This window comes from Marinobacter piscis (genome assembly GCF_007671655.1).
GTDB lineage: Bacteria > Pseudomonadota > Gammaproteobacteria > Pseudomonadales > Oleiphilaceae > Marinobacter > Marinobacter piscensis.
This window is the reverse complement of sequence record NZ_VCGX01000003.1, coordinates 1-57408: the sequence shown is the minus strand read 5'-3', so window position 1 is coordinate 57408 and position 57408 is coordinate 1. Positions and strand designations below refer to the sequence as shown.

Genomic DNA, 57408 nt, shown 5'->3' with positions numbered 1-57408 from the left:
GGGGCCTTCATTCTTCTTGCCGTTGCTGTTCTGTATGTCTGGCATTATGACCACATGGCCCAGTCTGCAGAGGACCTGGCTATCATCGATCCGGCCACGGGTGCTCATAATGGCCGTTTTCTTGATGAGGCGCTCCATAAGGAAATCAGCCGTGCGATTACCATCGGCCACCGTTTTTCGGTGATTCACCTGGCCATTGATCATGCCAGCGAAGCCACTGACCTTCACGGCACCGCCCCTATGCAGGCATTGCGCCGGGATTTAACCCGGCACTTGTTCGGAGTAATCCGGGCCGGTGACACTGTGTACTCCCTGAATAACGCCGAATTTTTTCTGATTCTGCCATTCACTGCCGAAGAAGGGGTACGCGTAATCGCAGAACGCATCCGGCGCACCATCTCGGAAAACCACTGGCCGGTAACCGGCAAGGTAACGGTAAGCCTGGGCTGCACCACCCGGGTCAACAGTGACACTCTCGCTGACAGTCTGCGCACCCGGGCGGACACGGCTATGCACAAAGCCCGCAAACGTGGTGGTGACTCCGTCTGGTTCAGCCCGGCAAAACCGTCGCAACCATGAACAGTTCCTGGCTTTCAGAGCTCACAACCTGGCTGAGCCTTCACTCCGACTGGGTGGCCCTGGCGCTGTTTTGCACCGCATTGGTCGAATCCCTTGCACTTGCCGGCATTCTTGTACCTGGTGTTGCACTGCTGTTTTCCCTCTCCGTCATTGCCGCACAGATTGATATGCCACTGGCGATAGCACTGACCTGGGCCGGCCTAGGTGCCATTGTAGGGGATACAGTAAGCTTTGCCATTGGCAGGTTCTTTGAAGGCCGGCTTGACAGTGTCTGGCCCCTGAGTCGGTATCCCGGAGTGATCAGAAAAGGCGAACGGTTCTTCCGAAAACATGGGGGCAAAAGCGTTATTATCGGTCGCTTTGTCGGACCGGTCCGCCCCATTGTTCCCATGATCGCAGGCGCCCTCATGATGCCCTGGCGCCGCTTTCTGTCGTTCAATATTGCTTCCGCTATTGGCTGGGCCCCGGTATACATACTTCCGGGATTTCTGGTGGGCAGTGCCCTGGCAAGTGAAATCCAGCCACCGGCACATGCGTACCTGGTGACCGGCGTCAGCCTCGCCACTCTGACAGTGATCTATCTTATTATTGTCCGTTTTCAGCTTGGTCTCGGAGATGACGGCCGCCCTTATCAATGGCTTCAGCGCCGAATGGCTCAGTACGAAACCACCCACCGTTTCTGGCGTCTGTACTCCAATGAGCGGCCGGCCCAGGACGGTGAATTTCCGCTGGCCTCTCTGATGCTGGCGGTTGGCTGTCTCGCTCTGTTTATTCTGTGGGCGCAGCTAACAACAATGACAGACCTGATTGAACCCTTCGATCAGCTGGCAATGCAATGGTTCCGTGACCTGCGCCACCCCTTTTTTGACGCTCCCGTTATTGCCGCCACGCTGCTGGGCGACCCGCCGGTTCTCATTGCTGGTGCCGCTCTTGCGTGTCTGACCCTGGCTTTTCGCGGCCACTATGCGGCGGCCACTCATATTTTGCTTGCCGCCTTTGCCGCTACAGTACTGGTTTCCGCGCTCAAGTCCGGCCTTGGCATTGCCCGCCCGGGCCTGGTGGCCAACCCTCCAGCTTCTGGCGCCTTTCCCAGCGGCCACACAACGGGCATAACACTGTTTGTCACACTGCTTGCCAGTTTTGTTGCTGCCGAAACCCGCAATCACAAGCGCTGGAAAACGTACATTCTGCTTTCGCTGCCATTGATCCCTGTCGCTCTCAGCCGCCTGTACCTGGGCGTACACTGGTTCAGTGATATTATAGGAGGGCTGCTTCTGGGCCTGGCTATCACCGGGGCCACACGAGCCAGCTTCAGCCGGTTTGACCGGGTGCCGCTGGCACCGGATACTCTGAGCCTGCTGGCAGTACTGGCCTGGGTCATCTTTTGCGGCGGCTACCTCTGGCTGATGTGGCCAGAGGCCATACAACACTACTCCACCGCATCCTGAGCCCGCTCTTCAGTTACGGATCTGATATCCTTTAAGGCTGCACAAACACGTACCCTTTATTCACACACAGAGAGACCAGAGCACCATGCCTCAATACCGTTCGCGGACCTCTACCGCAGGCCGAAATATGGCCGGCGCCCGCGCCCTCTGGCGCGCCACCGGTATGCAAGACGACGATTTCGGTAAGCCGATCATTGCCGTTGCCAACTCCTTTACCCAGTTTGTGCCCGGGCACGTCCACCTCAAGGACCTGGGGCAACTCGTCTGTCGCGAGATTGAAGCAAGCGGCGGTGTGGCCAAAGAGTTCAATACCATTGCGGTGGATGACGGCATCGCCATGGGACACGACGGTATGCTTTACTCTCTGCCATCCCGGGAAATCATCGCCGACTCGGTTGAGTATATGGTGAATGCCCATTGCGCGGACGCCCTGGTGTGCATTTCCAACTGTGACAAGATCACACCGGGCATGCTGATGGCTGCCATGCGCCTGAACATCCCCACAATCTTTATCTCCGGCGGCCCCATGGAAGCCGGAAAAACCAAGTTGTCTGAGCACAAGCTGGACCTGGTTGATGCCATGGTGATTGCCGCAGACCCTGCCGCCGATGATGAAATGGTGGCAGAGTATGAGCGCAGCGCCTGCCCGACCTGTGGTTCCTGCTCCGGCATGTTTACAGCCAACTCCATGAACTGTCTGACCGAAGCCATTGGCCTGGCACTGCCTGGTAATGGTTCTCTTCTGGCCACCCATTCCGATCGGGAACAGCTGTTCCTGAAAGCAGGCCGCCAGATCGTGGAAAACGCAAAACGTTACTATGAGCAGGACGATGCCAGTGTGCTGCCCCGGAGCATTGCCTCCACCGCAGCCTTCGAAAATGCCATGGTGATGGACATTGCTATGGGCGGCTCCACGAACACCATTCTGCACTTACTGGCTGCAGCTCAGGAAGGCGGGGTGCCATTCACCCTGAATGAAATCGACAAGCTTTCCCGCCAGGTTCCGCAGCTGTGCAAAGTGGCACCTAACTCCCCTCAATACCACATGGAAGATGTGCATCGCGCCGGCGGCATCATGGGTATTCTCGGAGAGCTGGAGCGCGGAGGCCTGATCAATACCGACCTGCCTACCGTACACTGCAAAACCATGAAAGAAGCACTGGAAACCTGGGATATTATGCGTTCGCCGCCCCCCGAGGTTGTTGAGCTCTACAAAGCCGGGCCCGCAGGCATTCCAACCCAGACCGCTTTCAGCCAGAGCACTCGCTGGCCAAGCCTGGACGGTAACCGGGAATCCGGCTGTATACGCTCTGTTGAGCACGCATACAGTTCTGAGGGTGGGCTTGCCGTTCTGTACGGCAATATTGCACTGGACGGTTGCGTGGTAAAAACCGCAGGCGTGGATGAAAGCATTTACGTTTTTGAGGGCAGGGCCCGGGTTTTTGAGAGCCAGGACGCAGCCGTCGAAGGCATTCTGAACGATCAGGTCCAGCCTGGTGAAGTGGTTATTATCCGCTACGAAGGCCCCAAAGGTGGCCCGGGAATGCAGGAAATGCTCTACCCCACCAGTTATCTCAAATCCAAAGGGCTGGGCAAGGACTGCGCCCTGCTGACCGATGGTCGCTTTTCCGGTGGCACATCCGGGCTCTCCATTGGCCACGCGTCTCCGGAAGCCGCAGCCGGTGGTGCTATCGGGCTGATCGAGACGGGTGATGTGATCCTGATCGACATCCCGCAACGGACCATCAATGTACAGCTGGATCAGCAGGAGCTCGACCGTCGCCGTGATGCCAGAGATGCCAAGGGCTGGAAACCGGAGCTGACCAGGGATCGCGCCGTATCAGCCGCCCTGAAGGCTTATGCCTTGCTGGCTACCAGCGCGGATAAAGGCGCAGTAAGGGATCTGTCTAAGCTGGACTGATCCGTTTTCAGATTACAACAAGCCCGCTCAGCTCATTCTGCGCGGGCTTTTGAGTCAGAAGGCGCTCAGAAAAATGACCAGCCACCATCGTCCTCTTCTTCGATGGCTTCGTCTTCGGCAGGCTCAGGCTCTTTTGTCGCTGCCTGTTTATTCTTCGGTGCCTGCACCGAACCGGAGGCCGCCACCTGAACACTGACCATTCCCAGTGCTTCTTTGGTTGGCTCATCCAGCATCCCGCTCGCCTGAAGACCGTTATCCTGCTGGAATCTGGAGAGTTCCGCACGGGTGGCATCATCCATTCCCGGGCTAACACTGGTGATATTATACCCGGCTCCGTAAAGCGCATTTTTCAGTGCAACCGTTTCATCGGCAAATACGCCGGGCGCAAAACCCAGTACTGCTACGGCACCGGCTGCGAGCGCAAGACGGCTCAAACGGGTGGTCGCGATTTTTATGATACTCACCTGCTCAACTCCTGATATCTGAACGATATCCGTTTCTTTTTTATTGCGTGGCGCCTATCTCCACTGCCTGGGGCGAACCCGAAAAAGCCTAGCATACTTTCAGCTCATGTCGCCTTAATCGACATCACAGTCCTGACGTTCCAGTTTCTGGGATTCTTCACTGAACTCGCGAATGAAAATACCCCAGAATGCCATAAACAAAGCCGCAACCAGCGGGCCCATCACAAACCCGTTAATTCCGAACATGGCAAGGCCACCCAGAGTCGAGAGCAGCACAATATAGTCCGGTAACTTGGTATCCCTGCCCACCAGAATCGGGCGCAGCAGGTTATCCGCCAGCCCTATGACCACCATACCGAACACAGTCAGCACGATGGCCGGAATAATATCCCCTACGGCGGCGAGATAGATGGCAGCGGGCACCCAGACCAGAGCAGCACCAACCGCAGGCAATAATGAGAAAACGGCCATAACCACGCCCCACAGAAGTGCTCCGCTGATACCCAGAAGCCAGAAAATAACACCCCCCAGTGCACCCTGAATAATCGCAATCAGCAGGTTGCCTTTCACAGTGGCGCGGGTTACTTCTGCAAACTTGGCGAATAACAGACGCTCACGCTCGTCACCCAGGGGAAGCGCGCGGATAAGCAGGTCGACCAGCTTATTTCCGTCGCGCAACAGAAAGAACGCCAGATACACCATCAGAGCCAGCCCCAGGAAGAACTGGGCCGTATTCTGGCCAATGCCCAGAGCCTGCTTGGCGAGAAACTGGCTGCCCCCGACAAACAGACTCACAACCCGGTCCCGTATTTCTGCAAAGCTGATGTCGAACTGGGCCAGCAAACCCTGGATCGCGGGGAAGGAGGTATTCACCTGGTCTATATACTCACCAGGCTTTATGTCTCCATCCTGTATTTTCTCGTAGATCCCCAGCCCTTCCGCCACCAGGGAAGTAACCAGCACCAAAACGGGAATAACCACGATCAGCATGCAGACAGCCAGCGTAATCAATGCATTCACGTTAGGCCGCTCACCCAGCCAGCGCACCAGCAGAAGCTGAAAAGGATGAAAAATCAATGCAATAGCGATTGCCCAGAAAATCGGCCCGAAGAACGGCTTCATAAGAAGCACGAAAGCCAGAGAAACACCCACCAGCATTGCAAGGAACGTTCGTGTTTCAAGTTTGGCGTACATAGCAGTGTTTATCCCGGTAAGGTTCAGAGTGTCAGTAGCCTACCATGTCGCAATAGCCACTGGCGTGCCCTTCAGGTTATAGTGAAACGTTGTTGCTCAGCAATTAAACAGGTCATGGTGTTGGAACTGGAAACCTTTACCACGGAAACGGCCCTGGATGCCGCCACAGAACTGCATCGGGTACTGGCAAGCCGGACACACCGGCGCAAAGTTCTGGGCCAGGAAGTTCTGGTGCCGGGACAGCTGGGCGAAGCCTTGCAACTCCCGCAGATTATCCGGCGTCTCCAGAGCAAACAGCAGCGGATACGTGACCAGGGGCTGAACGAGTTCCAGGAACTCTGGCCAACCCTGTCTGCAACAACGCGGGACAAAGTTCTCGATGCGATCGGCTGGTATAACCCCAAAGAGCTGGACTGGGAAGACAAACGATCAAACCGGCGCCCGCCGGTGGAACCGGATACCCCTGGTTCACAGCGGTAACCCTCTGTTACGCAAATCAAACACATAAAACCGCCAAGTGCCTTATGCTGTCCTTCAGCACCAATCAGGACGGTTTATGGTATGCGTATTCTGAGAACTTCTGAAGACCGCTTTGCAGATCTTCCGGATTACCCCTTTACTCCCCATTACCAGGACGTCGGTCCCGGCCTTCGCATGCATTATGTCGATGAAGGTCCGGCTGACACATCGCCCGTTCTCATGCTTCATGGAGAACCGTCCTGGTCCTATCTATACCGGCACATGATCCCTTTGATTGCAGCGGCCGGGCACCGGGTGCTGGCTCCTGATCTGGTGGGCTTCGGGAAATCCGACAAACCCGCCTCTGTGGATGACTACAGCTATGAGCGCCACCTGAGCTGGCTCACTCATTGGCTGGAGACATTGGATCTGCAGGATATTACGCTGGTATGCCAGAACTGGGGCTCGCTGCTGGGCCTGAGACTGGCTGCCGACAGGCCAGACCGGTTCCGGCAGATCATTGTCGGCAACGGCATGCTCCCAACCGGCGAGCAACGCACGCCTGCGGCATTCCGTGCGTGGAAAGCCTTTGCGACATACAGCCCCTGGTTTCCCGTTAGCCGGATTGTGCAGCTGGGCACTGAAAGAACACTGAAACAACACGAGCGCGCCGCCTACGATGCCCCCTTCCCCTCAAATGAGTACAAAGCCGGTGCCCGTGCATTTCCACGCCTGGTTCCGGTAATCCCTGAAGATCGGGTAAGCCATGCCAACCGCGCGGCATGGAAGGTTCTGGAAAAGTGGCGCAAACCCTTCATTACCTGCTTCAGTACAGGTGACCCGATTACCCGCGGGGCAGACCGCTACCTGCAACGCCGCATACCCGGAGCCCTGGGTCAGCCCCACATGACCCTTAGAGGGGGGCACTTTCTTCAGGAAGACAGCCCCGACGATTTTGCCCGCGTTATTTTTGATGCGCTCAAAGCAGAGAAACCGGCCTGAGCCGCCTGAAAAAGGGAACCGGGGTAATGGCCGCGCACGGGCAATTACCTACAGGCAACAAAAATTTTACATATTAAAGTAGACTCAAAGCGTTTATAATAACGTCACTTAATGCATTGCCCGACAATGCTCTACCTTCCGAACACCGAGTAAATCAATGTCTGAATTGTCCTTTGCCGAACTGGGGCTGGATCCAGCCGTTCTTGAAGCTGTCTCCGCCGTTGGCTATGAAACCCCCACACCCATCCAGGCCCAATGTATCCCGGCGCTGCTTGCTGGCAAACACCTGCTGGGGGTCGCCCAGACCGGCACAGGTAAAACAGCTGCTTTCGCATTGCCGCTGCTGAGCCGTGTCGATGCGTCAGTCCGTGAACCCCAGGTTCTGGTCCTGGCCCCTACCCGGGAGCTGGCGATCCAGGTAGCGGAAGCTTTCACCTCATACGCATCCAGGTTCAACCATTTCCAGGTTCTTCCCATCTACGGTGGCCAGGACTTTTACCCACAGATCAAGGGGCTCAGGCGCGGCGCCCAGGTGATTGTCGGTACCCCCGGCCGACTGCTTGACCACCTTCGCAAAGGCACGCTGAAGCTGGGGAACCTGAAAGGACTGGTGCTGGACGAAGCCGACGAAATGCTGCGCATGGGCTTTATTGATGACGTGGAAGCAATCCTCGCCAAAACGCCGCCCGACTGCCAGCGTGCGCTCTTCTCAGCGACCATGCCGCCACAGATCAAGAAAGTGGCCCAAACCTATCTCAACGATGCCACTGAAGTAAGAATTCAGAGCGAAACCCGCACAGTTGAGCGCATTTCCCAGTTTGTTCTGCCTGTTTACGCCGAGCGTAAGCTGGATGCCCTGACCCGTATTCTCGAGGTAGAGCCTTTTGAAGCGGCGATCATCTTTGTCCGCACCAAGGCTGAAACCACTGTGCTGGCTGAGAAACTCAGCGCCCGCGGGCATGCAACGGCCCCTCTGAACGGTGACCTGAACCAACGCCAGCGCGAACAGACGGTTGAAGACCTGAAGCGTGGCAAGAAGGACATTATTGTTGCTACCGACGTAGCTGCACGGGGTCTGGATGTTCCCAGAATCACTCATGTTATTAACTACGACGTGCCTTACGACAGCGAGGCCTATATTCACCGGGTTGGCCGTACCGGTCGTGCCGGCCGCACAGGCAAGGCCATTCTTCTGGTCACCCCCCGTGAGCGTAGCTGGTTGCGCACCCTTGAGCGCGCCACCAACTCGCCTATGGAAGCCTACGAGCTGCCATCGCCGGTTGAACTGAAAAAAATGCGTGAGCAGCAGTTTGAAAGCCAGCTTCTGGGCTTTGCCGAGGATAAAAAACTGGCAAAGTCCATGGCGCTGCTGGATGACATTGCCGAACGCAATGAGATGGATACGGCGATGGTAGCCGGCGCCCTGGCGTGCTGGATGGAAGCCATGCAGCCTGGCACCCTGCCCCTTGAGCAGCCGGAAGCTCTGCCGGTGGTTTCTGCAACCCCACCGCCGCGACGCAATCGCAAAGGCCCGCCGAAAGGTGGCTTCAAGAAAGGCCGTAGCGGCCCTCCCGGAAGCCGGGGTAAACCCCAGAGCAGAGGCAAAAAGCCTGCGGGGAAACGCCCGCCCCGTCAGTCCAACGCTAAACGCTGATACACCACAAAGCTGTAGTCATAGGGATTGTTATCGGACGCGAAGAAGTCTTCCCGTCCGATTTCTTCCCACTCATCCCAGTTCACTTCCGGAAAGTAGGCGTCGCCCTCCACTTCGGCATGCACCTGAGTGATGTATATGCGGTCTGCCATCGGTAGTGCTTCTGCATAGATTTGCCCGCCCCCGATAATCATTACTTCGTTACCACCATCCAGTTCGGCCTGTGCTTCGGCTTTTATCAAAGCCTCTTCCAGTGATTTTGCGGTAACCGTCCCGGCGGGTGCTTCCCGGTCTGCGTTACGGGAAATGACGACGTTCATCCGGCCTGGTAGTGGCCTGCCAATCGAGTCCCAGGTTTTCCGGCCCATGATAATGGGCTTCCCCATAGTGGCTTGTTTGAAGTACTTCAGGTCGCCCGGCAGGTACCAGGGTAGGTTGTTGTTTTTACCGATTACCCGGTTTCGGGACATGGCTACTATAAGTGCCTTGCGCATAGTATTCCTCAGAATTTAGTGGCTGCAAGGGTGCGGGGGTGGCTCTCCAAAAAACGCTGTGTATACGTCCGTGTACGCTTGGCTTCGCTCTTTAGCGCTAATGCTCCTGCGTCGCGCTAAAGATCCTGGCCAAGCCATCCTTGGCTTGCCCGTGAAGTGCTCTGCACTTCACCCATGGCTCCGCACATTTTTGGAGAGCCACCCCCGCACCCTTGCGATCGGACTTTAGACGAAGCTCGCCAGTTTTATATGGCTATAGGCGCTTTAATACCGGGATAAGGCTCGTAACCTTCAAACTCAAAGTCTTCCAGTTCGTAGTCAAAAATTGAGTCTGGCTTACGCTGGATCACCAGTTTTGGTAACGCTTTTGGCTCACGCTTTAACTGTTCAAATACAATGTCGTCTGTCAGGTGGTTCTGATACAGGTGGCAGTCGCCAAAGGTGTGCACAAACTCACCCACGTCCAGTTCACACTGCTGGGCGATCATGTGGGTCAATAGTGCATAAGAGGCAATATTGAACGGCACGCCCAGAAACAAGTCTGCGCTCCGCTGGTAGAGCTGACAGGAGAGTTTGCCGTCGAGTACGTAAAACTGGAACAGGCAGTGGCAGGGGGCCAGTGCCATCAGGCCTTTTGCTGCGTTTTCCTGGGGACCAATGGATTCATCCGGGAGCTCTGCCGGGTTCCAAGCAGAGACGATCAGGCGGCGGGAGTTGGGGTTGTTGCGTATCTGGTCGATTACGTCGCTGATCTGGTCCACTACCCGGCCATCCGGGCACTGCCAGCTTCGCCATTGCTTGCCGTAAATAGGGCCGAGATCGCCGTTTTCCAGGGCCCATTCATTCCAGATGGAGACTTTACGCTCTTTCAGCCAGTTGTTGTCTGTGGAGCCGTTCAGGAACCAGAGTAGCTCATAGATAATGCTGCGCAGGTGTACTTTTTTGGTGGTAACCAGAGGGAACCCGCCCTTTAGGTTAAAACGAAGCTGGCGCCCGAATACGGAGCGGGTTCCAACACCGGTGCGGTCGCCTTTATCAAACCCGTTCTCTACTACGTCCTGCATCAGATCGAGATAAGCCTTCATTCTGCATGTCTCCGGTAAGCAATAAACATCAACACCACCCCGGCCAGAATCATCGGGAAGGAGAGCACCTGGCCCATGGTAAGCCAGTCAAACGCCAGATACCCCAGATGGGCATCCGGCTGGCGAACAAATTCCACAAGAAAGCGGAAGATTCCGTAGCAGACCAGAAACAATCCGGATACCGCCATCCGCGGCCGGGGTCTGGCAGAAAACCACCACAGAATTATGAAAAACAGCACGCCTTCAAGCGCAAACTGATACAGCTGGGAAGGGTGTCGTGCCAGTGCATCCGGCGCCTGGCGAAATACCATTCCCCACGGCAGGTCTGTGGGCTTACCCCAGAGCTCGCCATTGATAAAGTTTCCGATGCGCCCTGCCCCGAGGCCTACGGGCACCAGCGGAGCTACAAAGTCGGCAAGACGCCAGAACCCGGTTCCGATTTTGCGCCCATACCACCACATGGCAAACATGACACCCAGCAGTCCGCCATGAAAGGCCATCCCGCCTTCCCAGATCCGCAATAACCAGAGCGGGTCTGCCACAAAAGTATCAAAGTTATAAAAAACCACATACCCAAAGCGTCCGCCCAGAATAACCCCAAGGGCCAGGTAGAACAGAAGGTCGCCCATCTGCTCCTCGGTAACCGGCGACCAGGGCTTACGCGAGCGCAACCGGCCCAGCCACCAGCCAGCCAGAAAACCAACAAGGTAGGTCAGCCCGTACCAGTGTATTTTTAACGGCCCGATGCCAATGGCAACCGGATCTATCTGTGGATGCTGAAGCATCGATAACCTCTCAGCTCAAAAGAAAACGAAGACCGACCAGTAGCAGCAGAATCGAAAAGACGCGCTTTAATGCTTTGGCATTCAGTTTGTGGGCAAGATTTGCTCCTACCCGCGCAAACAACACACTGGTAAAAATAATTCCGAACAATGCCGGCAAATAAATAAAACCAAGGCTGTAATCCGGCAAAGAGGTGTTTCCCCAACCTGTCCAGGCATTGCCCACCGCTCCGGCCACCGCAATTGGCAGCCCGCATGCAGCTGAGGTTCCGACGGCCTGCTGCATGCGCACATTGCTCCAGCTCAGATAGGGTACGGTGAGCGTGCCACCCCCAATACCAAAAATTGCAGAGGCCCAGCCAATACCGGTACCGGCAGCGGCCAGGCCTGACTTGCCGGAAACGCTCCGGCCCGGAGAGGGGTTTACCTCAAAAAACATTTTGAGGCCCACCAGAATGACAAATATGCCTATGATCAGTTCCAAAGCTGCGCCACTCAGTGATGCCGCTGTCCAGGCACCTATAAGAGCGCCGACCACAATGCCCAGAGCCATGGGCCGGAATATATCCCAGCGGATCGCACCATGAACATTATGGGAACGAATAGAGCTGAGGGAGGTGAAGACAATGGTCGCCAATGAGGTTCCTATTGCCATATGGGCAGCCACATCGAGGCCGAAGCCCTGGGCTCCGAAACTGAAAATCAGTACCGGCACAATAATAAGACCGCCACCAATGCCGAACAGGCCCGCCAGAGTGCCGGCAAAGGCACCCAACACCAGATAAATGGCAAAAACAGACAACAGAGACATAGTTACTCACACACTCGGGAAAACGAGGCTGGTATGATACACACCAGCAACCTGTACATCATTAAGCTCAAGCAACAGCCCAGCATCGGGAGAGTGTCTTCATATGTGCCTCATCGCTTTCAGTCTTGGCCAGAGTCGTCGTTTCCCCCTGGTCGTTGCAGCCAACCGGGATGAGTTTTTCCGCCGCCCCACAGAACCATTGGGCTGGTGGGAAACGGATTCAGGCACCCGCGTACTTTCAGGCCGCGACCTGGTGTCCGGGGGGACATGGCTGGCCATTTCCCCCGAGGGGCGCATTACAGCTGTAACCAATGTACGCGAAGGCTCACGGGAAGCCGGGCATGCCAGCCGTGGCGAACTGCCCCTGCGCGCGCTCCGGGAATCAGAAGCTCAGCTTCAGTCCAGCCTGATAAACAGTTCTGCCCGCTACGCCGGGTTTAATCTGGTACACCTCAGCGAATCATCAGGCTGGTATTTCAGCAACCGTGATGCCCACCCGGGGCGCAGAATCTACCGCGGCACCTATGGCCTCAGCAACCATCTGCTCCAGACCCCCTGGCCCAAACTTGTGCACCTTCGTGAAGCTGTTGGCAATACGGTAAAGTCGGCCCGGGGCAGTGCCGACGCCCTGCACCAGGATCTCGCCCGCTTGCTGCAGGATACCACGCCGGCACCGGACCACCTGCTGCCAGATACAGGGGTGGGACGTGAAACCGAAAAGTTTCTGTCGTCTCCTTTTATTCCTGGTACTGAGTATGGCACCCGCGCTACGACCATTGTCAGCATTTCCGCCAATGGCGAAATTCTGGTGTCCGAGCAGAACTGGGACCCCGAGGGCTGTCCGGCAGAGTACCGGGTGTTTGACTGGCAGCGATAGCGGTCAGGCTCTGTTATAATCTGCAAAATTCTTCGATCTGACCGGAGGGCCGCCGATGGCTGCTCAACAAGAAGCCACATCCATTGCAGACTTTGAGAAGTCGCTTGATGAGCTGGAAACACTTGTTCGCAACCTTGAACAGGGGGAGCTGTCTCTTGAGCAATCCCTGACCGCTTTTGAACGGGGCGTAAAGCTTACCCGCGCCTGCCAGCAGGCCCTGAAAAATGCCGAACAACGGGTGGAACAACTGATACAGAACGAAGACGGAACACTGGACTCGCGACCGTTTTCAGTGGATGACACCAACTGATGCCTGACTACGATCTGTCTACCATGGAGTATCTGGATAACTACCGCAGCCGGGTAGATACAGAACTGGACCGGCGCATTTCGCGGCACTCCGCCTCCGGCCGGCTACAGGAAACAATGCGCTACAGCGTTCTGGGCGGAGGCAAACGTATTCGCCCTGCGTTATGCATTGCCGCCGCCTGTGCCGTAGGGCAGGACATTGACGCAGCCCTGGTTCCGGCCTGTGCAATCGAACTGATCCACGCCTACTCACTGGTTCATGACGATCTTCCCGCAATGGACAATGATGAATTGCGCCGGGGGCGCCCAACGGCACATATTGCGTTCGACGAAGCCAGCGCCATTCTGGCAGGCGATGCACTGCAGGCCCTGGCATTTGAATGGCTGGCAGAGGCGCCCGGGGTTGGAATGCAGGCACGCATAACGATGATTCAGGCGCTGGCTCGCGCAAGCGGACACAATGGCATGGTGGGTGGTCAGGCCATTGACCTTGAATCAGTTGGTAAGCGACTGACGCTGACACAACTGGAAGCCATGCATCGCCATAAAACCGGAGCACTGATTGAGGCCAGCGTACGCATTGGTGCCCTGACCGCACCCGGGGTAGGCACCGGCTTACTGGATGCCCTGACTGAGTATGCTAAAGCCCTTGGCCTGGCGTTTCAGGTTCAGGACGATCTCCTGGATATTGAGGGTGACACCGAAATCATCGGCAAACCACAGGGGTCAGACCTGGCTCGTGCAAAGCCTACATACCCGTCGCTACTGGGGCTTGCTGGTGCGCGGGAACACCTTTCTTCACTGCTTGATCACGCGCAGGACAGCCTGAAGGACTTCGGGCCGGAAGCCGACCCGCTGAGAGCCATGGCCGATTATGTGGTGGCAAGAACCTATTAGCAACGCCATTGAATCCAGGTCGCGCAAAAGCGCACACTAAGCACGTACACTTTCACACTATTCCGGAAAAGACCCGAGCAGATGCAGGACACTTATATTTTCAAGGAAATCCCGTCACAGCGGCCAAATACCCCGCTGCTGGACCGGATTGACATACCCGCCCAGTTGCGGGAACTGCCGTCTGACCAGCTCACCCAGTTTGCCAGAGAGCTGAGAGCCTTTCTGTTATGGTCAGTGGGTCAGACTGGCGGCCATTTCGGGGCCGGGCTGGGCGTGCTCGAACTTACAGTAGCGTTGCACTACACATTCAACACCCCGGAAGACCGTCTCGTGTGGGATGTTGGCCATCAGGCCTATCCTCACAAAATTCTCACCGGGCGCCGCCAGCGTATGGATACGATTCGCCGCAAAGATGGCCTGGCGGGCTTTCCGAAGCGCGCTGAAAGCGAATACGACACCTTTGGTGTCGGTCACTCGAGCACATCAATCAGTGCTGCGCTGGGCATGGCCGTAGCGGCGCGACAACAAGGAACCGGCCGTAAAAGCATTGCCGTTATCGGAGATGGCGCCATGACCGCTGGCATGGCGTTTGAAGCCCTGAACCATGCCGGTCACCTGAAAGCGGACATGCTGGTTATTCTGAACGATAACGACATGTCGATCTCCCATAATGTCGGCGGTCTGTCCAACTATTTCGCGAGGCTGCTGTCCAGCCGTACCTATAACCAGATGCGCGATGGCAGTAAAAAGGTGCTTCAGGGGGCTCCTCACCTGATGGCGCTTGCGAAAAAAACGGAAGAACACTTCAAGGGCATGATTGCCCCGGGTACCCTGTTTGAAGAGCTTGGATTCAACTACATCGGCCCGATCGACGGTCATGATCTGCCTCTACTGGTGGAAACTCTGGAAAACCTCCGCGAGCTGGAGGGGCCCCAGTTCCTGCATGTGGTTACCACCAAAGGCAAGGGCTTTGCCCCCGCCGAAGCCGACCCTGTGGGCTACCATGCCATCAACAAAATTGATCCTGTGCCAGCAAGCAAACCTTTACCGGTCAAGCCCGCACCGGCGAAACAAAAATACGCCAATGTCTTCGGGCAATGGCTGTGTGATGCGGCTGAGCAGGATGAGCGGGTAAACGGCATTACCCCGGCCATGTGTGAAGGCTCAGACCTGCTGGCCTTTTCCCAGCGCTTCCCGGAGCGGTATTTCGATGTTGCGATAGCCGAGCAGCACGCCGTTACTCTGGCAGCGGGAATGGCTTGCGATGGCGCAAAACCTGTTGTGGCGATCTACTCCACGTTTTTGCAGCGGGCCTACGACCAGCTGATTCATGATGTAGCCATTCAGAACCTGGATGTGCTGTTTGCAATCGACCGTGCCGGTCTGGTGGGTGAGGATGGCCCGACCCACGCAGGCGCCTTTGACATCAGCTATCTGCGTTGCATTCCGAACATGATCGTCATGACTCCCTCTGACGAGAATGAGACGCGCCAGTTGCTGCAGACAGGCATGTTGTTTGAGGGGCCTGCTGCCGTACGCTACCCCAGAGGGACAGGTCCGGGGGCGGAGATTCAGCAACAACTCACGCCATTTACCATCGGCAAGGGACGCAAGGTGCGTCCGGGCAGTCGTATTGCCATTCTCAGCTTCGGCACACTCCTCTCTCCGGCTCTGGAAGCTGCAGACAAACTGGACGCCACCGTAGCGGATATGCGCTTTGTGAAACCTCTGGATGAGGCTTTGATTCTGGAGCTTGCCGAGCAGCATGACTTGCTGGTTACCCTGGAAGAAAACGCCATTGCCGGTGGAGCCGGCAGTGCTGTCGTGGAGTTCCTGAACAGACAAGAGGTTTCCATGCCAGTGCTTCAGCTGGGGTTACCCGACACGTTTATTGATCACGGAAAACACGGCGAGCTGCTCCAGGAGTGCGGACTGGATGCAGCCGGTATATTCGCTGACATCAGCACCCGCATGGAGCGGCTGCAAAACAAGAAACTGCAGGCTGTTAAGTAACACACCCTCTTTTATGCAAAAAGCCCGCACTGCGGGCTTTTTTGTACCTTCTCTTCCCCTGTTACGATTGCAGAGGATCATCGTCCTGATGGGTTTCAAACCAGTGCCCAAGCTTACTTTTCTTGGTGTCGAGGTAACTCTCGTTATGAGGGTTACGACCAACGTGCAGGGGCACCCGCTCGGTTATTTCAATACCGTAGGATGTCAGTGCATTGACCTTACGGGGGTTGTTTGTCATCAGCCGCAGGCTTTTTATGCCCAGGTGATCCAGCATATCTTTGCACATACTGTAATCACGCAGGTCGGCTGCAAACCCGAGGCGCTCGTTTGCCTCAACGGTATCTGCCCCCTGATCCTGCAGGTGGTACGCCCGGATTTTGTTGAGCAGGCCTATGCCCCGGCCTTCCTGGCGCAAATACAGCAACACACCGCGACCTTCCCGGGCTATGGCACGCAGCGCCTCCTCCAGCTGATAACCGCAGTCACAGCGCATGCTGTATAACGCATCACCTGTCAGGCATTCGGAATGAGTACGGGCGAGCATGGGCTCATCACTATCCAGTGACCCCAGAGTCAGAGCAACATGCTCCTTTCCCGTATCCGACTCCTCAAAGCCATGCATATCAAATACTCCGAACGGAGTCGGCAACCGGCAGGACTGGATGTAACGAACAGCCACAGTATTTCCTCGTGGTTCAGTAAATCAGGGGGCGCATTCTACCATGGCTGGCCCTCTCAGGCATCAGCGGTTACCAGTAACCCAGTGCCCGCTGCGACCGCCTTTTTTCTCCAAAAGACGTACATTACCGATCTCCATACCCTTATCAACTGCTTTGCACATGTCATAAAGGGTGAGCGCCGCGATACTTGCCGCCGTCAGCGCCTCCATTTCCACGCCAGTCTGGCCTGCGAGCTTACACCGGGTCAGTATATGCACTGAAGCGCCATCGGCTCCTGCCGTCAGCTCTACCTTTACAGACGTCAGATTCAGGGCGTGGCACAAAGGAATCAGGTCGTGGGTGCGCTTTGCCGCCATAATACCGGCGATGCGGGCAACGGCCAGCACGTCGCCTTTGGGGTGCTCCCCCTCGATGATCATTCGCAGAGTTGCTTCAGCCATGTGAATGGTCGCCTCAGCACGGGCCTCTCGCTCAGTTACGGCTTTCTCCGTAACATCCACCATGCGGGCTTCACCCTTGTCATCGAGATGCGTCAGTTTACTCACAGAGCCTCCAGAGATTTCAGTTTCAGAACAGAAGGCCCGAGCATACCAGAACAGACCTCGCCGGCCGATTATGATTCGGTCTGCGGCCACCAGAAGCGTATGCCGGCAACGCCCTGAGCGCCGGCAAGCTGCGCCCTGCGAAGATCCTCCGGATACAGCCCGCCGAGCCCGAAAACAGGAACCGACGCATGCGCGACCAGATCACGGAAACCGTCCCAGCCCAGGGCAGGTGCTCCCGGGTGGGTCGCCGTGGGCTTTACCGGCCCGAGCGTCACATAATCTGCGCCAATGGCCACTGCATGATCTATTTCACCGGCATTGTGACAGGAAACGCCCAGCCAGACCCCGCGGGGCACGGGCCTGGTATCAAGTTTGCTCGCCTCCCGCCAGGGCATATGCAGTCCGGCCGCGCCCGGGTTATCTGTAAACACACCGGGCCCGCCATGCACCAAAAGATGGTGCCCAGTGCTTCCAGCAGCCTCCAGCCCGTTTTTTGCAAAGGTCGCATACACATCCCGGGGCAGACCCGGCGCACGCAACACTACTAACCCATTGCCGCTGGTTCCGGCAAACTGTGTAAGCGCTGCGCGTAACTGTTCGGGTTTGGTACTATCAGGCTGAAACGCCCCGGTAATCGCCAACAGGGATGGCAGCCTCAAGGCCCGGATAATGGGCCGGTTTGCCGCAGGGAAATCCTCATCCTGTAAAGACTCCGGTCGTACCCAGTGAATCGTCTGCCCCTCACGTCCGTGGGCCTCGCCCCTGGCCTGATCCGTTCGCCAGACATCCAGAACAACCCGCTTATCGCCGTAATCGTGACGGATGCATATCAGTGGATGTAACGCCTTGCTGGAGAGTTGCAGCCCGGTTTCTTCCGCTATCTCACGGACCAGGGCTGACTGCACTGTCTCTCCGTGCTCGACTTTCCCCCCGGGAAACTCCAGCAGACCGCCCTGGTGGGCGTGATCCGGGCGTCGCGCAATCAGGACGTAGCCATCACGCACAATAACACCAACGGCCACATGGATTTCCCGTACCTCAGAACCATTACCGGTCATGTTCAGCTACGATAATCGGCATTGATGGAGACATACTCCTGAGACAAGTCACAGGTCCAGACAGTTTCATTTACATCGCCGCGTTTCAGGTCAATGGTAATGGCAATATCTTCCTGGCTCATTACCGCCTGCCCTTTCTCCTCAGTGTACTCTGCAGCACGCCCCCCGTTTCTTACCAGACACACATCACCGAGAAAGATCTCCAGGGCATTGATATCCAGATCATTCACACCGGCCCGCCCGACAGCTGCCAGAATCCGCCCCCAGTTTGCATCAGACGCAAATAATGCTGTTTTTACCAACGGCGAGTGGGCGACGGTATACGCCACATCCAGAGCCTCCTTAGTGGCAGCCGCACCATTGATCTGGATAGTGACGAACTTGGTCGCCCCTTCGCCATCCCGGACAATTGCGTGGGCAAGATCCAGATAGACGGCTTTCAGAGCCTCCCGAAGGGTCGCCAGGTGCGGGCTGTCCTGAGTGATCCCGGGGCCGCCGTACTGGCCACTTGCAATCAGCATGCAGGCATCATTGGTTGAGGTGTCGCCATCAATAGTGATCCGGTTGAAGGACTGCTCCCCCAGCTCCTCTGCCAGAGTCTGTAGCACTCCCGGCTCAATCTCCGCGTCGGTGGCAATAAAACCCAGCATGGTCGCCATATTGGGGCAGATCATGCCCGACCCCTTACTAATACCCGAGATTGTTACTGTGTGGCCTCCCAGGTCAACCTGTACGGATGCGCCCTTCGGACGTGTATCCGTGGTGAGGATGCCACTTGCAGCTTCTGGCCAGCGGTCGGGCGCCAGGCCGGTCAGCGCATGAGGCATGGCACCCACCAGTTTCTGTACCGGCAGAGGCTCACCAATTACCCCCGTAGAAAACGGCAGCACCTCATCAGCACTGACTCCGGCCTGTTCCGCCAATGCCTGGCAGCAGGTAAGTGCGTCGGTCATGCCCTGCTCGCCTGTTCCTGCATTGGCATTGCCGGTATTGATCAGAAGGTAACGCGGTGACTTCTCTGCCAGATGTCTGCGGCTCAGGGTAACCGGGGCTGCGCAAAACTGATTGCGGGTAAACAGACCCGCCACACGGCTACCCGGTGCCAGCTCAAACACCACCACATCGTTTTGCCCGGTTTTTTTTATGCCTGCACTGGCCACTCCCAGCTTTACCCCTGCTACCGGGAAAAACTCGGGTAATGTTCCTGGTCCAACCGCCATCCTGCCGCTCCTTATGACTCTGTAATAAATGTATCTGAAATAGAAAAGCCCGCAGTCTGCCAGTTACCTGGTCGATTGCGGGCTCCGTATCTTAGCGTGTATCAGCGCCGGGGGGGTCAGCTTACCTTGCCACAACACTGCTTATACTTTTTCCCGGATCCGCATGGACAGGGCTCGTTTCGGCCAACCTTGCGCTCCTGTCGCACGAAAGTCTCAGGCGTTGCCTGGCCCTGACCTTCATTCCGTCGCTCTTCCTCACCCTCACTCTGGGCTGTCGCGCTGGTTTCTTCGTGCTGCAAACGGGCGCGGGCAAGCTCCTGCTCAAGCTCTTCCTTACGACGACGCTCAACCTCTTCCATCTCTTCACGGCTTTGTACCCGAACGTGACACAGCACGCGGGTGACATCGCGCTTCATGGTCTCGAGCATATCCTGGAACAGGTTAAACGCCTCACGCTTATACTCCTGCTTCGGGTTTTTCTGGGCGTAACCGCGCAGGTGAATACCACGGCGCAGGTGGTCCATATTGGAAAGATGTTCCTTCCACAAGGTATCGAGCACCTGCAAAAATACCTGTTTTTCGAACTTGCGCATGGACTCGGCACCGGCCACTTCTTCCTTGGCCTGATACGCTGCCACTATTTCATCCAGAATTTTCTTGCGCAGGTTGTCTTCGTAGAGCTTTTTGTCTTCATCCAGCCACTGCTGAACCGGCAGATCAATCGCCATTTCCGATTGCAGCTGGGATTCCAGACCTGCCACGTCCCACTGCTCAGGCATACTCTGAGGCGGTATGTACTCGCTCACCATCGCATCCACAACGTCCGCGCGGATGGTATCAACCATGTCGGAGACATCTTCAGAGGACATTACCTCGTTACGCTGTTCGTAAATGACCGAGCGCTGGTCATTTGCGACATCATCATACTCCAGCAATGTCTTACGCATGTCGAAGTTACGGCCTTCAACCTTGCGCTGGGACTTTTCAATGGCATTGGACACCATGCGGTGCTCAATCGCCTCTCCCTTTTTCATGCCCATGGCCTGCATCAGGCTCTTGACCCGGTCTGGCGCAAAGATACGCATCAGGTTGTCTTCCAGGGACAGGAAGAAGCGGGAAGACCCCGGGTCACCCTGGCGTCCGGCACGACCACGCAGCTGATTGTCGATACGCCGGGATTCGTGACGCTCGGTACCCACAATGTGCAGACCACCGGCTTCCAGAACCTGATTGTGCCGCTCTGTCCACTCGGCCTTCAGGCGCGCAACGTCTTCCTCTGTCGGGTTGTCCAGCGCCGCAGCCTCATGTTCCCAGTTACCACCCAGGACAATGTCGGTACCCCGGCCGGCCATGTTGGTTGCTATAGTAACCGCACCCGGGCGGCCCGCCTGAGCAATAATCTGCGCCTCAGATTCGTGCTGTTTGGCGTTCAGGATCTTGTGCTCAATGCGGGCTTTTTTCAGCAGCATGGAAAGCAGCTCAGACGCCTCAATGGAGGCCGTACCCACAAGAATGGGGCGCCCTTCAGCGGTCACATCCTTGATTTCATCAATGATGGCGTGAAACTTCTCTTCCTCGGTGAGGTAAACAAGGTCGTTGTAATCAACCCGCTGGATCGGCTTGTTGGGCGGAATAACCACCACATCAAGTCCATAAATCTGGCGAAACTCGAAAGCTTCCGTATCCGCCGTGCCCGTCATCCCGGAGAGCTTGTCGTATAGCCGGAAGTAATTCTGGAAGGTGGTGGATGCCAGGGTCTGGCTTTCTGCCTGAATGGTCAGACCTTCCTTCGCTTCCATTGCCTGATGCAGACCTTCACTCCAGCGCCTTCCCGGCATGGTACGGCCGGTGTGTTCATCAACGATGACCACCTGATCACCCTGAACAATGTAATCCACGTCTTTCTGGAACAGGTGGTGGGCACGCAAGGCTGAGTGAACATGGTGCAACAGGCTCAGGTTGGCTGCTGAATAAAGGCTTTCGCCCTCTTCCAGTAAGCCGCGACTCAGTAACAGCTCCTCAACCTTTTCATGCCCGGCCTCGGTCAGTTCTACCTGACGCGACTTTTCATCAATGGTGAAGTGGCCAGAGGGTTCCCCTTCCTCGCTGACTTCCCCTTTTTCCAGGCCGGGAACCAGTTCATTAATGGCCCGGTAAGCTTTGGAGCTGTCTTCGGCGGCTCCGGAAATAATCAGTGGCGTACGGGCTTCATCAATCAGTATGGAGTCAACTTCGTCAACAATCGCATAATGGAGCTCGCGCTGTACCTTGTCTTCAGTGCTGAACGCCATATTGTCGCGCAGGTAGTCAAACCCGAACTCGTTATTGGTACCGTAGGTGATATCCGCCTGGTACGCTGCCCGCTTTTCCTCCGGTGGCTGCCCCGCTACAACCACGCCTACCTGTAGCCCGAGGAAACGGTATAGCTTACCCATCCATTCGGCGTCCCGACTTGCAAGGTAATCGTTTACCGTGACAACGTGTACGCCCTTCTGGGGCAGCGCATTAAGATAAACAGCAGCCGTTGCAACCAGGGTTTTACCTTCACCCGTCTTCATCTCCGCAATGTGGCCTTCATGAAGGGTAATGGCGCCAATCATCTGAACATCGTAGTGACGCATGCCCATAACACGGCGGCTGGCTTCGCGGACGGTCGCAAATGCTTCCGGCAGCAACGCATCCAGCTTCTCCCCTTCATCAAGCCGACGACGAAATTCAGCCGTCTTCCCCTGCAACTCCGAGTCCGTCAGCTTGCCAAACTGCTCTTCAAGCCCATTAATGCGCGAGACCATCTTGCGCATTCTCTTGATTTCTCTGGCATTTTTACTGCCGAACATCTTGGTTGCAAACTTTGAGAACATAGACCACTGCTTCTTTAATTAAACGGAGGAAGACGGCATTCTAACCTTATTTAACAAGAGTACAAAAGGCAGGGCTCACAGTGCCGGCATTCTGCGCCGCCTGTTGGCAAATACCGGAAGCGGTAGCGCCTGTTGAAGCTGGCGCTATACAGGGTTACCGGCTGGCTCTTTTAATATAGGTTTCAGGGTTTTCAGTTTTGCCGTTACGTATCACCTCAAAGTGTACGTGGGGCCCGGTAGAGCGACCGGTACTTCCCATCAGCGCCAGCACCTGGCCTTTCTGCACGACATCACCCACTTTGGCCTTGATTGTCTTGCAATGGGCATAGCGAGTAACCAGGCCATCGCCATGATCGACCTCAACCAGATTTCCATAACCTCTGCGCTCGGACGCATAGGTTACCACCCCACCTGCAACGGCAATAATGTCACTGCCATCTTTACCCGCCAAGTCCACCCCAGCATGCCAGGTACGCTTTCCGTTGAACGGATCCGAACGATAACCATATGGGGAAGACAGCCAGCCCCAGGTGATTGGCCGGCCTTCAAGGTAGAGCTCATCTTCCAGCTTCCGGCGGGATGAGACCTGATCCAGCAGGCGTAGCTGCTGCTCCCGGCTCTGCATTTTGTTTTCCAGTTCGTCAATCATCCGCGTCAGCTCAGGGGCGGAAAAGGAATCTGATGACAAGGACTCCTCAGGGCCACCCACAGCTGCCGGCTGGCTGAAGTCAAACTCATCACTGGCCACCAGCCCGGATTCCACAAACCGCTGACCCAGAGCATCCAGACGCAACAGACGACCCTGGATTTCACCAAGACGCAGCGTCAGGGCATCCACCTGCGCCTGCACGCTCTGTTGCAGCCCTGCCAGCTCGGTTTTCTGTTCAGACAGTTTGCCACGCCAGTGTGCAACAAGTTCCGACTCGGTCGGTTCACGGGCTTCAGCCTCAGCTATGGCCAGCCGGTACCCGGCCCAGCCAGCTGAAACAATCAGCGCCAGGACCACAAGTGCCAGAGCAAACACCACTGTTCCATTAAGCGACAGCACACGAGATTGCCCATGGCTTTTGCCAACAAAAATAATATTCATATTGTCTTCTGGTTTCATAAACGAGCCACAACCGTCATCCTGTAGCGTTGCAACCCAGACGATTCCGAGCGGGTCTGCCATCCCTGGCAACAACTACGTACTGTTAAAAGCGCAGCGCCCGGTAGACACACTCATTCACAACAAGGTAAAACAAGGGAGGCGCCGGCACTATGCAGAAAAGGTGCCGAAGTGTAACCAATCGTTATCATTGTCGTCGAGAAGAACCCACCCCATGACCCGGAAAAATGAGCAAAAAGTGACCTTCGACACTCTTGGAAGGACCCCGGTACTGCGGGAACTGATTGCAAAGGCAAATACCCACAGCCAGGCTGAAGAAGCGGTTCTGGCAACACTGCCGCCTGCGCTGGCCACTGGAACACGCTTTGTGTGCTGCCTGGAAGGGGTTATGACGCTCTCCGCAGAAAATGCCGGGAAAGCCAGCCAGATCCGTTTCCGTCAGCATGAAATCATGGAAAAGCTGCGTGAGAATGAGCTGTTCCGGTTTGTCTGGAAGCTTAACGTGAAAGTAACGCCTCCCAGATTTTCCGAACAGCCACAGGTAAAAAAAGCGGTGCTCAGCAAAGAGAATGCCCGACTCCTTAAAGAGGAGGCCGGGCACACGAAGGATAAAAAACTACGCGAGGTTCTCGAAAAACTCGCAAGCCACGTCCGGGATTAAGGCATCCAGCCTTATGCCGGTACCGCAAGCACAGGCTTCATATAGGAGATGGGCGCGGTTTCTTCGTTATCAAACGTAACCACTTCCCACGCATCCTCTTCTGCCTGAAGTTTGCGCAGCAACTTATTATTCAGATCATGACCGGACTTGATGCCGCGGAACTCACCAATCAGGCTGTTGCCCAACAGGTACAGATCGCCGATCGCATCCAGTACTTTGTGCTTGACGAACTCGTCCTCATAGCGAAGACCGTCCTCGTTCAGGATTCTGTAGTCGTCAACCACAATGGCATTGTCGACGCTGCCGCCCAGAGCCAGGTTCATCGCCCGGAGTTTTTCAATATCGCGCATGAACCCGAAAGTCCGTGCACGGCTGACTTCCTTAACGAAAGACGTGCTTGAAAAATCGACCGTAGCGGTCTGGACACGATCTTTGAACGCAGGGTGATCAAAGTCGATTCCAAAACTCACCTTGAAGCCTTCGAACGGCAGGAAGGTGGCTTTTTTGTCACCTTCTTCAACGGTGACTTCCCGCTTGATGCGAATGAATCGCTTGGGGGCATCCTGTTCGGCAATGCCGGCAGACTGCAGCAGGAACACGAATGGTCCCGCAGAGCCGTCCATAATCGGTACTTCTGCTGCGCTTAGCTCAACATAGCAGTTATCGATACCGAGACCAGCCATGGCTGACAACAAGTGTTCAATTGTCGCCACACGAACACCGTCTTTTACCAGCGTCGTGGACAGCATGGTCTCACCCACATTTTCGGCGCATGCCAGGATCTCGACCGCCGGGTCGAGATCGGTGCGGCGGAAAATGATTCCCGAATCTACCGGCGCCGGTTTCAGGGTAAGGTACACCTTCTCCCCTGAGTGCAGCCCGATGCCGGTAGCACGGATCGTGTTTTTAAGTGTCCGTTGTCTGATCATCGGTTCGTTATTCCGTAAAAATTGGCGATATTCCAAGCAAAAACTGGCCGTAGAATATCAAAAAATACGACTGGGTACCATTTACAGGCCCAATACGGCCTGTTGCCCGCACACTATCGGGTTGCAGGTACGTCAGCGCTTCCACCCCGGTTTTTCTGCACGGCCAGAGTGCAGTACCGGTGCACTATTGCAACAGATTATCAGTCAGCCTGTCTGCGAAGGAATGCGGGAATATCGAGATAGTCGACTCCCTGCTCTTCGCTTTCCCGGCTCTGGTCGAGCGCAACGTTGCCATCGGCAACCGCACGACGACGCAGGATTGCCGGACGATCCAGCTGATTGTAATCGGTTTTGCCATCCAGGGTGCGGGTGTTGTCCACAACCTTGGTCGGTTTCTCCCGGTCTCCGCCAAGCCCGGTTGCGACAACAGTCACCTTCAGCTCGTCGGTCATTTCCGGATCAATCACCGTACCTACAACAACCGTGGCAGACTCTGAAGCAAACTCACGCACAATATCGCCAACCTCGGAGAATTCGCCCAGGTTCAGGTCCATACCGGCCGTGATATTGACCAGAATGCCTTTGGCGCCCTGCAGATTGACATCCTCCAGCAGCGGACTGCGAATGGCGGCTTCGGCTGCTTCCTGCGCCCGGCTGTCGCCCGTTGCCCTTGCTGTGCCCATCATGGCCATGCCCATCTCGGACATGACGGTTTTAACGTCAGCAAAGTCGACGTTGATCATGCCATTGCGGGTGATCAGATCTGCAATACCCTGAACCGCACCCAGAAGAACGTCATTTGCCGCTGCAAATGCGTCCAGCAGGCTGGTTTTCTTGCCCATTACGGCAAGCAGCTTTTCGTTCGGGATGGTGATCAGGGAATCTACCGTCTCTTCCAGCTCCCTGAGACCTTCCTCGGCCAGGCTCATGCGCTTACCGCCTTCAAAATTGAAGGGCTTGGTAACCACAGCTACAGTGAGAATACCCATCTCGCGGGCCACTTCGGCCACAATGGGTGCTGCACCCGTGCCTGTACCACCGCCCATGCCGGCCGTGATAAACACCATGTCGGCGCCATCTATGGCTTCAGCAATACGGTCGCGATCCTCCAGGGCCGACTGACGGCCGATTTCCGGGTTGGCCCCGGCTCCCAGACCTTTGGTGATGTTACCGCCCAGCTGGATGATCTGGCGCGCGTCCAGATCAGTCAGTGCCTGAGCATCTGTATTGGCGCAGACAAACTCCACACCTTCAATGTCGCTGTTGAGCATGTGGCGAACAGCGTTACCGCCACCACCGCCAACACCGACGACTTTAATCACAGCGTTTTGCTGGACATTATCTACTAGTTCAAACATTCCCCTACTCCTTCGTGCTGTTTTTTCAGCCTTGTTCCAGGCTGTTTATCCGAGAGTGTATTTTCGAGATACCTTCGTTTACTGCTTTCCCGGCACCGTCAGAAATGACCGGTAAACCAGGCTTTCATGCGCTCAAACAGCGAGGGTGCGTCTTCACCCTTGAGCACAGGCCCCCGGCCAAGATCCATCTGCCGAAAACCGTGTATCAGCAACCCGACGCCCGTGGCGTAAATCGGGTTATTGACGACTTCCGTCATGCCGGAAACTGCCTGCGGACAGGCGAGCCTTACCGGCATGTGGAAGATTTCCTCGGCCAGTTCCACCACGCCTTCCATGGTGGAGGAACCGCCTGTAATCACGATGCCGGCCGGAATCAGGTCTTCAAATCCCGACCGCCGTAATTCCGACTGAACCAGTGTAAAAAGCTCTTCATAACGAGGCTCCACAACTTCAGCCAGCGCCTGCCGCGACAGATCCCGCGGCGGCCGGTCACCAACACTGGGCACCTTGATGGTTTCATCCGCACCCGCCAGTTGTGTTAACGCACAGGCATATTTGGTTTTAATTTCTTCCGCATTTTGCGTGGGAGTGCGCAATGCCATGGCAATATCATTCGTCACCTGATCGCCGGCAATGGGAATCACTGCGGTATGGCGAATGGCGCCACCGGTAAACACGGCAATGTCTGTCGTGCCGCCACCGGTATCCACTACACAGACACCCAGTTCTTTTTCATCCTCGGTAAGAATGGCGTGACTGGATGCCAACTGCTCCAGAATGATGTCATCCGCTTCAAGGCCACACCGGCGAATACACTTCTCAATGTTCTGGGCAGCGTTAACGGCACAGGTCACCAGATGCACCTTTGCCTCCAGGCGCACACCCGACATGCCCATGGGCTCCTTGATGCCTTCCTGGTTATCGATCACAAATTCCTGCGGCAGAATATGCAGAATCTTCTGATCGGCCGGAATGGCGACGGCCTGTGCGGCATCGATCACCCGGTCAATATCTGCCTGGGTTACTTCCCGATCACGGATCGCAACAATGCCATGGGAGTTCAGACTTTTGATGTGGCTGCCGGCAATCCCGGCGTAAACCGAGTGAATACGGCACCCGGCCATCAGTTCAGCTTCTTCTACTGCCCGCTGAATGGCCTGAACTGTGGTTTCAATATTGACGACAACGCCCCGCTTCAGCCCCCGGGACGGATGGGAACCAATCCCCACCACTTCAATGGTTCCGTCCATTTTGCGCTTGCCGACAATCGCAACCACTTTCGAGGTGCCGATATCGAGGCCGACAATCATGTTTTCCGTTTCAACCGATGCCATGTGTTCCACCAAACCGTAGGTCTGAATTTACTGTTTTCAGGTTTTTGGGCCGGAAGCAACCTGCTCTGGCTTCCATTGAACCGCCACACCGTTTGTGTAACGGGCATCTATCCGGCTAACTTCATCCGACCGGGACACCAGCCGGTTTTCATACACTGTGATAAATCGCTCAAAGCGCTTCTCGACCTGATCACGGCCAAGCACCACTTCAATTCCGTTTGCAAGGCTCAGGGTCCAGGCCCCTCGTCGCTCCAGTGACAACCCTGAAAAACCCAGGCCATGCTCCAGCAGGTTGTCGCTCATTGTCCGTGCCATGGCGATCACATCACGAATCCGCTCATCAGGGCCGGCAAGCTGTGGCAGCCGCCCCGCCACTTCCGGATTGGGTGGCTGGAAAACCTCGCCGGTACGACTGACCAACCGGCCATCGGTCCAATAGGCCAGCGGTTTCTTCTCCCGGATGTCGATTTCCAGGCGCCCGGGCCATTCCCGACGCACAGCAACCGTTTCAACCCAGGGACGCGCCTCCAGGTCTGCCTTGATGTCCGACAGGTCTGTTGAAAAGTAGCTTTTCCCGATCCATTGGCCTGCCTGTCGTTCAATGGCGGTACGGTTGTCGCCAACAAAATCACCATGCACATCAATGGCCTGAATTTTCTGGTCCATAGCCGCCAGCACCTTACCTGTTGCCCATGGCACCAGGCCTGCGGCAAGCAGGATTGCGATTCCCATACCTGCCTGCAGCCAGGGGACCGCAGACAATACTGCCTTCAACACTCCGAACCGGTCCTTCTCCGGCCCAAGGGAGGTTGCTCCCCGGCGCCGGGGAGGGTCAGGCGGTACCGCCCGACTCCGGATCATCAGTGTTTCAAGCATGCACGCCCTCCAGAGTGTCCTGCAGAATCCGTACAACCAGTTCTTCAAAGCTGATCCCTGCCGCTCTTGCGGCCATGGGCACCAGACTGTGATCGGTCATGCCCGGCACGGTGTTCACTTCCAGCAACCAGAACTCACCCTTGCTGTCCTGCATAATGTCGACGCGACCCCATGTGCGACAGCCAACCACCCGGAATGCCTCCAGAGAAAGGCGCTGCAACCTAACTTCATCCCGCGGAGCCAGGCCACAGGGAATCTGGTATCGGGTATCATCCGCCAGGTATTTAGCGTCGTAATCATAGAATTCATGGTCTGTGCTCAGCCCTATGGCTGGCAGGGCGCTGTCCTGAAGCAGACTGACGGTAAACTCCGGTCCCTCAATCCACTCTTCCACCAGCACCAGGTTGTCCAGCACAGCGGCCGCTTCATAGGCATCCACCAGTTCCGCAGCCGTCGTGACCTTGCGGATACCAATACTGGACCCTTCCCGCGAGGGTTTGACACTCAACGGCGGGCGCAGGTCCGTGATTATCTGTTCGGCTTCACTGGCGGCCGACATCGCCCTGAACTTTGGTGTCGGCAAGCCACAGCCTGCAAATACGTACTTGGTCCGCAGCTTGTCCATGGCGAGAGCTGAAGCCATGACCTCACTGCCGGTGTACGGAATGCCGGCCTGAGACAGAATGGCCTGCAGGGTTCCGTCTTCACCGCCACGACCGTGCAGAGCAATGAACACCCGGTCGAACTCAGGGTTTTCTACCGTTTTTAGCAGGTCGCCCTGAACATCCAGAGCAAAGGCATCTACGCCGGCCGATACCAGGGCGGCAAGAACAGCCTCTCCACTTTTCAGCGAGACTTCCCGCTCTGCGGAATCCCCCCCCATAAAAACGGCGACACGTCCCAGAGCCCGGACCGTTTCCGGGTCCGCCTGATACGCGTTTATCCGGGGCTGCTGCATCTCACTCACTTGCCAGTACTCCTGCTGCTACCAATCTGTTCGCCACACCACCGATATCGCCTGCTCCCTGGGTTATCAGCAGGTCACCGTCCTGCAACACCCCCTCAAGCAGGCTTTCGATTTCACGATTATCTTCTACAAAAACCGGCTCTACCCTGCCGCGCTGCCTGATGCTGCGACACAGAGCCCGCCCGTCAGCACCCGGGATGGCATCCTCGCCGGCAGAGTAGACATCCATCAACAACAACCCATCGACTTCGGACAGGACCCGCACAAAGTCTTCGTACAAATCCCGGGTCCGGCTGAATCTGTGTGGTTGATACAGCATGACTATCCGACGCCCGGGCCAGGCATCGTGGGCTGCCCGGATGACTGCTTCAACCTCGGTCGGGTGGTGGCCGTAATCATCCACAAGCGTCACTGTATTGCCCCGGGATGTTGTGTACTCGCCATTAACCTGAAACCGGCGGCCAACACCCGCAAATGCTGCCAGCCCGCGACATATGGCGTCATCGGCCACACCCTCGTCGGTGGCAACAGCAATGACCGCCAGCGCGTTAAGCACGTTGTGACGACCGGGCATTTTCAGCTCTACGGTCAGATCGCTGCGACCACCCGGGCGCTTGACGACAAAGTGCGAGCGCAAACCATCCGTGACGATGTTTTCAGCCCGGTAGTCTGCATCCGGGTTCGAGATGCCATAGGTAATGATGGCGCGGGAAATACGGGGGATAATTTCCTGCACGTATTCATCGTCCACGCACATCACCGCCAGACCATAAAATGGCAGGTTGTGCAGAAACTTCACAAAGGTCTGCTTGAGCTTTTCAACGTCACCGCCATAGGTATCCATATGGTCGGCTTCTATATTGGTCACCACGGAAATGGTCGGCGTCAGGTGCAGAAAAGAAGCATCACTCTCATCTGCCTCCGCAACCAGATACCGGGAGCCGCCCAGCTTGGCATTAGTGCCGGCACTGTTCAGCTTGCCTCCGATCACAAACGTCGGGTCCAGACCCGCCTCGGCAAAAACTGACGCAATCAGGCTGGTGGTTGTGGTTTTGCCATGGGTACCGGCCACCGCAATGCCATGCCGGTAGCGCATCACCTCGGCCAGCATCTCGGCGCGGGGAACAATGGGCACTCTCCGGTTGCGGGCGGACACCACTTCAGGGTTATCTGATGTAACAGCAGACGACACCACGACCACATCCGCTTTGGCGCTGTTGTCTTCCCGGTGGCCAATCTGGATTTCAATACCCATACTTTTAAGGCGCTGGGTAACCACACCCTCTTTAATGTCTGAACCGGATACGTCATAACCCTGGTTCTTCAGTACTTCTGCAATGCCGCTCATGCCGGCGCCACCAATGCCCACAAAATGGATGTGGCGGATCCGGCGCATTTCCGGAACCTGAAAAACAAGCGGTGGATTGGTTGTTTCAGCCATTTGCGGCCTCCAGACAATAATTTACGACTCTCTCCGTTGCATCCGGGCGAGCCAGTGTACGTGCGGCCTTTGCCATATCCATCACCCGCGCCCGATCCCCGGCAAGATCGCCCAGGGTTTCCGCCAGCACAGCTGGTGTAAGCCGGGACTGAGGAATCAGCACGGCTGCTTTGGCCTGAACCATTTGCTGACCATTTTGTGTCTGATGGTCATCCACCGCGTGGGGAAACGGCACCAGTACTGCACCAAGCCCCGCGGCACACAGTTCCGAGACCGTGAGCGCGCCTGCGCGGCAAAGCACCAGATCGGCCCAGCTATAAGCCTCCGCCATATCCTTAATAAACGGCTCCACCTGCGCACTGACACCCTGCTGTTCATACGCAGAACGTGCGGCTTCCAGGTTTTTCTCGCCGCACTGGTGCAACACCTGTGGTCGCTCCTGCCCGGGCAAAGCGGCAAGCGCCTCTGGCAACTGCTGATTGAACACCTGGGCTCCCAGGCTGCCGCCGACCACAAGCAGGCGCAGTGGCTCGTCCGTGCGGCAGGACATTCTCTGTTCCGGCTCCGGCAGAGCTGCAAGGTCTTCGCGTACCGGGTTTCCGGTACAGCGGGTGACCACCTCGGTGCCAAAGCTCCCGGGGAACGCTTCCAGTACGGTTTTTGCAAAGCGCACCAGAATGCGGTTTGTCATACCGGCAATGGCGTTCTGTTCATGAATCACCAGCGGCGTTCGTGTAAGCCAGGCCGCCAAACCACCCGGGCCGGTTACAAATCCACCCATACCAACCACGCAGTCGGGGCGAATACGGCGCATAATGGTGAGCGCCTCACCCAGAGCCCGCAGTAGCCGGAAAGGCGCGGTTAACAGAGTGAGCTTACTTTTCCCTCTGAGGCCAGAAATATGGACCAGTGAAAGCGGAATCCCCGTATCACTGATCAAGCGCTCTTCCATGCCACCGGCCGCGCCCAGCCAATGAACCTCATGTCCTTTGGCTTCCAGAGCACGAGCTGTGGCCAGCGCCGGAAACACATGTCCGCCCGTGCCTCCGGCCATCATCAGGAATCGACGCGCCTCAGTCATACCGCGCCCCTCTTTTTCCTGCGCGAGCCTGTCTGCTCTGCGTTCTGCTTCTCTTTATCCAGCTTTTCCATTTCCACTCTTGCCAGAATGCCGATCAGCACACAGCTGACCAGCAGACTGGAGCCGCCATAACTCACCAAAGGCAAGGTCAGCCCTTTGGTCGGCAACAGCCCGGTACTGACCGCCATATTGATACCCGCCTGTAAACCGATCAGTAAGGTGATGCCGTAAGAAAAACAGGCCGCAAACGGCATGTCGGCTTTTTCTGCACGGCGTGCAATCACAAAACCGGTTACCACCAGCACGGTGAACAGCCCGAGTACGAACAATGAACCCAGCAGCCCGAACTCTTCCGCGATAATGGCGAAAATAAAGTCTGTGTGAGCCTCGGGCAGAAAAAACAGCTTTTGTATGGAGTTGCCCAGGCCGACACCCGACCACTCGCCACGTCCGAATGCTATCAGCGACTGGGTCAGCTGATAGCCGGTATCGAACTGGTCTTTCCAGGGGTCGAGATAGCTCACCACACGCTTCAGACGGTACGGCTGGGTTACGATCAGTACCGCACCAATTCCCACCAGAATCCCGATCAGGGGTACAAACCGACTCAGGCGTACGCCGCTGAGAAAGATCATCCCCGCAGCTGCCGTAACCAGAACGACGGTCGCCCCGAAGTCCGGCTGGATAACCAGTAAGGCAGACGCCACCCCCAGAACCGCCAGTGGCTTGAGAAAGCCGGCCCAGGTGTTCAGCAGCTCATCGCGGCGCCTGACCACATACCCGGCCAGATACGCAATCAGGCACAGCTTGGCAACCTCGGAAACCTGGACGTTAAACAGCCCGAACGGGATCCAGCGGGTGGAACCATTGACCGTGCGCCCCAAGGGGGTAAGCACCAGAACCAGAACCAACAGCCCGACACCCAGCAATAACCAGCCACTGCGTTCCCACCAGGCGATGGGCACGTTAACGGCCACCAGCGCCAGCACACAGCCCAGCACAGCAAACACAAGCTGGCGAATAACATAGTGATAGCTGTTGCCCATGGTGGCTGCCGCGATATCCATGGAGGCAGAGGAAATCATCACCACGCCGATAATCAGCAGTGCCACCGAGCTGAGAATCAGAACCGGCAACGGCTGGACCTCGCTCAGCCATTTTGCTTGTGCAGGAGTAGCGGACAACTCTGCGGACATCACGCAACCTCCCCGAGTGCCTGGACCTGAGCGCGGAACTGATCGCCCCGGTCAAGATAATCCCTGAACATATCGAAACTGGCGCAGGCCGGAGAAAACAGCACCCGGTCACCGCTCAACGCTACCTCGGCAGCTTTCCTGACCGCAGCGGCTAAAGACCCAGCCAGGTGCACGGGCACATCGGATCCGATGGCACTGGCAATAGACCCGGCATCCTGGCCAATCAGCACCACGGCCCGGCAACCACGTCTGACTGGCGCTGCCAGCTCCGAAAAATCGGCGCCCTTGCCTTCACCGCCAGCGACAAGGACAATTTTGCCGGTACCGTCCGGTGCCAGACTTTTGATGGCAGCCACCGTCGCTCCAACATTTGTACCCTTGGAGTCGTTGATGTAATCCACTCCCGCCAGCGTACGCACATACTCACACCGGTGCGCCAGCCCCCGGAACCTGCGGGCAGCCGCCAGCATGGCCTCCATGGGCAGGCCGGCAGCATGGCCTAAAGCCAGCGCCGCCATTACATTGCTGGTGTTGTGCCAGCCCACCAGGGCCAGTTCCGCAACGTTGAGAATGTTGTCCTCGCCAAAGGTCAGCCAGAGACCCTCATCGTCCCGGCGGGTGCTGAAGGTCTCCGGAGCCATGCACTCAAACCCGAAATACAAAAGCTGCAACCCGTTCCGCTCGGGCGGCATACTCAGGGCATCATCAAGGTTCACAATGGCCGTTTGACACCCCTGAAAAACCCTCTGTTTGGCGTGCAAATACGCGTTTTTGTCGCGGTAGCGGTCCAGGTGGTCATCACTGATGTTCAGCACTGTTGCTGCCGCTGCATTCAGTCCCGTGGTGGTCTCCAGCTGAAAACTGGAGAGTTCCAGTACATAGAGGTCCGCATCCAGATCCAACAGATCCAGCGCCGGAGTTCCGATATTTCCGCCCACTGCGACATTGCGGCCGGCGGTCCGGGCCATGTCGCCCAACAGGGTTGTCACAGTGGTCTTGCCGTTGGAGCCGGTGATAGCAATAACCGGCGCCTCAGCCGCTTCGGCAAACAGATCAATATCGCCGCGTATACGCGCACCCTGCTCCGCGGCACGGGCAATCGCCGGCTCCGCAATGCTGACGCCCGGGCTTACGATCAACTCGCTGAACCCGGCAAACAGCTTGCTGTCAAATGCTCCCAGATACACAGGCACATCCGGCCAGCCCTTTTGCAGGTCACCCAGGCACGGCGGTGCTTCGCGGCTGTCAGCCACGGCCACGCTGACTCCCCGGGCAGACAGATAGCGCACGCAGGAAAGCCCGGTTTTACCGAGCCCTACTACCAGTGTGTGCTGATCTGACATGACGATGCTCATAATCGATCCGGTTTCCTATCGTATTTTCAGGCTGGCCAGGCCAATCAGTACAAGAACCACGGTGATCACCCAGAAACGCACGATAACCCGCGGCTCCGGCCAGCCTTTCAGCTCAAAATGATGATGCAGTGGCGCCATCCGGAATATCCGGCGACCCGTCAGCCGATACGACGCCACCTGCAGAATCACGGACACGGTCTCCATCACAAACACACCGCCCATGATAAAAAGCACAATTTCCTGGCGCACAATCACTGCCACGACACCCAGAGCTGCACCGAGTGCCAGCGCTCCGACATCGCCCATGAACACCTGGGCCGGGTAAGTGTTAAACCAGAGAAAACCCAGCCCGGCGCCAACCAGAGCGCCACAGAACACAATCAGCTCGCCCGTTCCGGGCAGGTGCGGAATCAACAGGTAATTTGCGAACTGCACGTTGCCGGAGACATAGGCAAAGATGCCCAGGGCGCCGGCAACCATAACCGTCGGCATAATGGCCAGGCCATCCAGCCCATCGGTCAGATTGACCGCATTACTACTGCCGACGATCACAAAATACGTCAGCAGCAAAAAAAGCACCGGCCCGAGGGTCAGTGACACATTTTTGAGGAAGGGCAGGTACAGAGACGTTTCCTGGGGCAGCGCCGAGCTGAAATAGAGCACGACCGCCGCCACAGCACCAATCAGCGACTGCCAGAAATACTTCCAGCGGGCCGGCAGCCCCCGCGGGTTGCGCTCAACCACCTTACGGTAATCATCAACCCAGCCAATGGCCCCGAATGACAGGGTTACCAGCAGGGTGACCCAGACATAACGGTTGGAAAGATCGGCCCAGAGCAGTGTGCTTATGCCGATAGCCACGAGAATAAGCGCGCCCCCCATTGTGGGCGTACCCGCTTTACTGAGGTGCGTCTGCGGACCATCGTCCCGAACAGCCTGTCCGATCTGGTACTGGCCCAGTTTGCGGATCATCAAGGGTCCGATAATCAGCGAAATCAGCAACGCCGTCAGTATTCCCAGTATTCCGCGCAGGGTCAGATACTGAAACACCGTCAGTGCCGAAAAATACTGGGATAAAACCTCTGTCAGCCAGAGCAGCATGCGTTATTCACCTTATGTTTGATTCCATCCACCACACGATCCATGGCGGAACTTCTGGATCCCTTGACCAATACCGTAACCGGCTGGCCATTCATATCTGCGACTGCCTGTATGGCTTCGTCATGGGTCTGATACATTTCAGTTGTCGCTCCAAACCCTTCGGCATACCCCTCGCAACCACCGCCTACGGTCAGCAAGCGCTCGATGCCAAGCCCGGACGCCAGGGCTCCGGCATCCCGGTGTAGTTTTTCTGCAGCAGGCCCCAGCTCGGCCATGGCACCCAATACCGCAACGCGCACGCCTTCCCGCTTTGCCAGCACCGTGAGAGCCGCTTTCATGGAGGCCGGATTGGCGTTATAACTGTCATCAATCAGCGACATTCCGCCCGGCAGGTTGGTAACCTGCAGGCGTCCGTGAACTGACTGCACGCTCATCACACCTTCTGTGATCGCCGCGTCTGTAGCACCCAATTCCCGGGCTGCGGCAATAGCCAGTAAGGCATTGGTGACGTTGTGCTCACCCTCCAGCGGCAGAGTCAGCCGGCAGGACCAGCCTTCGGGGCCAGCCACCCGTATCCCGGGCTGTGTACCTGGGGCCTGCGTGAGAGCAGCACGGTAATCTGCATCTGTGTGATCAGCACGTGAAACACTGACAACCCGTCGCGTCCCCGCACGGGCTAACCACTGGTCAAACGCCGGGTCGTCCCGGTTCAGAACCACAAGACCTGCATCCGCCACACCCTCGATGATCTCACCCTTGGCCCGCACGATATTTTCGTAACTGCCAAAACCTTCCAGATGCGCTTCTCCGGCGTTGGTAAGAACGACCACCCGCGGATGTGTGATGGCAACGGTGTGGGCAATTTCACCGGCGCCACTGGCACCCAGTTCAATCACACCAAACCGGTGGTCTGGCTCCAGCCGGAACAGTGTCAGCGGCACCCCAATGTGGTTGTTGAGGTTGCCGGAGGTTGCCAGAGTCTCTCCCATGCGCGCCAGAATCGACGCTGTCAGCTCTTTCACGGTGGTTTTGCCGCTGCTGCCTGTGATAGCAATCAGCTCTGCATCGCTTTCATGGCGATTCGCGCCGGCCAGGTCCGCGAGCGCCTGCACAGTGTCGGTCACAACCAGCTGAGGCAGGTCCAGCGTCCGATCAGGCGTATCAACGACGGCTGCGCAGGCGCCGAGCTCGCTTGCCGCCTGCAAAAAACCATGGCCGTCAAAATGCTCACCCCGCAGGGCCACAAACAGATCACCCGGTTTCAGCACACGCGTATCTGTAGACACTCCTGTCAGCTGCACTGTCTCCAGTGCACCGGTAATACATTTTGCGTTGGTATACTGCTGAGCCTCGGCCAGCGAGAAAGCGCGCATCATACAGCACCTCCTGCAAGCTTCAGCTCCTTGCGTACCTGAGCTGCATCGCTGAAGGGCAGTTTCCGGCCTGCGACTTCCTGCCAGGATTCATGGCCTTTGCCGGCAACCAGAACAAGATCGTCCGGCGTGGCCATACTGATCGCAAAACGGATCGCCTCTGCCCGGTCGTGGATAACCGTCACAGCATCCGGGCGGGCAAACCCGGCCAGAATATCCACCACGATCTTCTCCGGGTTCTCGGTTCGCGGATTATCGTCAGTTACGACCACCACATCGGCACTGGCTTCTGCCTCTTTTGCCATCTCCGGGCGTTTGCCACCATCGCGATCGCCGCCACATCCGAAAACACAAATCAGCCTGCCTGTTACGTGCGGTCGCAGGGCCGCCAGTGCATTCGCCAGGGCATCCGCGGTATGGGCATAGTCCACCACGGCGCGAACACCATCGGCGTTGCCAAAACGTTCAAGGCGGCCGGGAGGCGGTGCCAGCCGGCTCACGCCCTGCTGCACCTGGGCAGCCGATATGCCCAGAGTCATAACCGTTGCCACGGCCGCCAGCACATTACTCACATTGAAACTGCCCAGCAGAGGCGCACTGAAGCCAAAACGGCCCCACTCGCCATCGACCACAGCTTCAAACCCCTCATCTGTCGGGTAGTACTCGCTAAGCCACAGCTCGGTTTCGGTTTCATGCAGGCTGTAACGGATACGGTCGCACCGGCCATCCAGCTTTTCGTACAACTGGCGACCGAAAGGATCATCAATGTTGATCACTGAAAAGTGCACATCTTCGCGTTCGAACAACTTCGCCTTCGTTGCTCCGTAGGCTTCCATGGAGCCGTGATAGTCCAGGTGATCCCGGGTCAGGTTGGTAAACACAGCACCGGAGATACTCAGACCATCAACACGGCCCTGATCCAGTCCGTGGGATGAGACTTCCATTGCAACGGCCCGCCCGCCTGCATCGCGGATACCGGACAGGGCCCGGTTGATATGAACAACGTCGGGAGTGGTATGGCTGGCCTCCTGCAGAGCGCCGGGCATGCCATAACCCAATGTTCCGAGCACGCCACAAGGTGTATCCGCCTGATTCAGCAACTGTGCGACGTAGTGGCTGACCGAAGTTTTCCCGTTGGTGCCGGTAACACCAATCAGCCGAAGCCTTCGCGAAGGGTGCTCATAAAAGCGGGCGGCGATTTTCCCCAGCCGCCGCCGCAACTGCACAACCGGCACGATCAAAGCACCGAGATACTCGCGACACGCTTCTTCTGCGTCTGTTTCCAGCAACACGACAGCCGCCCCGGCCTCAATGGCCTTATCTATGTGCTGGTCAGCAGGGGTAGCCGTGCCGGCAAGTGCCACAAAGGCATCCCCCGTGCGGACCTCCCGGCTGTCTGTCTGCAGATCATGAACCGTTACGTCAAAGACCGACGGCACGAATACGATGCCCTGCAATAATGTGTTGAGAGATGACATGCTCATAAGCCTAACCTCTCTCCCCGGCCTGTTCTGACGTTTTCGGGGTTGCCCCAACCTCCAGCTCGGGCCTTACATTCAGAAGACGGAGCGCATCACTCATGACCCGGGAAAATACCGGCGCGGCCACTTCGCCTCCGTAATACTCACCGGACTGGGGCGCATCAACGGCCACCACTGTCACAATCCGAGGGTTATCAATGGGAGCCATACCGGCAAATACGGCCTTATACTGGCTGTCTTCATAACCTCTTGCCCCAACCAGGTGCACTGTTCCTGTTTTACCCCCGGCACTATAAAAGCCCGGCTGAGCGCGCTTGCCTGACCCCCGGGCAACCACCTGACCAAGCATGCCGCGCACATCCGCAGTAACCTCTTCGGATAACACTCTTTCACCCACTGGCGCGGCCTCAAGCTTCATCAGACTCAACGGGTAGCGCACACCACCATTGGCAATCACCATGTAAGCCTGCGCTAGCTGGAGGGCATTAACGCTGACCCCATAACCGTAGGCGAGCGTTGCTTCCTCTGAAGGACGCCATTTCATTGGCGCCGGGAGCACCCCGACGGCCTCACCCGGAAAGCCAATACCGGTTGGCTGCCCGAAGCCCAGACGCGCGTAAAGATTGCGAATAACATCCCCACCCAGCTCCGAGGCAATTTTGCTGACGCCCACGTTGCTGGACTTTACGAGAATATCCGTAAGGCTCAGAACGCCGTAATTCCGAAAATCCCGGATCGTAAACCTGCCAAAGCGCCGGTACCCGGGGGAGGTATCAATTGTTGTATCAGTGCTGTACTCACCTGACTCCAGCGCTGCAGCCACAGAAATCGGCTTCAGAGTGGAGCCAGGCTCAAACAGGTCCGTGATTGCCTTGTTACGGAGGTTTCCCGGCTCCAGCTGGCTGCGATCGTTAGGGTTGTACGAGCCCTGGTTAGCCATTGCCAGCACCTCTCCGGTATCAACATCCAGCATAACGAGGGTGCCGCCCCGGGCGCTGTGGGCGCCAACGACGGCCTTCAACTCGCGATACGCCAGATACTGAAGGCGCAGGTCAATGCTGAGTTCCAGGTTATGGCCGGGTGCTGCATCCCGGATCAGGGTCAGATCCTTGATGACGCGACCGCGGTTATCTTTCAACACTCGCTTACGGCCGGATACGCCCGACAACCAGTCGTTATAGGCAAGCTCTATTCCTTCCTGGCCGAGTTCGTCAATATTGGTAAACCCGACAACATGCGCTGTTACCTCGCCCGCGGGATAATACCGGCGATACTCCTGGCGTGTATGCACTCCGGGAATACCCAGCTCCATAGCTCTGGCTGCCAGCCCCGGCTGCACTTTTCTGCGTAAATAAATAAACTCGCGACCGCTGTAGTCGGCCAGCCGTTTCCGCAACCTTGCTTCACTGATCTCCAGCAACCGCGCAAGGTTTGCCAGACGCGGCTCATCCGGGTCCGCCTGGGACGGGTTTGCCCAAAGCGTCTGTACCGGTGTACTGACTGCCAGCGGCTCGCCATAACGATCTGTGATAACACCACGGTGAGCATCAATTGCCTCCACCCGGATGGTGCGAACATCGCCCTGTTTGCGCAGAAAATCGTCATCCACAACGTGCAGATCAACCAAGCGCCAGCCAAGTGCCAGCACAACGATCAGGAATGCGCCCAGCACAGTGCCGAAGCGCCAGGCCTTGAGCCCTGCCGCCAGTTTCTGGCCCAGTGTTTTTGCCGATTCCTGTCGGGACAATCAAATCACCCTGTGGTTGTTATTGTTGTGAATTAACGAGCCGCCAGCGGCGTCATCAACGGAACCAGAACAATATCCTGGCGCCCGGGAACCACCATGTTGAAACGCTCTGCCCCAAGTTTTTCCACGCGCCCGTGCGCCCCCAGGGCGCTCTGCTCAAGAAGCAGCTGACTCCATTCTGCCTGAAACTGATCGCGCTCAGCCTGGAGTTGTGAAAGTGTGTTAAACAGCTCCCGGTTCTCGTGGGCACTGACAGCGACACCAATTGACGAGGCAACAAGTACCACCGCAAGCCCCAGAGAGATCAGCGCGTTTTTCTGCCGGGTTGCGGTAAAAACCCGCTGTGAAATCCTCACAGCAGCAACCACGCCTTCGCGGACTTTTTCCTTGTTAAGCCGGGTCGCTCTGACCGTTGGCTCTATGGCTACAGCGCCCATAATCACGCGCTCCCCTGATTTGTCTGTGTGTTGTCGAGCCGCTCCAGTACCCGCATAACCGCACTGCGGGCCCGGACATTCTCACTGACCTCGTCGGCGCTGGCCTTCCCGGGCTTGCCAATCAACCGAAAATCTGCGGCTTCCTGGTCTGCGGTTACAGGTATGCCTTTGGGCAACCTGGGGCCGCGGGCAAGGTCGCGCATAAAGCGTTTTACCAATCTGTCTTCCAGTGAATGGAAACTGATAACCACCAGTCTGCCCCCTGGCGCCAACTGATCCACGGCGGCCTTAAGCCCCAGCTCCAGGTCTTCCAGCTCCCGGTTGATAAAAATGCGTATCGCCTGAAACGTACGCGTCGCCGGGTGCTTGTGTTTCTCTTTTTTCGGCACTGCCTCGCTGACCAGTGCCGCCAGCTGTAATGTGGTTTCAATCGCTGTTTCCTGCCGGCGCTCGACAACCAGGCGCGCAATGCGTCGGGAAAACCGCTCTTCGCCGTAGCGAAAAATCACATCGGCAATGTCCCGCTCGTCGGCAGTGGCGAGCCATTCCGCTGCGCTGGGCGATTGCAGGGGGTTCATCCGCATGTCCAGCGGACCTTCGCGCATAAAACTGAACCCCCTGGATGCGTCATCCAGCTGCGGCGATGACACACCAAGATCCATAAGCACGCCATTGACACCCTCCCAGCCAGCGCCGGATACCGCAGCGTCAAGCTCGGCAAATGAACCATGAAAGTAAACAAAGCGTGCGTCGTCTGCAGCCATCTCCTGTGCAGTACGAATTGCCTCGGGGTCTTTATCTATCCCCAGAAGCCGGCCCGAGTCTCCCAGGCGGCCAAGAATCAGACGGCTATGACCGCCCCGGCCGAACGTGCCATCCACGTACTTGCCCTCTGGATCCCCGACCAGGTAGTCGACCGCCGAGTCCAGGAGCACCGAACGATGGGAGAACCCCGCCCCGGCCTCCGGTTTGCGATCAGTGGTCATAGGGAGAGCGCCTCCATTTCCGGCGGCATGTCTTCATCACAGGAAGACTCATCAAGCCACGCAAACCAACGCTCCTCGCTCCATAGCTCCAGTTTTTTCCCCTGCCCGATAAGCATCAGTTTTTTCTCTAGATGGGCGTAGCTGCGCAGAGTGGGTGGCACCAGAATGCGCCCTGCGGAGTCCAGCTCCATGGGCGCGGCATTACCCAGCAATAACCGTTGCAGGCGCCGGGCCGCTTTATTCATGTTGGGGAGCGCCTCAATTTTTGGGCGGAGAATCTCCCACTCAGGTTCCGGGTACATCAGCAAACAGCGCTCTTCATCGGCATTTGCTGTCAATACAATGCGGCCACCACAAGCGTGCGCGAGGCCTTCGCGCACCTTGGCGGGGATCGCCAGGCGACCCTTTGCATCCATATTGATGGCATGACTGCCGAGAAAGTTGCTCATTCACTCGTCTCTGAGAACCCGAAAAAACCACAAATATCCACTAGAAACCACTTTTTACCACTTGCGCACACTATAGAAACACCTACAGGACAATGCAAGCGACGCAAACAGCGGCCCTCTTGGAAAAGTTCCTTTTATGACAACAGGTTACAGAGCTCAGCGAGAGCGAAAGGTGACATTACGGAAAAGAAAAGAAAGAAAATCAAACACCTGTAAGTATGTTTGAACAAAGCAAGTGAGGTTTAAGATTTTTTTGTTATATGTGACGCACAACCATGAAAGTCATGCACTTTCAAGACAGGAATAAAGTGAGCTCACCGATAAGCCGGGTTCTGTCGTGGACAGTCATTCATCTAGGGTCTGCGTCACCACAGACCTCAAGCAACCTACCCGAGTCCAGCGCGGGCCGCGCCGTCGGACTCCTATTTGGTCTTGCTCCAGGTGGGGTTTACCATCGCCGTGGACTGTTGCCAGCCACGCGGTGCGCTCTTACCGCACCGTTTCACCCTTACCGGTGTTTGCAAGTAACTCACAAACACTTAGGCGGTATGCTTTCTGTTGCACTTTCCGTCGGCTCACGCCGCCCAGGAGTTACCTGGCACCTTGCCCTGCGGAGCCCGGACTTTCCTCCCCCGGTAAACCGGCGGCGACTGTCTGGCGAGCTCGCCCGAAACCATACGCCTGCACCACCCTCCATGCAAGAGAAAGCGCAATCCAGCCCTCAGTCTTCACTGTTTCGGAGCTCGAGCGCCCGCTGATACAGCTCATTCTTGCTCAGGCCACTCAGCTCTGATGCCAGTCGGGCCACTTTTTTCAACGGCAGCTCCGGCATTAGAAGAGTCAACAAGCGATCTACATCGAGCGCTCCCGCCATCAGGCCGGCTTCGGCTTTTTCCGCCCCGCGCACCATCACAACAAACTCACCGCGGCTGCCATGGGTGTCTTCGTGCAATGCGGCGTGCACGTCTGCTGCGGGACCGGAATAAAAGGTCTCAAATGTTTTGGTAAGCTCCCGGCCCAGCACAATTTCCCGCTGAGGCCCCATTACATCCACAATATCTGCGACAGTGTTCATTATCCTGTGGGGAGACTCATAGAAAACAAGCGTTGCCACCTCTTTTCGCAGTTCGTCAAGAACGGACTGGCGGCCGGCACGCTTAGCGGGCAAAAAACCAGCAAACAAAAACCGGTCCGTGGGCAGGCCTGCGGCGCTGAGACCTGCAACCAACGCGCAGGGCCCCGGAATCGGACTCACCCGTATACCTGCAGCCCTTGCCTCCCGGACAAGAACGTAACCCGGATCGGAAATCAAGGGTGTACCGGCATCTGATACCAGCGCCACATCGGCACCCTCCAGCAATCGCTCCAGAACCCCCCGGGCTTTGTCGCGCTCATTGTGGTCGTGCAGTGCAATCAACGGCTTACTGATGCCCAGATGCTGCAGCAAACGGCCGCTGTGCCGCGTATCCTCGGCGGCAATAACCGCTACACGCTCCAACACCTTACCGGCCCGAAGGGAAAGATCTTCAAGATTGCCAATGGGTGTGGCAACTATATATAGGGTGCCCGGGTGCCCCTCTGGTCTGGTTACCTGCATGACTGCCTGTTCCGATTTTAATATGTGTGCCTCGCGTTAAAGGCGGCGCTACCATGACATCTGCGTCATGTGAATTAGCCCGGGAGCTGTTAAACTTGCCATCAACAGATCGGCGCCTCAAGCCCAATACTCCGGAATCGACAGAGATTACCATGATCAAAGACTGTATTAACCATCGCGCCCTGGCCGCTGTGCTCATGCTATCACTGCTGTTCGCCGGCTGCGCCAGCGTGAACCTGGATGCACAGGTTGCAAAATCTCCCGCCCAGGCTCTTGAGCTTGCTGCCCAGGAAAGGAACACAGAAACCGCACAGCGATACCTGCTTGAGGTCGCAAGCCGGTTCCAGGGCCGTGACGATCACCGGGCCGCCCGCACATTACTGCAGAGCTCTCAGCTGGCGCAACCTGCACCTCCACTGCAGCCGCAAAAGCGGTTACTTGCAATGGCCAGCGCCACAACACTGGACGATCGCGAGTGGGCCGAAAGCATTATTACGGAGCTTTCGCCGGACAGCTTCCAGAACTACAGCCCGGACCTTAAAACCCGGGCTGCCAGCCTTCAGGCTGACACTTACGCCCTGGCCGGCGCCCCCCTGCCAGCCGCATCCACTCTGATGCTGCTTTCCCAGGCAGACTCCGGAGTCAACCTGCAAGAAGTTCATAATCACATCTGGGCACTGCTGGAGAAGGTTCCGGAAAAAGAACTGACCGCAGCAGACGACACATCCATTGGCTTTGAGACCGAAGGCTGGCTGGAACTCGCTGCCAGCCTGAGAGCGCCAGATATCAGCATCGAAGAACAGGGTCGCATTGTGCGCCGATGGCAGAATAACTGGCAGAGCCACCCGGCGGCCCGGATTCTGCCGCAAAAGCTTCAGCTTATAGCCAGCCTGTCTGAGAGCCGACCCGGCAACATCACCCTGGCCCTTCCACTGCAGGGCCCACTGGCCACTGCCGGACAAGCAATCCGCGATGGTTTCCTGGCTGCATTTTTCCAGGATGATCCAGACGTTCGCAGCAAAACCAGCATCCGTATCGTCGACACATCTAACCAAGCGTTCGATCAGCTTTACGAAGAACTTTCTGCACAGAAAACCGACCTGATTATTGGCCCCCTACAGAAAGAATCACTGGCAAGCCTGAGTGAGCAGCAGGCACTGCCTGTGCCTGTCCTCGGACTCAATTACCTGCCCTCTGACAAGAGCATTCCCGAAGGCCTGTACCAGTTCGGACTCTCAGCTGAAGACGAAGCCCGGCAAATTGCCGACCGCCTCTCCATGCAACAGATTAACCAGACTCTGGTGCTGATACCCCAGGGTGAGTGGGGAGACCGGTTTGAAGCAGCACTCCTGGAACGCATGCGAGCACACGGTACCGCTGCACTGGATATCGAGCGCTTCTTCCCGGAAGAAAACTTTCGCGAAGTGACGGCTGGCCTGCTGGGGATCACAGTCTCCCGGGACCGGGCTATTGAGGTGGAGCGCACCATTGGCATCAATGTCGAGTTTGAACCCCGCCGTCGCCAGGATGCCGAAGCTATTGTGATGGTGGCTGAACCGTCGGTGGCCCGCCAGTTCAAACCCTTGTTCGCATTTTACTTCGGAGGCGACCTGCCGGTTTACTCCCCCTCTATTATTTATGAAGGCACCCCTGATGCTGGCCGGGACCGTGACCTCAACCAGGTAATATTTACCGATACACCGTGGATCCTGGCGGAGAACAACCCGTTAAGGGCAGAGGCTGGCAAGGTGCTGCCCGGGACCCGCGGTCAGCTTGGCAGACTTTTCGCCATGGGCGCCGACGCCTGGCAACTGAGCAAGCGCCTGCCGCTGCTCCGTCAGGTGCAGTCTGCAGCTGTTGACGGGCACACAGGTCGTCTGACCATGACTCCGGAAGGTAAAGTCCACCGCAGTCAGCTTTGGGCCAGTTTCAGTAACGGAACACCAAAGCTCTTGCCCGAGCTAAAACCAGCCGGCGAAGCAGAAAGCACCCGCACGGAAACACCGACAGACTGACACGCAACACTTAACCGGAAAACAGGTGAGCTGCCATGGAAGGCCGCAAAGCAATCGGAACATACTTCGAAGGCGTCGCTGCACGCTACCTGAACAGCCAGGGTGTGCGCATCCGGGAATGTAATGTATATAACCGGGGCGGCGAGATCGACCTGATCGGCGAAGACCAGCATACTCTGGTCTTTTTCGAGGTCCGGTACCGTGGCAGCGGAAGCCTTGTAGATCCGGCCAGTTCTATCTCTTATCCGAAACAGAAACGACTCCTTAAGGCCGTCTCGTTTTATCTCCACCGGCACCAGCTCTGGAATGTACCGAGCCGGATAGACGTGGTGGCAATCACCCCGGGAACCGTAAAAAAATACCGGGTACAATGGATCAAAAATGCAATCCAGGCGGATGTTTAAACTGCAATGAACGACACAGGAAACCTGACTAACCAGCTATTTGCCAGCCACATGGAGCATACAGCGGAAGCTGCCAGCACTGTGGGGGATGCTATAGAGCAAGCGGCGGACGCATTCGTCAACGCGCTGCTCAGCGACGGGAAAATCATCACCTGCGCCAATGGCAACGCCAATGTCATCGCACAGTATTTCTGTACAGCGTTTCTGAACCGGTTTGAACAGGACCGCCCGGCCCTGCCTGCAATCAACCTTGGGGCAGACGCCACCACCTATTCAGCCATTTGTCGCGACAATCGATTTAATGACACTTTCTCCCGACAGGTGAAAGCCATTGGCAAGCCTGGCGACCTTCTGTTCGTAATCGTTGATGATGGCCACAAGGCCAACCTTATTCAGGCGATTCAGGCTGCCCACGATCGGGAAATGAATGTGGTGGTGTTAAGTGCCAGAGAAAAGTCTGACATCGCCTCACTCATGCACTCAGAAGACCATGAAATTGCTCTGAACAACCTGTCACCAAGTGAGGCTGCGCCCTTGCTCATGGTGATCATCAACGCCCTGTGTTCTCTGGTTGACGCAAAGTTATTCGGAGGATAACAAAAAGCCGGCTGAACGCCGGCTTTGAAGAACAGATAGTGACAGGTTTCACTTCACAACTTTCAGGGTAGGTCGCCCGGAGGGCCGCCCTTCCTGTGCCCCCTGCCCGGCTCCATCATGGCCGCTCCCGGGGCCATCAGGGTCGGGTGAGCCAGGCTCACTGCCAAACACCATACCTTCGCCATTCTCCTTGGCATAAATGGCCAGCACTGCCTGAAGCGGTATAAAAACCTGCATGGGCACACCACCAAAGCGGGCACTGAACTCCAGCGCACTGTTACCTATTACCAGTCCGCGCACTGCCCCGGGACTGATATTCAGAACAATCTGGCCATTGGCCACATGTGCTGTGGGTACCTGAACCCCCTGAAGCCCTGCATCAACAACAATGTAAGGAGTGCAGTCGTTATCCAGCACCCACTCATTGAACGCACGCACCAGGTAGGGGCGACTGGATGTCATGGTGATTTCATTATCAGCCAATGCTTGTCTCCTGCTCCCGAAAACGGAAACCTGCCAGATCAGTTACGTATGTCTTCTTCCAGATCGGAAAGGCTTGCTTTGAACCCTTCACGCTCAAAGATGCTCTCCATGTACTTCTGCAACGGCTTCGCCTGCTTTTCCGTAAGCTCAATACCCAGTGACGGCAAACGCCAGAGAATAGGCGCGATGCAGCAGTCAACGATGGTGAACTCTTCAGAAAGGAAAAACGGCAGCTCCCCGAACACAGGTGCCGTAGCTAAAAGACTCTCCCGCAGCTGCTTACGTGCAGTTTCAGAGGCTTTGGCATTCGGCTGCTTCAGAATCTGATCCGCCAATACGCACCAGTCTTTCTGGATCCGGTGAATCATCAGACGGCTGTTGGCCCGTGCAACCGGGTATACCGGTAACAACGGAGGGTGCGGAAAGCGCTCATCCAGGTATTCCATCATGATGTTAGGCTCGTACAGAACCAGATCACGGTCTACCAGGGTAGGCAGGGCGTTATACGGGTTCAGATCTGCCAGCTCGGCCGGCGGATTGTCCGGGTCCACATCAACGATATCAACGGTAACACCCTTCTCTGCCAGCACTATGCGCACCCTGTGGCTATAGTGGCTGGTCGGGTCTGAGAAAAACGTCATCGATGACCGCTTGGTCACAACGCCCATAGAATTACCTCACGAGTAAACTTACCGAAATGGTCCTGAAAGAACGCAAAAATTCCAGTGGGCGGTTTTATACGCCCACCGGAACTCAGGGAAGGATATTATACCTTATTTCTCAGTGTACGTCTTTCCAGTACTCGCGATTGAGCAGGTAGGCGAAAACAAAGAAAATAGCAACAAATATCAGCACGAAAATCCCGAGACGCTCGCGCTCTACTTTGACCGGATCTCCCATATAAGACAGGAAGTTTGTCAGGTCATACATAGCCTTGTCGAACTCAGCACCGGACATGCTGCCTTCAGTCGCATATTCCGGGCAGGCACCTGCGTTGTTGATATTGCCACTCAGAGGTTCAACACTGGCCTTTTTACCAATGTTGGGCTTCACGGCACACAAGCCCTGGAGATCAACCAGCACATGGGGCATGCCCACCTTATCGAACACCACGTTGTTTACTCCCAGTGGCCGCGAGTCATCTTTATAAAAGCCTCGCAGATAGGAGTACAACCAGGACTCACCACGCAGACGACTTACCAGTGTCAGGTCGGGTGGCGGCGCGCCGAACCAGTTAGCCGCCATGTCCTTATCCATGGAGTTCTTCATCAGTTCGCCAATTTTGGCACCGGTGAAGATAAGGTTGTCTTCGTACAGCTCTTCCGGAATCTCCAGATCATCGGCAACACGCTTGTAGCGGGCATACTCCATGGAGTGACACCCCATGCAATAGTTTGTGAACGTGGCAGCGCCACGCTGCAGAGATGCCTTATCGGTATGATCCACCTTGATGCTATCAAGCGAACCGCCTGCCGCTGCCAGCCCGAGGGCCGGCAGGAATGCGATGAAAAGACCAAAAATCAGCTTTCTCATTACCCTGTCACCCTCTCTGGTACTGGCTTGGTTTTCTCCATGCGCGTATAAAACGGCATCAGAATGAAGTAGAGGAAGTACAGGACCGTCAGGATCTGGGCCACAAGCGTACGACCTTCAGTTGCAGGAACAATGCCCAGGTACCCCAGGATCACAAAGCTGACAGCGAAGATTGCCAGAGCAATTTTGCTCAGCCAGCCTTTGTAGCGGATAGAACGTACCGGGCTTCTGTCAAGCCAGGGCAGCACAAACAGAATGGCGATGGCACCACCCATAACAACCACACCCCAGAACTTGGCCGGTAGTCCGAACAGGTCCACCGTGACCGCCCGCAGCATGGCGTAGAAAGGCGTGAAGTACCACACAGGAGCAATGTGCTCAGGCGTCTTCAGGGAGTTCGCCGGTTCAAAGTTCGGTTTCTCGATGAACAGCCCGCCCATTTCCGGGAAGAAGAACACCACAATAAAGAAGATAAAGAAGAACACCGCAACACCCACCAGGTCGTGCACAGTGTAGTAAGGGTGGAACGGGATACCATCTTTGGGGATTCCGTTTTCATCCTTGTTCTTTTTGATCTCGATACCGTCCGGGTTGTTAGAACCTACTTCGTGCAGGGCCAGGATGTGCAGAACAACCAGACCAAGCAGTACGATCGGAAGTGCAACCACGTGCAGTGCGAAGAAGCGGTTCAGGGTAATACCGGATATCAGGTAATCACCACGAATCCACAGCGACAGATCGTCACCGATCACCGGGATAGCGCCGAACAGGTTTACGATAACCTGGGCACCCCAGTAGGACATCTGGCCCCAGGGCAGCAGATAGCCCATGAACGCTTCTGCCATCAGCACCAGATAAATCAGCATACCGAACAGCCAGATCAGCTCACGGGGCTTCTGGTACGAACCGTACATCAGCCCCCGGAACATGTGGAGGTACACCACAATGAAGAAGGCTGACGCCCCTGTGGAGTGCAGGTAACGCAAGAGCCAGCCCCACTGCACATCACGCATGATGTATTCGACGGAGGCAAAGGCACCCTCACCCGTGGGGTTGTAGCTCATAGTCAGCCAGATCCCGGTGATCAGCTGGTTAACCAGAACCAGCATTGCCAGGGAGCCGAAAAAATACCAGATGTTGAAGTTTTTCGGAGCGTAATATTTCGCCAGGTGTTTATTCCAGGCTTCGACGACCGGTAGCCGCTCATCTACCCAATTCAGAAGTTTTTGCATTACGCTGCCTCCGGATCAAGACCAACTGTCAGGGTCGTGTCGCTGTCATACCGGTAGGGCGGAACCTCAAGGTTCAGAGGTGCCGGCTGCCCGGTAAAGACACGCCCTGCCAGATCAAATTTGGAGCCATGACAGGGGCAGAACAGTCCACCCAGCCACTCTTCGCCCAAATCTGCCGGGGCCACTTCCGGACGGTAGGTTGGTACACAGCCCAGGTGCGTACAAATCCCTACAAGCACGATAAACTCCGGCTTCAGGGAACGGTAGGCACCCGAAATATACTCCGGCTGCTGACTGGCTTCTGTCGATTCCGGATCTTTCAGCCGGGGTGTCAGCTCCTCAATGTTTTCGAGCATTTCCGGTGTACGCCGAATAATCCAGACCGGCTTACCCCGCCACTCGACGGTGATCTGCTGACCTGGCTCAATCTTATTGATATTGACGGTTACCGGTGCGCCTGCCGCCTCCGCTTTGGCACTGGGATTCCAGGATGCCACGAAAGGAACTGCCGCACCGACGACGCCGACTCCACCGACCGCGGCCGTAGCACCGATCAGGAATCGGCGTCGACCTTGGCTCACGTCGCCATTATTCATTATGGTTTTCTCCCATCAGGCGATGTCACAACCCGCCAGAACGCCGACAGTGTGCATCGAAAAGGACTTCACATCTCAAAAATATAAGCGCTCAAATGGTAATGAAATTACCGGCCCCTTACAAGTCGTAAAGCCGCTGGCAGAGCCTCTTCTCTGCTTCAGATCAATTTCCGACTTCATTGATTCTGAAACAAAAAACCCGGCCATAAAAGCCGGGTTTTTCGGAATCTGCGCCAGCGTATTAACGCTTGGAGAACTGAGGACGCTTACGCGCCTTCCGCAGACCAACCTTCTTCCGCTCAACTGCACGAGCATCACGGGTTACATAACCCTCGCTGCGCATGACCGGACGCAGTGTCTCGTCGTATTCCATCAGGGCACGGGTCAGGCCGTGGCGGATTGCGCCTGCCTGACCACTGCTTCCACCACCCTGAACGGTGATGTTGATGTCAAAACGCTCAACAGAGTCAGACGCCATCAGAGGCTGACGCACAATCATGCGCAGCGTCTCACGACCGAAAAAGTCTTCGATGGAACGACCGTTGATAGAAATATTACCGCTTCCCGGCTTGATAAACACCCGAGCCGTGGACCGTTTGCGGCGACCGGTACCGTAATTTTGTGCTACAGACATATCCGCCTTCCGTTAAATGTCGAGTTCTTTGGGCTGCTGGGCTGCGTGAGGATGCTCAGCGCCGGCATAGATTTTCAGCTTCTTGAACATGGCACGGCCAAGCGGGCCTTTCGGAAGCATGCCTTTTACAGACTTTTGAATGACCTGCTCAGGCGCCTTGTCAACCAGCTTCTCGAAGTTGATGGACTTGATTCCACCCGGAAAGCCGGTATGGCTGTAGTACATCTTATCAGATGACTTATTGCCGGTAACCCGCACCTGGCTTGCATTGATCACAACAATGTAATCGCCGGTGTCTACATGAGGGGTATACTCAGGCTTATGCTTGCCCCGCAGACGACGGGCGATTTCGGTTGACAGACGACCCAGCGTCTTGCCGGCTGCGTCTACAACGTACCAGTCACGCGTTACGCTTTCTGGTTTCGCACTCAGAGTCTTCATTGATTCCGCCTTGAACGCTATAAAAAAGAAACGTTAAAACTACCTCCGGAAGAATAAAACAACCGGAAGAAGTTCTGTACCTGTAATTTGTGGCAGTGACGCTATTCGGGGCTGAGATAGCGGCATCGCCTTGAAAAGCCAGGGCGCGAAGTATACCCGAAGGCATCGCTAAAACCAACCCCGCCCTGCACAGTTTTCTTCGCAGGCCTTCACCACAGATCTGCCCCGTAAAGCCGCTGCGTGTTCTTCAGTAACACGGGCGCCAGCTGCTCCGGAGACTGCCCCCTAACCTCGGAAAGAGAGGCCAGAATATCAGGCAGATAGACCGGAGAGTTCATACCGGCCGCCACTCCCGCCGGCGCCATATCCGGCGCATCTGTCTCCAGCACCAGTGCTTCGAGAGGCAAGCGCGCAATTGTGTCACGGGTTTTCTTTGCCCGGGCGTGAGTAATTACGCCTCCCACTCCAATAAAACAGCCTAGATCGACCAGCTTTGCCGCCTGCTGATAACTCCCGGAAAAGCCATGTACCAGCCCCCGGCCACTCCAGTTTATACGCCGGAGCAAGGCGTGTACTTCATCGTGGGCTCTGACCGAGTGGATCACCAGGGGTAAATCAACCCGCGCCGAGAGTTTTGCCTGGGCTTCAAACCAGGGATGCTGCTCGTCCATACTGCCATGCAGTCGATCCAGCCCGCACTCCCCGACCGCTATACAGCCCTCGGGCTTCTCCCGCAAAACCTGTTCAAGATACTCAAGATCCGCTTCGGAGTGCTCCGAGATATACCAGGGGTGTATGCCCAGGCAATAATAAAGACCGTTGTGCTCGCTGGCTGTCTCCTGAACCCGCAGCCAGTCAGGCCGGCGCACGCCTGGAATTACCAGGCCCGCAACGCCTTTTCCGGCTGCGGTCACAAGCTCACTTTTACGACACCCGTCAAACCGGGGAAAGTCAAAATGGCAATGGGCATCCACCAGTTTCACATCTGACTCCGCAATAGCAGGATCAATGCTCCCGGGTTTTATGGAACTCCACATCCGGGTACCGTTCCTGCGCCAGGTTGAGGTTGACCATAGTGGGCGCAATATACGCCAGCCGGTCACCCCCATCGAGCGCAAGATTATCATTGTTCTTGCGCTGAAACTCCTCAAGTTTACGCTCGTCGGCACAGGTTACCCAGCGTGCTGTGGCGACATTGATTGGCTCATAAATAGCCTCAACCTTGTACTCGGTCTTCAAGCGGCTGACCACCACATCAAACTGCAAAACCCCTACGGCACCAACAATCAGATCATTATTGCGCAAAGGACGGAATACCTGAACCGCCCCCTCTTCCGATAGCTGTATCAGGCCCTTCTGCAACTGCTTGGCCTTCAACGGGTCTTTGAGCCGTATACGACGGAACAGTTCCGGCGCAAAATTCGGAATCCCGGTGAACTTCATGTCCTCGCCGGCCGTAAAGGTGTCACCCAGCTGAATGGTGCCGTGGTTATGCAGACCGATGATATCCCCCGCAAAGGCTTCCGTCGCATGACCACGGTCACCGGCCATGAAAGTGAGGGCATCGGAGAAGCGCACATCCTTGCCGATCCGCACGTGGCGCGCTTTCATTCCCTGGCTGTACTTGCCGGAAACGATACGTAAAAATGCCACGCGATCCCGGTGCTGCGGATCCATGTTCGCCTGTATCTTGAACACAAAGCCGGAAAAGCCCGGGTCATCGGGCTGCACTACTCGCAGGTCTGTTTCCCTTGGCTGGGGGCTGGGCGCCCAATCGACCAGTCCGTCCAGCATATGGTCAACACCAAAATTTCCCAGCGCAGTCCCGAAAAACACGGGGGTCAGCTCACCGGCCAGAAAGGCTTCCTGATCGAACTCATGAGAAGCGCCCTTGACCAGCTCGACCTCATCACGCAGTTCACTGGCGTATGGGCCAATGGCCTCATCAAGTTCCGGGTTGTCCAGTCCACTGATGATACGGGTTTCCTGGATCGTATGGCCCTGACCGCTTTGGTACAGAATAACCTCATCCCGAAGCAGGTGATAAACGCCTTTAAAACTCTTGCCCATACCAATAGGCCAGGTTACCGGCGCACAGGCAATTTCAAGAACCTCTTCTACCTCGTCCATAAGCTCGATGGGGTCACGGGTATCCCGGTCCAGCTTGTTCATGAACGTAAGAATAGGCGTGTCCCGAAGGCGGGTCACTTCCATTAGCTTGATGGTACGATCCTCAACACCCTTGGCGCTGTCGATTACCATCAGGCAGGCATCCACCGCTGTGAGTGTGCGGTAGGTATCTTCCGAAAAGTCTTCGTGGCCCGGCGTATCAAGCAGGTTTACCAGTTTGTCGCTATAAGGAAACTGCATCACCGATGTGGTTACTGAAATCCCCCGCTCTTTCTCCATTTCCATCCAGTCAGACTTGGCATGCTGACCGGACTTTTTCCCTTTGACGGTGCCAGCCTTTTGCAAGGCATGCCCGAATAACAGTACCTTTTCGGTAATTGTGGTTTTACCAGCGTCCGGGTGTGAAATAATGGCAAAGGTGCGGCGTTTAGCCACTTCCTGGGAGAGCTGAGACATAGTCGAAGAGCAACCTGCGTCAAGTGTTCGGGAAGGGCGACATTATAAGGGCTAAGCGGGGATTACGCGAACAGAAAGCACCCGCTTTTACGGGTACAGGAGCAAAGACATCACTCTGGCGTCTTCGCGGCCGGACGCGGCAGGATAGTACCCTGGGCGGCGCCCTATTTCCTCAAACCCTTCCTTCTGGTACAGCTTACTCGCCGCCTTGTTGCTGATCCGGACCTCCAGAAGAACCTCGCTCATGTCTTCAGAACGGGCACTCTGGATGACGTGACGCAGCAGTTGCCGCCCCACACCATGGCCGCGAGTATCCGGATGGACACAAATATTCAGCAGGTGCGCCTCGTCAAACATATAAGCGACGACCGCGTATCCGACCAGCCTTTCACCAAACCAGGCACCTGAGAGTAAATACCCGGGCTTGAAACAGTCAGAAAAGATCCCCTCTGTCCAGGGATGGGAGTGCCCGAGGCGTTCGATCTCGAGCATGTCAGGTATATTGTCCGGACTCAGGGGGCGCAGAGCCACGCTCACCCCTGCAAGGTCCGCACTGAAGTCCTCTTGAGTACACATCAGGTCGCAACCAAAGGTTTAAGCTTTTTCCACAACAGGCGCTTCTCGGCCGGGTTACTGGCAAGGTCGGCCAGGGAGCGGCCAAAATTCACATCAGGGTTGCGCCCCAGCGCCTGTGTAAGCCAAGACGGTGATTCAGCTTCATCAGTGCTGGCACCAATGACAATGACTACTTTCTCCCGAATGCCGGTACAGATTGGCTGTATAACAGCCTGGAGGTCAGAGAGTGAGCTCCCGGGCACAAGCCGGTTGTTGAAGACCGGCCAGCCAATCCTTTTAAGGGGCTCCAACTGCCGTTCCCCGAGACTCCTGAGTATGTTTGCGGCCAGGCTTTCCTGGAGCTGAAGACTTGCCTCATTGGAAAGGTGCGCCACCAGAACATGCCCCGCGCCGGTAAAAATACCCAGATCAAGGGTCAGATCCGGCTCCTCCTGCTCTCGGGTCAATGCCGGAGGAGCCTCTTCGGGCTGAGTCTCGGCGGGCACTGGGCGGTCGTCCGAAGCCGCTGCCTTTGCAGTTTTGGTTTCACTCTCCATTAAGGCCTGGAGACTGGCTATCCGTTTTGCTCCCTGCGGATCTGGCACAGGCTGTGCAGGCCTTGCAGGCTCGGCGACCGGGCTGGTGAGCCCGCCCTCATGAGGTGCGGCTACAGGCTCCGGTTCCGGAAACACAAACTCCGGACTGGGCGCAGCACCGGGCAACGGCTCACGGGCATACCACATGCGTATGCCAGCAACTCCGAGATAAAACTGTCTCTGCTCTTCAGTATGAATCATTCAAACATCTGCAACCTGGGGGTGATGCCGTATACCACCCCGGGTAACCAGGTTAAGCGCCTCAACGTAGGCTTTTGCGGAGGCAATAATAATATCTGTATCAGCACCAATTCCATTAACAATACGACCGCCACGTTCCAGTCGCACCGTCACTTCCCCCTGGGCATCTGTGCCACTGGTTATATTGTTGACGGAATACAACTGCAGGTTACAGCCGGAATCGACCAGTGATTCGATGGCGGTAAAGGCTGCATCCACGGGACCACTGCCTTCCGCCTCAACCGTGTGCTCTTTTCCGTCCACAGACAGGGTCAGGCTGGCCCGGGGCACAACGCCTGTTTCGGAACCAACTTTAAGGCACACCAGGCGATAACGCCCCTCTTCCTCCTGCTGGCGAGTATCACTGGCAATCGCCTGCAGATCCTCATCGAAAATCTCATGCTTGAGGTCTGCCAATGCCTTGAACCGGGCAAACGCTTCGTTCAGCTCTGTTTCTGTCTCAAACTGAATCCCAAGCTCCAGCAGCCGGGAGCGGAAGGCATTACGACCTGAGTGCTTGCCAAGAACAAGGCTGTTGGTATGCCAGCCCACATCTTCGGCACGCATGATTTCGTAGGTTTCACGATGTTTCAGGACACCGTCCTGATGAATTCCTGATTCGTGGGCAAAGGCGTTCGCGCCAACAATAGCCTTGTTCGGCTGAACCGGAAAGCCGGTGATTGTGGAAACAAGACGTGAAGCCGGGACAATATGGCGGGAATCGATGCGGGTATCAATATCAAACAGATCCTGCCGCGTCCGGACCGCCATAACGATCTCCTCAAGTGCGGCATTACCAGCGCGCTCACCAAGACCGTTAATGGTGCACTCGATCTGCCGCGCACCCTGGGTTACGGCTGCAAGCGAGTTAGCAACAGCCAGACCCAGGTCGTTGTGACAATGCACAGAGAAGATTGCTTTATCCGCATTGGGAATGCGGTTTAACAACTGCCGGATGGTTTCACCAAACTGCTCGGGAATGGCATAACCAACCGTGTCGGGAATGTTGATGGTTGTGGCCCCGGCATCGATAGCCGCTTCGATTATCCGGCACAGAAAATCCAGCTCAGAGCGACCGGCGTCTTCACAGGAGAACTCTACATCGTTGACATGGGCACGGGCGCGCTTAACAGAGCGGACGGCCTGCTCAATCACTTCGTCTGGCTGCATTTGCAGCTTGTGCTGCATATGGATGGGTGAAGTGGCTATAAAGGTATGGATTCGACCTCGCTCCGCCGGGCGAATGGCCTCGGCCGCCCGGTCTATATCTTTATCCAGAGCCCGGGCGAGGCTGCAGATCGTTGAATCCTTGATGGTTTCTGCAATGGACTTCACCGCCTCAAAATCACCCTGGCTGGCAATGGCGAAGCCCGCTTCAATAACGTCAACCCGAAGCTTCTCAAGCACTCTGGCAATCTGAAGTTTCTCCGTTTTATTCATGGTGGCACCAGGGCTCTGCTCACCGTCGCGGAGAGTGGTGTCGAATATAACCAGATGATTGTTGCCAGACATTGGGCTGTCCCCTGTGCAGTTGATGTTGTCCGGGCAGTATACCAGACAAAAAAAAGCCCCGGCAGCGGTGCTGTCGGGGCTTTCTTAATTAAGAGTCTGACGATGACCTACTCTCACATGGGCAGATGCCACACTACCATCGGCGCAGGCCTGT

General features: G+C 56.4%; 55 protein-coding genes and 1 other RNA gene (1 of these 56 only partly in view). 14 read left to right on the top strand and 42 right to left on the bottom strand.

Going from position 1 to position 57408, the window contains the following annotated elements:
* The 3 genes from FFI95_RS11165 to ilvD all read left to right on the top strand — a co-directional run.
* Positions 1-579 carry the 3' portion of a GGDEF domain-containing protein gene (locus FFI95_RS11165; protein ID WP_144822566.1) on the top strand. Its footprint begins 420 nt before the window's first position, so 579 of the gene's 999 nt are visible here — the last part of the coding sequence; its start codon lies off the left edge, out of view; its stop codon occupies positions 577-579.
* Entirely contained in the window at positions 576-2027 is a 1452-nt protein-coding gene (locus FFI95_RS11160; protein WP_144822564.1) for a bifunctional DedA family/phosphatase PAP2 family protein, read from the top strand. Before FFI95_RS11165 ends, FFI95_RS11160 begins: the two co-directional genes overlap by 4 nt.
* Positions 2028-2112: 85 nt before the next feature.
* Positions 2113-3948: a dihydroxy-acid dehydratase gene (gene ilvD, locus FFI95_RS11155; protein WP_144822562.1), complete on the top strand. Its 1836-nt coding sequence runs from the start codon at positions 2113-2115 to the stop codon at positions 3946-3948.
* A gap of 65 nt (positions 3949-4013) precedes the next feature.
* Here ilvD and FFI95_RS11150 read toward each other — a convergent pair whose 3' ends face one another.
* Both FFI95_RS11150 and FFI95_RS11145 read right to left on the bottom strand, forming a co-directional pair.
* A complete protein-coding gene (locus tag FFI95_RS11150; RefSeq protein ID WP_246069502.1) occupies positions 4014-4412 on the bottom strand; it encodes a peptidoglycan-binding domain-containing protein in 399 nt (132 codons plus the stop codon).
* A 114-nt stretch (positions 4413-4526) separates the two neighbouring features.
* On the bottom strand, positions 4527-5606 hold the full coding sequence (locus FFI95_RS11145) for an AI-2E family transporter (protein ID WP_144822560.1): 1080 nt from the start codon (positions 5604-5606) through the stop codon (positions 4527-4529).
* A 114-nt stretch (positions 5607-5720) separates the two neighbouring features.
* Between FFI95_RS11145 and FFI95_RS11140 the strand changes: the two genes are divergently transcribed.
* From FFI95_RS11140 to FFI95_RS11130, 3 genes are all read left to right on the top strand, one after another.
* The gene (locus tag FFI95_RS11140) at positions 5721-6086 is read left to right on the top strand and encodes a hypothetical protein (protein WP_144822559.1); all 366 of its coding nucleotides are present in this window, start codon (positions 5721-5723) and stop codon (positions 6084-6086) included.
* Positions 6087-6167: 81 nt separating this feature from the next.
* The gene (locus FFI95_RS11135; protein ID WP_144822557.1) at positions 6168-7067 is read left to right on the top strand and encodes a haloalkane dehalogenase; all 900 of its coding nucleotides are present in this window, start codon (positions 6168-6170) and stop codon (positions 7065-7067) included.
* 157 nt (positions 7068-7224) lie between these two features.
* Positions 7225-8721 carry a DEAD/DEAH box helicase gene (locus FFI95_RS11130; protein WP_144822555.1) on the top strand — a complete coding sequence of 499 codons (1497 nt, stop codon included), beginning with the start codon at positions 7225-7227 and terminating at the stop codon, positions 8719-8721.
* Here FFI95_RS11130 and FFI95_RS11125 read toward each other — a convergent pair.
* The 4 genes from FFI95_RS11125 to FFI95_RS11110 form a co-directional block, all read right to left on the bottom strand.
* Positions 8700-9215, bottom strand: coding sequence for a dihydrofolate reductase (locus FFI95_RS11125; RefSeq protein WP_144822553.1), 516 nt, complete (start codon positions 9213-9215; stop codon positions 8700-8702). The two genes, FFI95_RS11130 and FFI95_RS11125, sit on opposite strands and share 22 nt — an antisense overlap.
* Positions 9216-9460: 245 nt before the next feature.
* Entirely contained in the window at positions 9461-10300 is an 840-nt protein-coding gene (locus FFI95_RS11120; protein WP_144822551.1) for a thymidylate synthase, read from the bottom strand.
* Positions 10297-11085 carry a prolipoprotein diacylglyceryl transferase gene (gene lgt, locus FFI95_RS11115; RefSeq protein WP_144822549.1) on the bottom strand — a complete coding sequence of 263 codons (789 nt, stop codon included), beginning with the start codon at positions 11083-11085 and terminating at the stop codon, positions 10297-10299. The genes FFI95_RS11120 and lgt overlap by 4 nt, the downstream gene beginning before the upstream one ends.
* Before the next feature lie 10 nt (positions 11086-11095).
* On the bottom strand, positions 11096-11893 hold the full coding sequence (locus FFI95_RS11110) for a sulfite exporter TauE/SafE family protein (RefSeq protein ID WP_144822547.1): 798 nt from the start codon (positions 11891-11893) through the stop codon (positions 11096-11098).
* Positions 11894-11996: 103 nt separating this feature from the next.
* Here FFI95_RS11110 and FFI95_RS11105 point away from each other — a divergent pair, with 103 nt between their 5' ends.
* The 4 genes from FFI95_RS11105 to dxs all read left to right on the top strand — a co-directional run bounded on the left by FFI95_RS11105 (position 11997) and on the right by dxs (position 15989).
* Positions 11997-12770: an NRDE family protein gene (locus FFI95_RS11105; RefSeq protein WP_144822545.1), complete on the top strand. Its 774-nt coding sequence runs from the start codon at positions 11997-11999 to the stop codon at positions 12768-12770.
* Positions 12771-12825: 55 nt separating this feature from the next.
* The gene (locus FFI95_RS11100; protein ID WP_144822543.1) at positions 12826-13080 is read left to right on the top strand and encodes an exodeoxyribonuclease VII small subunit; all 255 of its coding nucleotides are present in this window, start codon (positions 12826-12828) and stop codon (positions 13078-13080) included.
* Positions 13080-13976, top strand: coding sequence for a polyprenyl synthetase family protein (locus FFI95_RS11095; protein ID WP_144822541.1), 897 nt, complete (start codon positions 13080-13082; stop codon positions 13974-13976). Before FFI95_RS11100 ends, FFI95_RS11095 begins: the two co-directional genes overlap by 1 nt.
* An 81-nt stretch (positions 13977-14057) precedes the next feature.
* Positions 14058-15989, top strand: a complete 1932-nt coding sequence (gene dxs / locus FFI95_RS11090; protein WP_144822540.1) for a 1-deoxy-D-xylulose-5-phosphate synthase — start codon at positions 14058-14060, stop codon at positions 15987-15989.
* Between the two features lie 61 nt (positions 15990-16050).
* On the opposite strand, the gene ribA is transcribed toward dxs, so the two are convergent.
* From ribA to FFI95_RS11060, 6 genes are all read right to left on the bottom strand, one after another.
* Complete coding sequence (gene ribA, locus FFI95_RS11085) at positions 16051-16668, bottom strand: GTP cyclohydrolase II (RefSeq protein ID WP_144822538.1); 618 nt, start codon at positions 16666-16668, stop codon at positions 16051-16053.
* Between the two features lie 63 nt (positions 16669-16731).
* On the bottom strand, positions 16732-17214 hold the full coding sequence (gene moaC / locus FFI95_RS11080; RefSeq protein WP_144822536.1) for a cyclic pyranopterin monophosphate synthase MoaC: 483 nt from the start codon (positions 17212-17214) through the stop codon (positions 16732-16734).
* Between the two features lie 68 nt (positions 17215-17282).
* A complete protein-coding gene (locus FFI95_RS11075; RefSeq protein WP_144822534.1) occupies positions 17283-18272 on the bottom strand; it encodes a Nudix family hydrolase in 990 nt (329 codons plus the stop codon).
* Positions 18273-18274: 2 nt separating this feature from the next.
* Positions 18275-19492: a bifunctional glutamate N-acetyltransferase/amino-acid acetyltransferase ArgJ gene (gene argJ / locus FFI95_RS11070; protein WP_144822532.1), complete on the bottom strand. Its 1218-nt coding sequence runs from the start codon at positions 19490-19492 to the stop codon at positions 18275-18277.
* Positions 19493-19608: 116 nt separating this feature from the next.
* Positions 19609-22353: a preprotein translocase subunit SecA gene (secA, locus tag FFI95_RS11065; protein ID WP_144822530.1), complete on the bottom strand. Its 2745-nt coding sequence runs from the start codon at positions 22351-22353 to the stop codon at positions 19609-19611.
* A gap of 154 nt (positions 22354-22507) precedes the next feature.
* The gene (locus FFI95_RS11060; RefSeq protein WP_144822528.1) at positions 22508-23461 is read right to left on the bottom strand and encodes a M23 family metallopeptidase; all 954 of its coding nucleotides are present in this window, start codon (positions 23459-23461) and stop codon (positions 22508-22510) included.
* A gap of 214 nt (positions 23462-23675) precedes the next feature.
* Between FFI95_RS11060 and FFI95_RS11055 the strand changes: the two genes are divergently transcribed.
* A complete protein-coding gene (locus FFI95_RS11055) occupies positions 23676-24122 on the top strand; it encodes a DciA family protein (protein ID WP_144822526.1) in 447 nt (148 codons plus the stop codon).
* 11 nt (positions 24123-24133) lie between these two features.
* Here the strand turns inward: FFI95_RS11055 and lpxC are convergent, their stop codons facing one another.
* The 18 genes from lpxC to rsmI all read right to left on the bottom strand — a co-directional run bounded on the left by lpxC (position 24134) and on the right by rsmI (position 43830).
* Positions 24134-25051 (bottom strand): UDP-3-O-acyl-N-acetylglucosamine deacetylase, encoded by a 918-nt coding sequence (gene lpxC, locus FFI95_RS11050; RefSeq protein ID WP_144822524.1) that lies wholly within the window; start codon positions 25049-25051, stop codon positions 24134-24136.
* 200 nt (positions 25052-25251) lie between these two features.
* A complete protein-coding gene (ftsZ, locus tag FFI95_RS11045; protein WP_144822522.1) occupies positions 25252-26409 on the bottom strand; it encodes a cell division protein FtsZ in 1158 nt (385 codons plus the stop codon).
* Between the two features lie 98 nt (positions 26410-26507).
* Positions 26508-27743, bottom strand: a complete 1236-nt coding sequence (gene ftsA / locus FFI95_RS11040) for a cell division protein FtsA (protein ID WP_144822520.1) — start codon at positions 27741-27743, stop codon at positions 26508-26510.
* A 36-nt stretch (positions 27744-27779) separates the two neighbouring features.
* Positions 27780-28619, bottom strand: a complete 840-nt coding sequence (locus tag FFI95_RS11035; protein ID WP_144822518.1) for a cell division protein FtsQ/DivIB — start codon at positions 28617-28619, stop codon at positions 27780-27782.
* Positions 28612-29577, bottom strand: coding sequence for a D-alanine--D-alanine ligase (locus FFI95_RS11030; RefSeq protein WP_144823236.1), 966 nt, complete (start codon positions 29575-29577; stop codon positions 28612-28614). The genes FFI95_RS11035 and FFI95_RS11030 overlap by 8 nt, the downstream gene beginning before the upstream one ends.
* 1 nt (position 29578) lies before the next feature.
* Positions 29579-31027: a UDP-N-acetylmuramate--L-alanine ligase gene (gene murC / locus FFI95_RS11025; protein WP_144822517.1), complete on the bottom strand. Its 1449-nt coding sequence runs from the start codon at positions 31025-31027 to the stop codon at positions 29579-29581.
* Positions 31020-32108 carry an undecaprenyldiphospho-muramoylpentapeptide beta-N-acetylglucosaminyltransferase gene (gene murG, locus FFI95_RS11020; protein ID WP_144822515.1) on the bottom strand — a complete coding sequence of 363 codons (1089 nt, stop codon included), beginning with the start codon at positions 32106-32108 and terminating at the stop codon, positions 31020-31022. Before murG ends, murC begins: the two co-directional genes overlap by 8 nt.
* Complete coding sequence (gene ftsW / locus FFI95_RS11015; protein ID WP_144822513.1) at positions 32105-33304, bottom strand: putative lipid II flippase FtsW; 1200 nt, start codon at positions 33302-33304, stop codon at positions 32105-32107. Before ftsW ends, murG begins: the two co-directional genes overlap by 4 nt.
* Positions 33304-34659 carry a UDP-N-acetylmuramoyl-L-alanine--D-glutamate ligase gene (gene murD, locus FFI95_RS11010; RefSeq protein WP_144822511.1) on the bottom strand — a complete coding sequence of 452 codons (1356 nt, stop codon included), beginning with the start codon at positions 34657-34659 and terminating at the stop codon, positions 33304-33306. The genes ftsW and murD overlap by 1 nt, the downstream gene beginning before the upstream one ends.
* 15 nt (positions 34660-34674) lie before the next feature.
* Positions 34675-35760 (bottom strand): phospho-N-acetylmuramoyl-pentapeptide-transferase, encoded by a 1086-nt coding sequence (gene mraY / locus FFI95_RS11005; protein ID WP_144822509.1) that lies wholly within the window; start codon positions 35758-35760, stop codon positions 34675-34677.
* Positions 35745-37136 carry a UDP-N-acetylmuramoyl-tripeptide--D-alanyl-D-alanine ligase gene (locus tag FFI95_RS11000; RefSeq protein WP_144822507.1) on the bottom strand — a complete coding sequence of 464 codons (1392 nt, stop codon included), beginning with the start codon at positions 37134-37136 and terminating at the stop codon, positions 35745-35747. Before FFI95_RS11000 ends, mraY begins: the two co-directional genes overlap by 16 nt.
* Positions 37133-38617 (bottom strand): UDP-N-acetylmuramoyl-L-alanyl-D-glutamate--2,6-diaminopimelate ligase, encoded by a 1485-nt coding sequence (locus FFI95_RS10995; RefSeq protein WP_144822505.1) that lies wholly within the window; start codon positions 38615-38617, stop codon positions 37133-37135. Before FFI95_RS10995 ends, FFI95_RS11000 begins: the two co-directional genes overlap by 4 nt.
* Before the next feature lie 4 nt (positions 38618-38621).
* Positions 38622-40361, bottom strand: a complete 1740-nt coding sequence (locus FFI95_RS10990) for a peptidoglycan D,D-transpeptidase FtsI family protein (protein ID WP_144822503.1) — start codon at positions 40359-40361, stop codon at positions 38622-38624.
* Between the two features lie 32 nt (positions 40362-40393).
* The gene (gene ftsL / locus FFI95_RS10985; protein WP_144822501.1) at positions 40394-40798 is read right to left on the bottom strand and encodes a cell division protein FtsL; all 405 of its coding nucleotides are present in this window, start codon (positions 40796-40798) and stop codon (positions 40394-40396) included.
* 2 nt (positions 40799-40800) lie between these two features.
* Positions 40801-41784 (bottom strand): 16S rRNA (cytosine(1402)-N(4))-methyltransferase RsmH, encoded by a 984-nt coding sequence (gene rsmH / locus FFI95_RS10980; protein ID WP_144822499.1) that lies wholly within the window; start codon positions 41782-41784, stop codon positions 40801-40803.
* Positions 41781-42233, bottom strand: a complete 453-nt coding sequence (gene mraZ / locus FFI95_RS10975) for a division/cell wall cluster transcriptional repressor MraZ (RefSeq protein WP_144822497.1) — start codon at positions 42231-42233, stop codon at positions 41781-41783. The genes rsmH and mraZ overlap by 4 nt, the downstream gene beginning before the upstream one ends.
* Positions 42234-42538: 305 nt before the next feature.
* An RNA gene (rnpB, locus tag FFI95_RS10970) (RNase P RNA component class A) lies at positions 42539-42899 on the bottom strand.
* 55 nt (positions 42900-42954) lie between these two features.
* Complete coding sequence (gene rsmI, locus FFI95_RS10965) at positions 42955-43830, bottom strand: 16S rRNA (cytidine(1402)-2'-O)-methyltransferase (protein WP_144822495.1); 876 nt, start codon at positions 43828-43830, stop codon at positions 42955-42957.
* A gap of 95 nt (positions 43831-43925) precedes the next feature.
* Here rsmI and FFI95_RS10960 point away from each other — a divergent pair, with 95 nt between their 5' ends.
* Genes FFI95_RS10960 through FFI95_RS10950 form a run of 3 tightly spaced genes read left to right on the top strand, consistent with a single transcriptional unit; the run spans position 43926 to position 46846 of the window.
* The gene (locus FFI95_RS10960) at positions 43926-45845 is read left to right on the top strand and encodes a penicillin-binding protein activator (RefSeq protein ID WP_246069501.1); all 1920 of its coding nucleotides are present in this window, start codon (positions 43926-43928) and stop codon (positions 45843-45845) included.
* Between the two features lie 35 nt (positions 45846-45880).
* Entirely contained in the window at positions 45881-46249 is a 369-nt protein-coding gene (locus FFI95_RS10955) for a YraN family protein (RefSeq protein WP_144822493.1), read from the top strand.
* A gap of 6 nt (positions 46250-46255) precedes the next feature.
* Positions 46256-46846 carry a D-sedoheptulose-7-phosphate isomerase gene (locus tag FFI95_RS10950; RefSeq protein ID WP_144822492.1) on the top strand — a complete coding sequence of 197 codons (591 nt, stop codon included), beginning with the start codon at positions 46256-46258 and terminating at the stop codon, positions 46844-46846.
* Positions 46847-46894: 48 nt separating this feature from the next.
* On the opposite strand, the gene FFI95_RS10945 is transcribed toward FFI95_RS10950, so the two are convergent.
* The 12 genes from FFI95_RS10945 to FFI95_RS10890 form a co-directional block, all read right to left on the bottom strand.
* Positions 46895-47308: a ClpXP protease specificity-enhancing factor gene (locus FFI95_RS10945; protein WP_222120404.1), complete on the bottom strand. Its 414-nt coding sequence runs from the start codon at positions 47306-47308 to the stop codon at positions 46895-46897.
* 59 nt (positions 47309-47367) lie between these two features.
* Positions 47368-47997, bottom strand: coding sequence for a stringent starvation protein SspA (sspA, locus tag FFI95_RS10940; protein ID WP_144822488.1), 630 nt, complete (start codon positions 47995-47997; stop codon positions 47368-47370).
* A gap of 112 nt (positions 47998-48109) precedes the next feature.
* Complete coding sequence (locus FFI95_RS10935) at positions 48110-48862, bottom strand: cytochrome c1 (protein ID WP_144822487.1); 753 nt, start codon at positions 48860-48862, stop codon at positions 48110-48112.
* Positions 48862-50094: a cytochrome b gene (locus FFI95_RS10930; protein ID WP_144822485.1), complete on the bottom strand. Its 1233-nt coding sequence runs from the start codon at positions 50092-50094 to the stop codon at positions 48862-48864. The genes FFI95_RS10935 and FFI95_RS10930 overlap by 1 nt, the downstream gene beginning before the upstream one ends.
* Positions 50094-50690 carry a ubiquinol-cytochrome c reductase iron-sulfur subunit gene (gene petA / locus FFI95_RS10925; RefSeq protein WP_144822483.1) on the bottom strand — a complete coding sequence of 199 codons (597 nt, stop codon included), beginning with the start codon at positions 50688-50690 and terminating at the stop codon, positions 50094-50096. The genes FFI95_RS10930 and petA overlap by 1 nt, the downstream gene beginning before the upstream one ends.
* Before the next feature lie 241 nt (positions 50691-50931).
* Positions 50932-51324 (bottom strand): 30S ribosomal protein S9, encoded by a 393-nt coding sequence (gene rpsI / locus FFI95_RS10920; protein WP_144822482.1) that lies wholly within the window; start codon positions 51322-51324, stop codon positions 50932-50934.
* A 12-nt stretch (positions 51325-51336) separates the two neighbouring features.
* Entirely contained in the window at positions 51337-51765 is a 429-nt protein-coding gene (gene rplM, locus FFI95_RS10915) for a 50S ribosomal protein L13 (RefSeq protein ID WP_144822480.1), read from the bottom strand.
* 209 nt (positions 51766-51974) lie between these two features.
* The gene (locus tag FFI95_RS10910) at positions 51975-52748 is read right to left on the bottom strand and encodes a TatD family hydrolase (protein WP_144823232.1); all 774 of its coding nucleotides are present in this window, start codon (positions 52746-52748) and stop codon (positions 51975-51977) included.
* Positions 52749-52770: 22 nt separating this feature from the next.
* Entirely contained in the window at positions 52771-54351 is a 1581-nt protein-coding gene (gene prfC / locus FFI95_RS10905; protein ID WP_144822479.1) for a peptide chain release factor 3, read from the bottom strand.
* 87 nt (positions 54352-54438) lie between these two features.
* Positions 54439-54882 (bottom strand): ribosomal protein S18-alanine N-acetyltransferase, encoded by a 444-nt coding sequence (rimI, locus tag FFI95_RS10900; protein ID WP_342778856.1) that lies wholly within the window; start codon positions 54880-54882, stop codon positions 54439-54441.
* Between the two features lie 44 nt (positions 54883-54926).
* Positions 54927-55703 (bottom strand): 2-isopropylmalate synthase, encoded by a 777-nt coding sequence (locus FFI95_RS10895; protein ID WP_144822475.1) that lies wholly within the window; start codon positions 55701-55703, stop codon positions 54927-54929.
* The gene (locus tag FFI95_RS10890) at positions 55704-57254 is read right to left on the bottom strand and encodes a 2-isopropylmalate synthase (RefSeq protein ID WP_144822473.1); all 1551 of its coding nucleotides are present in this window, start codon (positions 57252-57254) and stop codon (positions 55704-55706) included.
* Positions 57255-57408 lie beyond the last annotated feature (154 nt).

What these genes read in the sequence shown, in the direction of transcription:
- FFI95_RS11160 (WP_144822564.1), top strand. Translation starts at nt 576, where the DNA reads ATGAACAGTTCCTGGCTTTCAGAGCTCACAACCTGGCTGAGCCTTCAC.
- ilvD (WP_144822562.1), top strand. Translation starts at nt 2,113, where the DNA reads ATGCCTCAATACCGTTCGCGGACCTCTACCGCAGGCCGAAATATGGCC.
- FFI95_RS11145 (WP_144822560.1), bottom strand. Translation starts at nt 5,606, where the DNA reads ATGTACGCCAAACTTGAAACACGAACGTTCCTTGCAATGCTGGTGGGT.
- FFI95_RS11140 (WP_144822559.1), top strand. Translation starts at nt 5,721, where the DNA reads ATGGTGTTGGAACTGGAAACCTTTACCACGGAAACGGCCCTGGATGCC.
- FFI95_RS11135 (WP_144822557.1), top strand. Translation starts at nt 6,168, where the DNA reads ATGCGTATTCTGAGAACTTCTGAAGACCGCTTTGCAGATCTTCCGGAT.
- FFI95_RS11130 (WP_144822555.1), top strand. Translation starts at nt 7,225, where the DNA reads ATGTCTGAATTGTCCTTTGCCGAACTGGGGCTGGATCCAGCCGTTCTT.
- FFI95_RS11125 (WP_144822553.1), bottom strand. Translation starts at nt 9,215, where the DNA reads ATGCGCAAGGCACTTATAGTAGCCATGTCCCGAAACCGGGTAATCGGT.
- FFI95_RS11120 (WP_144822551.1), bottom strand. Translation starts at nt 10,300, where the DNA reads ATGAAGGCTTATCTCGATCTGATGCAGGACGTAGTAGAGAACGGGTTT.
- lgt (WP_144822549.1), bottom strand. Translation starts at nt 11,085, where the DNA reads ATGCTTCAGCATCCACAGATAGATCCGGTTGCCATTGGCATCGGGCCG.
- FFI95_RS11110 (WP_144822547.1), bottom strand. Translation starts at nt 11,893, where the DNA reads ATGTCTCTGTTGTCTGTTTTTGCCATTTATCTGGTGTTGGGTGCCTTT.
- FFI95_RS11105 (WP_144822545.1), top strand. Translation starts at nt 11,997, where the DNA reads ATGTGCCTCATCGCTTTCAGTCTTGGCCAGAGTCGTCGTTTCCCCCTG.
- FFI95_RS11100 (WP_144822543.1), top strand. Translation starts at nt 12,826, where the DNA reads ATGGCTGCTCAACAAGAAGCCACATCCATTGCAGACTTTGAGAAGTCG.
- FFI95_RS11095 (WP_144822541.1), top strand. Translation starts at nt 13,080, where the DNA reads ATGCCTGACTACGATCTGTCTACCATGGAGTATCTGGATAACTACCGC.
- dxs (WP_144822540.1), top strand. Translation starts at nt 14,058, where the DNA reads ATGCAGGACACTTATATTTTCAAGGAAATCCCGTCACAGCGGCCAAAT.
- FFI95_RS11075 (WP_144822534.1), bottom strand. Translation starts at nt 18,272, where the DNA reads ATGACCGGTAATGGTTCTGAGGTACGGGAAATCCATGTGGCCGTTGGT.
- argJ (WP_144822532.1), bottom strand. Translation starts at nt 19,492, where the DNA reads ATGGCGGTTGGACCAGGAACATTACCCGAGTTTTTCCCGGTAGCAGGG.
- secA (WP_144822530.1), bottom strand. Translation starts at nt 22,353, where the DNA reads ATGTTCTCAAAGTTTGCAACCAAGATGTTCGGCAGTAAAAATGCCAGA.
- FFI95_RS11060 (WP_144822528.1), bottom strand. Translation starts at nt 23,461, where the DNA reads ATGAAACCAGAAGACAATATGAATATTATTTTTGTTGGCAAAAGCCAT.
- FFI95_RS11055 (WP_144822526.1), top strand. Translation starts at nt 23,676, where the DNA reads ATGACCCGGAAAAATGAGCAAAAAGTGACCTTCGACACTCTTGGAAGG.
- lpxC (WP_144822524.1), bottom strand. Translation starts at nt 25,051, where the DNA reads ATGATCAGACAACGGACACTTAAAAACACGATCCGTGCTACCGGCATC.
- ftsZ (WP_144822522.1), bottom strand. Translation starts at nt 26,409, where the DNA reads ATGTTTGAACTAGTAGATAATGTCCAGCAAAACGCTGTGATTAAAGTC.
- ftsA (WP_144822520.1), bottom strand. Translation starts at nt 27,743, where the DNA reads ATGGCATCGGTTGAAACGGAAAACATGATTGTCGGCCTCGATATCGGC.
- FFI95_RS11035 (WP_144822518.1), bottom strand. Translation starts at nt 28,619, where the DNA reads ATGCTTGAAACACTGATGATCCGGAGTCGGGCGGTACCGCCTGACCCT.
- FFI95_RS11030 (WP_144823236.1), bottom strand. Translation starts at nt 29,577, where the DNA reads ATGCAGCAGCCCCGGATAAACGCGTATCAGGCGGACCCGGAAACGGTC.
- murC (WP_144822517.1), bottom strand. Translation starts at nt 31,027, where the DNA reads ATGGCTGAAACAACCAATCCACCGCTTGTTTTTCAGGTTCCGGAAATG.
- murG (WP_144822515.1), bottom strand. Translation starts at nt 32,108, where the DNA reads ATGACTGAGGCGCGTCGATTCCTGATGATGGCCGGAGGCACGGGCGGA.
- ftsW (WP_144822513.1), bottom strand. Translation starts at nt 33,304, where the DNA reads ATGTCCGCAGAGTTGTCCGCTACTCCTGCACAAGCAAAATGGCTGAGC.
- murD (WP_144822511.1), bottom strand. Translation starts at nt 34,659, where the DNA reads ATGAGCATCGTCATGTCAGATCAGCACACACTGGTAGTAGGGCTCGGT.
- mraY (WP_144822509.1), bottom strand. Translation starts at nt 35,760, where the DNA reads ATGCTGCTCTGGCTGACAGAGGTTTTATCCCAGTATTTTTCGGCACTG.
- FFI95_RS11000 (WP_144822507.1), bottom strand. Translation starts at nt 37,136, where the DNA reads ATGATGCGCGCTTTCTCGCTGGCCGAGGCTCAGCAGTATACCAACGCA.
- FFI95_RS10995 (WP_144822505.1), bottom strand. Translation starts at nt 38,617, where the DNA reads ATGAGCATGTCATCTCTCAACACATTATTGCAGGGCATCGTATTCGTG.
- ftsL (WP_144822501.1), bottom strand. Translation starts at nt 40,798, where the DNA reads ATGGGCGCTGTAGCCATAGAGCCAACGGTCAGAGCGACCCGGCTTAAC.
- rsmH (WP_144822499.1), bottom strand. Translation starts at nt 41,784, where the DNA reads ATGACCACTGATCGCAAACCGGAGGCCGGGGCGGGGTTCTCCCATCGT.
- mraZ (WP_144822497.1), bottom strand. Translation starts at nt 42,233, where the DNA reads ATGAGCAACTTTCTCGGCAGTCATGCCATCAATATGGATGCAAAGGGT.
- rsmI (WP_144822495.1), bottom strand. Translation starts at nt 43,830, where the DNA reads ATGCAGGTAACCAGACCAGAGGGGCACCCGGGCACCCTATATATAGTT.
- FFI95_RS10955 (WP_144822493.1), top strand. Translation starts at nt 45,881, where the DNA reads ATGGAAGGCCGCAAAGCAATCGGAACATACTTCGAAGGCGTCGCTGCA.
- FFI95_RS10950 (WP_144822492.1), top strand. Translation starts at nt 46,256, where the DNA reads ATGAACGACACAGGAAACCTGACTAACCAGCTATTTGCCAGCCACATG.
- FFI95_RS10945 (WP_222120404.1), bottom strand. Translation starts at nt 47,308, where the DNA reads ATGACATCCAGTCGCCCCTACCTGGTGCGTGCGTTCAATGAGTGGGTG.
- sspA (WP_144822488.1), bottom strand. Translation starts at nt 47,997, where the DNA reads ATGGGCGTTGTGACCAAGCGGTCATCGATGACGTTTTTCTCAGACCCG.
- FFI95_RS10935 (WP_144822487.1), bottom strand. Translation starts at nt 48,862, where the DNA reads ATGAGAAAGCTGATTTTTGGTCTTTTCATCGCATTCCTGCCGGCCCTC.
- FFI95_RS10930 (WP_144822485.1), bottom strand. Translation starts at nt 50,094, where the DNA reads ATGCAAAAACTTCTGAATTGGGTAGATGAGCGGCTACCGGTCGTCGAA.
- petA (WP_144822483.1), bottom strand. Translation starts at nt 50,690, where the DNA reads ATGAATAATGGCGACGTGAGCCAAGGTCGACGCCGATTCCTGATCGGT.
- rpsI (WP_144822482.1), bottom strand. Translation starts at nt 51,324, where the DNA reads ATGTCTGTAGCACAAAATTACGGTACCGGTCGCCGCAAACGGTCCACG.
- rplM (WP_144822480.1), bottom strand. Translation starts at nt 51,765, where the DNA reads ATGAAGACTCTGAGTGCGAAACCAGAAAGCGTAACGCGTGACTGGTAC.
- prfC (WP_144822479.1), bottom strand. Translation starts at nt 54,351, where the DNA reads ATGTCTCAGCTCTCCCAGGAAGTGGCTAAACGCCGCACCTTTGCCATT.
- FFI95_RS10895 (WP_144822475.1), bottom strand. Translation starts at nt 55,703, where the DNA reads ATGATTCATACTGAAGAGCAGAGACAGTTTTATCTCGGAGTTGCTGGC.
- FFI95_RS10890 (WP_144822473.1), bottom strand. Translation starts at nt 57,254, where the DNA reads ATGTCTGGCAACAATCATCTGGTTATATTCGACACCACTCTCCGCGAC.